Source organism: Haemophilus haemolyticus (assembly GCF_003493685.1).
Lineage (GTDB): Bacteria > Pseudomonadota > Gammaproteobacteria > Enterobacterales > Pasteurellaceae > Haemophilus > Haemophilus haemolyticus_O.
In genome coordinates, this window is sequence record NZ_QQJW01000007.1 from 1 (window position 1) to 57,671 (window position 57,671).

Consider the following 57,671-nt stretch of genomic DNA (forward strand, 5'->3'; position numbering starts at 1 on the left):
ACCACCGTAGTGTTTAGATAATACGGTTGTGATTGCTGCTGTTAAAGTTGTTTTACCGTGGTCAACGTGGCCGATTGTACCCACGTTTACGTGCGGTTTTGTACGTTCAAATTTTTCTTTAGACATTTAAAGAGTCCCTCTAAATAGACACGGTTATCGATGGGTAAATAAAACCACATTAACCAATAAAATTGTTTATTCTAAATGAAGGAAAGAGAATTGAAGGATGGTGCTGATAGGCGGATTTGAACCGCCGACCTCACCCTTACCAAGGGTGCGCTCTACCAACTGAGCTATATCAGCGTTTGGAGCGGGCAGCGGGAATCGAACCCGCATCATTAGCTTGGAAGGCTAAGGTAATAGCCATTATACGATGCCCGCAAGTCCTAAATTCGTCTGTCCCATCAGGATTCATCTAAAAGATGGTGGAGGGAGAAGGATTCGAACCTTCGAAGGCTGAGCCAACAGATTTACAGTCTGCCCCCTTTGGCCGCTCGGGAACCCCTCCACGCTAAATGAATACTTGTGTACGAAAGAATGGTGCCGACTATCGGAATCGAACTGATGACCTACTGATTACAAGTCAGTTGCTCTACCTACTGAGCTAAGTCGGCGTGTCGTAAGCAAGTGAGGCGTATTATATGGAAAAAACTTTTCGTGACAAGTTTTTTTTCTAAAAAAAGTATTTTTTTTGCGTGTTCGTTTAAATCACAAGCAAAAATGTGAATTTTTAACCAAATCTTATTAAATTTACTGAAAAATAAATGCGAACATGCCGGTTATAGAGTATATTTTTCTTCGTTTATTTAGCTATCAAATAAAATTATTGTGGAATTTTCAACTCAGCAAACACCTTTTTTAAGCTTTAATCGTGAACAGTGGGCGGAATTACGTAAATCCGTTCCATTAAAATTGACAGAACAGGATCTGAAACCACTTTTAGGTTTTAATGAAGACCTTTCATTAGATGAAGTAAGTACGATTTACCTACCATTAACTCGTCTTATTAACTATTACATTGATGAAAATTTACATCGCCAAACGGTATTACATCGTTTTTTAGGCAGAAATAATGCCAAAACACCTTACATAATTAGTATTGCTGGCAGTGTTGCCGTGGGAAAAAGTACTTCTGCACGTATTCTACAATCTCTACTTTCTCATTGGCCGACTGAAAGAAAAGTTGATCTCATCACAACAGATGGGTTTCTTTATCCATTAGACAAACTTAAACAAGATAATCTTTTACAAAAGAAAGGGTTTCCCGTTTCTTATGACACACCGAAACTCATTCGCTTTTTAGCAGATGTAAAATCAGGTAAAAGCAATGTTACAGCACCAATCTATTCTCATTTAACATACGATATTATTCCCGATGAATTTGATGTGGTAGATAAGCCTGATATTCTCATTTTAGAAGGATTAAATGTTCTTCAAACAGGCAATAACAAAACAAATCAAACCTTTGTGTCTGATTTTGTTGATTTCTCTATTTATGTCGATGCCGAAGAAAAATTGCTGAAAGAATGGTACATCAAACGTTTTTTAAAATTCCGAGAAAGTGCATTTAATGATCCTAATTCTTACTTTAAACATTACGCAAGTTTATCAAAAGAAGAGGCCATTGCGACGGCAAGTAAAATTTGGGATGAAATTAACGGGTTAAATCTCAATCAAAACATTCTTCCAACCCGTGAGCGAGCAAATTTAATTCTAAAAAAAGGTGAAAACCATCAGGTAGAGTTAGTTAAGTTGAGAAAATAGCTCAAAAGTGCGGTAAAAATTCACCGCACTTCTTATATAGCTAATATAAAAAGGAGCATCATTTGATGCTCCTAAAATTTAAATCTAACTTAAGCATGATCTTCCGCTTTTTCAACCGTTCCTTTGACAGTCAAACAAATTTCCGTTGAAATCAAATGAGAGAGCGTTGAAGCCAAACATTCTATTTTTTCAAGATTGCCATTGCCTGATTCATCAAAATAACCTTGCTCTTTCAAATTCGCAATGAACATAGAAAAGACGGCTTTATCAAAGAACTCTGGTGCATTAATACCATGCAACACGGATAAACGCTGTGCAACAAGTTGGCTTTCTTTTTCGAGTTCTGCACGTGAAATATCTGGTTGTTTTTGCAAAATTGTCACTGTGATGTAATAACGTTGCAAGATTTCACGCATTCCCGCAGACCAAAGTTGTAAAATACGTACTTTCGATTTATTGATAGATAAGAAATTATCATTAGAGTTAATCACCTGTTGACGCGCAAATTCATCAATAATTTGGTGAATTTGAGTTTTTAACTCTTCTTCACTAAAGTGCAAGAATAACTCGCCTTTTAAGAACGGATAAATCTTACCAACCGCTTCCACTAATAAATCTTTTTGAATCGCCTCATAATGCAAAATAATGCTTGCAACTAAAGACGGTAAAACAAATAAGTGTTGAATATTATTGCGATAGTAAGTCATCAACACGGCTGATGCGCGTTCCAAACGCACAATTTCCCCAAAGTTATCCTTTTCGACTAACACGCCAACACGATCAAGCGTTAATACATGCTTTAACATCATTTCAGGCGTAGCAGTTGGCAATACAATATCTGCGGAATAAGGCACGTTTTGTAGTAATTGTTGGTAACTTGCCAGTTGTTCTAAAAGTTGCTCACGAGAAAGTGCACGCTGACGAGAAGATAGTAATGCAGTCCCAACTAAATTCATTGCATTCACCGCGGCTGCTTTATTAATGTTCACCATCACTTGTTTTGATACAGAATCAACAGCAGGAGCAAACCATTGTGGTTTTTCTTCGTGATTTTGCTCTCTCCAATCAGGGAAATGTTGGCTCAGGTAGTTTGAAAGCGTAATTGGCTCACCAAAATTCACAAAACCTTGACCAAGATTGCGTAATTTTTTAATTACTCGAATAACCAAACCCGCATTCTCTTTTTCTTTCGCCGCGCCACGCAATTCTTTTGCGTAAGTATCCACCTCTAATACATGCTCATAGCCTACATAAACTGGCACAACAGAAATTGGACGAGTTTGATTATGTTGCAATGCTTGAAGTGTCATCGACATCATGCCCGTTTTTGGCGCAAGTAAACGACCAGTGCGCGAACGACCACCCTCAATAAAATATTCTACCGAATAGCCTCGATGGAATAACTCTGATAAATATTCGCGGAAAATGGCAGAATATAATCTGTTTCCTTTAAAAGTGCGGCGAATAAAGAATGCCCCCCAACTGCGGAACATTCTACCCACAGGCCAGAAATTTAAGTTAATCCCTGCTGCGATATGTGGCGGGACAAGCCCTTGATGATAAAGCACGTAAGAAAGCAATAAATAGTCTATATGACTACGGTGACAAGGCACATAAACAATCTCATGACCTTCAAGTGCTAATTTACGTACGCGATCTGCATTTTGCACATCAATACCAGAATAAAGTTTATTCCAAAGCCAACGTAAAAAACGATCCGCAGCTCGTAAACTTGAATGGCTTACATCTGCAGCGATTTCATCCAAAATCTTATGTGCTTCTTTTTGCGCTTTTTCAATACTGATATTTTTCGATTTTGCTTCATCTTCAATCGCACGTTGAATTGCTTCTGATTGCAATAATTTATTAAACATAGCTTGGCGATTTGGTAAACGCGGACCTGTGGCAGAAATGCGCTGTTTGGCAAAATGCATTTTTGCCACTCGAGCCAGCTTTTGCGCAATTTTTTCATCGGAGCCATGCTCATTCACCATATAACGTAATGAAACGGCTTGAGAAAAACGTACAAAAGTATCACGTCCAAACCAAATAGCTGCAAAAGTTTTTTGCATGCCATTTAACAAACGCAAGTTAGGCAAATCGGATTTATCTTCATGCCCAGGAGAACGACCCCAAAGAACGGAAACTGGAATAAGTTGCACATCTAAACTCTCAGAAGTGCGGTGTAATTCGAGGTATTTATTGAAGATCGTGGTGGTTTCATCTTTCGCACCTTTCGATTTAAAAATGCGGCGTCCCTCATCTAAATACACATAACGAGGCAACTTCACACCAGCAATTTCATTTTTCTCAGCAGGATCAGGCAAACCTAACGCCAAACAATTTCGACGGAAAATAACGAAATCGGTTTGAGAGGTATAAGGCAAAACATAAACAACAGGTTGGTGAATATTGAGGGAAAGCTCTTCTATCGGATTGGCTGGAATTGGATTATTTTTCACTAATACTGACAGAGGCAAGCTCAATAATTGACGATACATATTTACAAAATTTGCCATGATAAATTTTCTCTTTGTTGTAAATTTGAAATATTTTAACACATCCGATCTCAACCGCTTTAAAAAATTTAGTGACAGAATGTGACCTAATACACAGATTTAAAAAATAACTATTGCAACTTCACACAATCTGTATACAATACCAGTTATCTGTATTTAAAAACAGGAGTGTATATGAGACCATTAACAGCACGCCAACAAGAAGTGTTGGATTTATTAAAACGTCATTTAGAAACAACAGGCATGCCACCAACACGAGCTGAAATCTCTCGAGAATTAGGCTTTAAATCACCCAATGCTGCAGAAGAACATTTAAAAGCGCTTTCACGCAAAGGTGCGATTGAAATTATTCCTGGCGCATCTCGCGGTATCCGCATTTTAGACAATAGCGCAAATGAAGAATTTGATGGTTTACCACTCGTAGGGCGCGTAGCGGCTGGAGAACCGATTCTTGCAGAACAACATATCGAAGCAACTTATCGCGTAGATGCAGATATGTTTAAACCACAAGCAGATTTCTTACTCAAAGTGTATGGTCAATCCATGAAAGACATTGGTATCTTAGATGGTGATTTATTAGCTGTACATAGCACCAAGGATGTACGTAATGGACAAATTGTCGTTGCCCGTATTGAAGATGAAGTGACGGTAAAACGCCTTGAGAAAAAAGGTTCTATCATTTATCTACACGCAGAAAATGAAGAATTTGATCCAATCGTGGTAAATCTTGAAGAACAAGAAAACTTTGAGATTGAAGGCATTGCCGTAGGGATCATTCGCAATAATGCTTGGATGTAATCTGAGTAAATTAGCGAATAAAGTGCGGTAAAAATTTCCTGTGTTTTACCGCACTTTTCTTCGTCTAAAATTCTGAATTTGCCATTCTTTTTACCGCTCTCTATAATGCAATCAATCTTGAATTTAAATAAAGGATGGAAAAATGCAGTTTTCCAAAATGCACGGATTAGGCAACGATTTTGTTGTGGTTGATGGGGTTACTCAAAATGTTTTTTTCACGTCAGAAACCATTCAACGCTTAGCGGATCGCCACCGTGGAATTGGTTTTGATCAGCTTTTGCTTGTTGAACCGCCTTATGATCCCGAACTCGACTTTCATTATCGAATTTTCAATGCCGATGGAAGTGAAGTTTCGCAATGCGGAAATGGTGCCCGCTGTTTTGCTCGTTTTGTGACATTAAAAGGGCTAACTAACAAAAAAGACATTGCGGTTAGCACGCAAAAAGGCAATATGGTTCTAACGGTAAAAGACGATAACCAAATTCGTGTGAATATGGGTGAACCGATTTGGGAGCCAGCAAAAATTCCATTTACCGCAAATAAATTCGAGAAAAATTACATTCTGCGGACGGACATTCAAACCGTCTTATGTGGTGCCGTTTCAATGGGAAACCCTCATTGCGTTGCACAAGTAGATGATATTCAAACAGCAAATGTTGAACAACTTGGCCCTTTGCTAGAAAGCCACGAACGTTTTCCTGAGCGTGTCAATGCTGGTTTTATGCAAATCATCAATAAAGAGCATATTAAACTTAGAGTTTATGAACGTGGTGCAGGAGAAACGCAAGCCTGTGGAAGTGGAGCTTGTGCAGCTGTTGCAGTTGGAATTATGCAAGGTTTATTGAACAATCGAGTTCAAGTCGATTTGCTGGGCGGTTCATTAATCATTGAATGGAATGGCGTTGGTCATCCGCTTTATATGACTGGTGAAGCAACCCATGTATATGACGGTTTTATAACCCTTTAATCTTCTTATCCCCATCAAATTCTCAAAGATGGGGATTTTATTTTCAGCTTACGCAAACGTTTTCGTTTTGGTATTTTTCCTTTATAATAGCCCGCGATTTTTACCTCAAACACAACTCAAAGGTACCCGTATGTTTCAAACTTTTCGTGGCTCCCCCGCCCTTTCTGAATTCCGTATTCAAGGCTTAATGCAGTTTATTGCAATATAAAATGTAACGATAACGGCAGGCCGTGGCACTAAAACGGGCATGAAAATCATCATCAACCACTTTCGCCCATCGTACGGCAACATCATCAGGCAAATTGGCGTTGACACCAAAACTCTAGGCTTTTTCAAGACGATTGGCTGTCGTTTCAAAATAGATCACCTGCCCTGTGGTATGTACGCCGGAATCCGTACGGCCTGCACAGAAAATACTGATATCTTCATTGACAACGGTGGAAATAGCCCGTTCCAGTTCAGCCTGTACGCTTGCCACTTTTTCCTGCCGCTGCCAGCCGAAATAATTTTTGCCTTCGTATTCCACGCCCAATGTAATTTTCATGTTTTCCCTTAATTTCATTCAAACAGGCAACATTATAGCAAGGCTTGCGGCTTGAAAAAACGCCCGCGAAAACAACCGCACTTTACCCGCCTGAAACAATTCAGCATTTAAATTGAAATGAAAATAGTTTTCATATAAGATTGCGTGACTTTTGACAACCGACTAAATAAGCCGTGGTGAAACCGTGTTCCAACTTGATCAGATTTCTTTTAGCATTCCGCAGCGTACCTTGCTCTTCCCCACTTCATTAATGTTTGATGCCGGCAAGGTGTACGGTTTGATCGGGCATAACGGTTCCGGTAAATCCACCTTAATCAAATTAATGGCGCGTCAGACCCAACTGTCCGGCGGTTCGATTTTGTTGGACGGCAAAGATATTGCGCACTGGAACCAACGAGAATTTGCCAAACGGGTCGCCTATCTGCCGCAACATCTGCCCGCCGCCACCAATTTAACCGCGCGCGAATTAATCGGCATGGGACGTTATGCGTGGAACGGGCTGTTCGGACGCCAAACGGCGGCGGATAAACAGGCGATCGCCGAAGCGTTGCGCCTGACCCACACGGAAAAATTAGCCGATCAGCTAGTGGATACGCTGTCCGGCGGCGAACGCTCGCGCATTTGGCTCGCCATGCTGTTGGCGCAGCAAAGCCGTTTTCTGCTGTTGGACGAACCGCTCGCCGCGTTGGATATTGCGCACCAAGTGGAAGTTATGCAGTTAGTGCATCAATTAAGTCGCGATTTGGGGCTGGGCGTAGTGATCGTGATTCACGACATCAATCTGGCGGCGCGTTTTTGCGATCATTTGGTGGCGCTGCACAGCGGCAAACTGCTGGCACAGGGCGACGCGCAGCAAATCGTCAACCCGCCGTCGTTGGAGGCGATTTACGGCATTCGGCTGAACGTGATCCCGCACCCACAAACCCAACGTCCGGTGAGTTTTTATTAAAATGCGTAAATTATTAAAAACACTGCTCGGAATGACCGCACTTTTAGCGCACAGCGTGCTATTTGCCGCGTCGCATAACGGCTACGCCACGGTGGATTGGACGGTGGCGGAAACCCTCATTGCATTGGGCGAACCGCCGCTCGCGGTGGGCGATATGCAAAGTTATCAAACTTGGGTCAAGCAACCCGAATTGCCGAAAACTACCGTCGATTTAGGCGTTCGTTTGCAGCCGAATTTAGAACTTATCGCCACTTTGTCACATTCTGCCGATGACCTGAATTTAGTTTTCATTAACAGTAATTTTTATGTGTCACTCAATAATTTACTGCGTCCTTATGCGCAAGTACATAACGTAGATTTTTATCAGGCGGGCGACGCGTGGCAAAACGTGCTGAACGCCACCCGAACTATCGGGCAAATTATCGGCAAACCGCAGGCGGTGCAACAACTGCTGGCGCAATATGAACAAGACGTGCAACGGCTGAAAACAGAATTAAGCGCCTTTACCGATCGCCCGCTCGCCTTGCTGCAATTTATCGATACCCGTCACCTGCGCATTTACGGCGAAAACAGTCTGTTCGGCACGGTGGCGAAACAACTCGGCTTCCGCAACGCCTATCTGCCGGAGGTGAATTACTGGGGTTTTCAGAATATCGAAATCACCGAACTCGCCAAACTGCCGCCGAACACTCGTTTTGTGATCGTCAAACCTTATCCCGCCAACATTGCCAGCGCGCTCACGCATAATACGCTGTGGCAACATTTGCCGATGACCAGAGAAGCGTTGATTCTGCCGGCGGTGTGGTCGTTCGGCGCGATTCCGTCGGCACGGCGTTTCGCCCATGTGTTCGCCGATGGCTTACTGCACGGAGGTGACGCATGGTAAACCGCGCCGCATTATTGATTGTCGTGTTGAGCGTGATTTTCGTCGCGCTCGGCGCATTCTTACTGCACCTGCAACTACCGCCCGACACGGCACTGACCGATTTATTGCGCTCCGGCGATTCGCTGCCGTTATTGTTGGTGCAAAGCTACACTCTGCCGCGCATTAGCATCGCGTTACTCGCCGGCGGCGGGCTGGCGTTCGCCGCGTTATTGTTGCAACAAGTGATGAGCAACCCACTCGCCTCCGACAACACCCTCGGTATCAGCGGCGGTGCGCAGTTCGGGCTGTTTTTAAGCGCTATTTTCGCGCCGCAGTTATTGGAATACGGCAGCGGCTTAATCGCGTTGCTCGGCGCGAGCCTGAGTTTATTGTTGGTGATGAGCTTGTCGCTGCGCAAAACCATGTCGCCGTTATTGTTAATTTTGGCGGGCTTGGTGGTTAATTTATATTTCGGCGCGTTCACCGGCATGATGATGTTATTTTATCCGGAAGAATCGCGCGGCTTGGCGCAATGGGGCGCCGGCTCGTTGGTGCAGGAAAGCTGGCGCGACAGCCAGTGGCTGCTGGCGCAAAGTGTGGTCGGTTTTTGCCTTGTTTTTTCATTTATCCGCCCGCTCACCATTCTGACCTTGAACGACAGCAACGCGCAGAGCCTCGGCGTGCCGGTGGGCAAATTGCGCCTGTTTGCGGTGATCGTCAGCGCGTATTTAATCGCCGCCGTGGTCAGCGCGGTGGGTATGCTCGGTTTCATCGGCTTGGCGGCGGCAACCATTATGCGCCAGCTCGGCGTGCGAACTTTAGCGTGGCAGTTAATTTCGGCATTTTGGGTAGGCGCGTTGTTATTGGCGATCACCGATTTATTGCTACAACTACTTAATTTTTATACGCAACTCAGTTTCCCGACTGGTGCAGTCACCGCCTTATTGGGCACGCCGTTATTGCTGTGGCTGATGTTCCGCGCGTTGCCGCACAGCGGACGGCTAACCGGCGAGGAACGGAAAAAACAACGCCGATTTCGACCGCACTTTACTTGGCTGCTGATTATTCTGTTCGCCGTCAGTTTGTGGCTGGCGCTGAATGTAGGCAAAAGCGCGTTCGATCAGTGGTCGGTGCTGGATTTCAATCACCCATTTGCGCCGGAAATCCTCAATCTGCGCTATCCGCGCATTTTAATCGCGCTGTGCGCCGGCATTTTGCTGTCCGTTGCCGGCGTGTTATTGCAGCGCCTGACCTTAAACCCAATGGCAAGCCCGGAATTATTGGGTGTGTCTTCTGGAGCAAGTATGGGGATTTTGCTGCTATTGTTCGTGTTTTCCGCCCAGCAGCCGCTGTGGTTCTGGCTGGCTGGCATCGGCGGCGCACTGGTCGCCCTGTTGATTTTATCCGCGATTAATCACCACAACGGTATGTTGCCGGAAAAAGTGTTGCTGACCGGTATCAGTTTGTCCGCGCTGTTCGACACATTACAACGGATTGCGATTGCCAGCGGCGATCCGCGCGCCAATCAACTGATCGCGTGGACTTCCGGCTCGACGCAAAACACCACGCCGGAACTTGCCGTGCCGTTTATGGGGTTAAGCCTTGTTCTGCTAGCGGGCAGTTTATTGTTCAGCCGTTGGCTGGAATTGTTGAGCCTGCAAGCGACAATGGCGCAGGCTTTAGGCTTGAACTTAAAACGTGCGCGCCTGCTGCTGATTTTATTCGGCGCCGTGCTGACCGCACTTGCCACGCTGATGATCGGTCCGTTAAGTTTTATCGGGTTGTTAGTGCCACATCTGACTTATTCCTTAGGCGTGCACAAAGCCAAGGCGCAACTGCTGATTTCCGCTTTGTTAGGCGGCACAATTATGTTACTGGCGGATTGGTTCGGGCGGCAAATTTTGTTTCCGTACGAAATTCCGGCGGGCTTGGTCGCCACCCTACTCGGCGGCACTTATTTCTTGTTCATGCTGCGGAAAATTTAATCCGTCGCAGGAATTTTTATGGTAAACCCGTTCTGCGTCAAACGGACAACGCGGCTTCCCGAAAATGTAAATGTAGTTTGACGACTACGCAATTTAACTTTTATTTAGGAGCATTTTTATGCAAAAAACCTTTATGCACACCACGATCGCAAGTGCAGTGCTTTTTGCACTTAATTTCGCTTATGCGCAAGAATCAACCCAAAGCGAACAATTGGAGGCGATCGAAATCAGTGCAGACGCTTCCTATGACGGCTTAAGCAAAGAATTTGCTGGCGGGCAGGTTGCCGCCGGAAGCCGTGTCGGTATTTTAGGCAACAAAGCCAATTTGGAAAATCCGTACTCGACGACCAGCTATACCAATAAATTCATTCAGGACAAACAAGCCCGCAGCGTGGCGGACGTGCTCAAAAACGATCCGACCGTTCGGGTGGCGCGCGGCTTTGGTAATTTTCAGGAAGCCTATTTTATGCGCGGTTTCATTACCAACTCCGATGACATTTTATATAACGGCTTATACGGCTTATTACCGCGCCAATATATCGCCTCCGAAATGTTCGAGCGGGTTGATGTGCAACGCGGCGCGTCGGCATTCTTAAACGGCATGGCGCCGGGCGGCGGCTCTATCGGCGGCACGATTGCCTTAATGCCGAAACGTGCACCGCAAGAAGATTTAAACCGTTTAAACATCGGTTACAGTTCCAGTGAACGCACCAACATCGGCGCGGATATTTCCCGTCGTTTCGGTGATAACAAAGAATTCGGCGTGCGTTTAAATGTGGCGCATACGGAAGGCGAAAGCGAAATTGATCACGACAATGCGCGTAATACCGTGTTCCACCTCGGCTTGGACTGGAAAGGTGAACAAGCCCGCGTATCCGCCGATTTAGGCTATCAAAAAAATAATCTGAGCGGCACACGCCCAAGCGTCACCTTATCCGGTGTCAGCAGCGTACCAGCAGCACCAAAAGCCACCTCAAACTGGGCGCAACGCTGGACTTATTCCGACGAACGCGACATATTCGGTACCGTGCGGGCGGAATATGATTTCCTACCGAACTTAACCGGCTATGCCGCTTACGGTTTCCGCGACGGTAAAGAAGAAAACGTATTAGCCAATCTTACCGTGCAAAATGTAAACGGTGACGGCAAGGAATATCGTTTTGACAATGCGCGTCGCAATATTATTCATACCGGCGAAGTGGGCGTAAAAGGTTCCTTTGCAACCGGTGCGGTAGATCATGAAGTTGTGCTTGCCGCCAATCGTTATCAGGAAAAACGCAAAAATGCCTATGTCATGGACTGGAAGAATACTTTTGCCACCAATTTATATCGTCCGACTTACATTAACGGCATTAGCTATTCCGCCAATGCGCTAAAAGGTAACGATCTTGCTTCGCCGGCATTGACCAACCGCGTTGTCTTAAACAGCGTGGCGCTTGCCGATACGCTATCGTTCTTGGATAAAACTGTACAAGTCACCCTTGGCGCACGTTGGCAACAGCTTTATACGCAAAACTTCGCTTATAATACTGGCGCGTTGAATCAACGTTATAAAGAAGCGCACGTCAGCCCGAGCCTCGGCGTAGTTTACCGTTTCACTCCGGAAATATCCGCGTATGCAAACTACATTGAAAGTTTGGCGCAAGGCGAAACCGCACCGTCAACCGCACGCAACAAAGGCGATATGCTCAGCCCGTACGTTTCCAAACAGAAAGAAATCGGCGTGAAATATGAATCGCAAAGCGGTTTCGGCGCAAGTTTAGCCTTGTTCTCAACGGAAAAACCGCGCGGTTATGTAGATGAAAATCTGATTTTCAGCGAAAAAGGGAAAGATCGTCACAACGGCGCTGAAATCAATGTGTACGGTCAAGTAACCGACAATGTACGCTTGTTAGGCGGCGCCACTTTCTTACACGCTAAACAACGCAACACTGGTTCTGCCGATACGGACGGCAAATACACTATCGGCGTACCGAAATTCCAAGCCAACCTCGGCGCAGAATGGGACGTTCCGGCATTGCAAGGTTTAACCTTAGAATCCCGCCTGACTTACACCGGATCCAGCTACGCCAATGCGCAAAACACGCTTAAAGTGGGCGACTGGACGCGCGTGGATGTTGGCGCACGCTATATCGTGATGTTGGGCAACACGCCGGTAACCTTGCGCGCCCGCATTGACAATTTGGCGAATAAAAAATACTGGGAATCCGTCGGCGGCTATCCGGGTCGAGGCTACCTTGTATCCGGCGCACCGCGCACATTCTCATTCAACGCATCATTTGATTTCTAAGCAAAAGGGTCGGTTAAAACCGACCCTTATTATTTTTATCAAATGAAGGAATGTTGAAAAAAACGTTGGAAAAATGACCGCACTTTTTTCTTAACCCTCCCACCAAATCAACGCCCATTTGCGTTGTCCGTGTTTTATTGGTTCATTGTTTATTTGTTTTTGTTGATAGAATTGAGCCAAACTTTGTTTTTCTTTTTCGGTGAGATTGCCGAGAGAAAACTCCACAGAATTTAATAAATCCTCAAAGGTTTCGCCTTGGAAATGACCAAATTCGGTTTCAATAAAACTCACATTGGCGTGAATGCCTTTTTGGTAAAGACGATTGACTAAATAAATATAAGTCGGAAATCCTACATCATCACGACCAATGGCTTCAAATACACCTTCATCGAAAAAATGGCGTTGTGTCACCGAGGTTAAAAAGACGCGTTTTTTCGCCTTACTTTGCAGCTTTTCAATCATGTCATCCAAATCATCGACAAGCGTCGAGCGAGAGGCGAGTATCACATCCGCTTGAGGTACATCATCCCAGTTATCTGCCCATGACTTATGCAACAGCGTAATATTATTAAGTTGATGCTTTTCTTTATATTGTTGAACCATCTCTAACATGCCTTGGCTGTAATCGAGAGCATACACGGCTTGGCATTGTTGGGCCAAAGGAATAACAAACGTTCCGAGGCCACAGCCGATATCTAATACGGTTTCATCAGGTTGCACATTCATGGCTTTGAGTAACTTTCATTATAACGACTTAGTTTGCCCACTAAATTCTCAGCCATTTTAGGGGCTTTTTTATCCCATTTTGTCGATGGAAGATTATAGTGATTACAGGCTTTTAGATGTTGTTGATAGAGATCGTTGAAATTGATGTCGTTGATGATCATAGTGACGCCTCAAAGTGCGGTTAGTTTTGGGATTGTTTTTGAATTTGCTTGATGATTATATGCTTTCTCTTACCTAAAATCATTTGAAAATGACTGACGCAAACGTTTTCGTTTTGGTGTTTTTCCTTTATAATAGCCCGCGATTTTTACCTCAAACACAGCTCAAAGGTACCCGTATGTTTCAAACTTTTCGTGGCTCCCCCGCCATTTCTGAATTCCGTATTCAAGGCTTAATGCAAAAATTCCAACAAAATCAATTACCGGTGAAATCGGTTTATGCGGAATATTTGCATTTTGTGGAATTAAATCGACCGCTTGTTAGCGAGCAGGAAGCAAAACTAAAAGCATTGTTACATTACGGCCCAACCTTGGCAGAACACGATGCCAAAGGCGAAACTTTTATCGTGATTCCACGCGTTGGCACGATTTCTTCTTGGTCTTCTAAAGCGACCGATATTGCGCATAACTGTGGTTTAAGTGAAGTGGAGCGTATTGAGCGTGGTTTGGCATATTATTTTGAGTTAAGCCAACCGCTTGATGAGAAAACAACAGAAAAATTGACCGCACTTTTACACGACAGAATGATGGAAACTGTGGTGCGCAATCCGCAAGATGCGGAAATTTTATTCCGTCATCAAGATCCGAAACCGTTCAAAACCGTCGATATTTTAAAAGGTGGACGTGAAGCTTTGGTGACTGCTAACGTAGAATTAGGTTTGGCGCTGGCAGAAGATGAAATTGATTATTTGGTAGAAAACTTCACCCAATTAGGGCGCAATCCACACGATATTGAACTTTATATGTTCGCGCAAGCCAACTCTGAGCACTGTCGCCATAAAATCTTTAATGCGGATTGGATTATTGATGGCAAAAAACAGGATAAATCCCTGTTTAAAATGATTAAAAATACCTTTGAGAAAACCCCTGATTTCGTGCTTTCAGCCTATAAAGATAATGCTGCAGTAATGGAAGGCTCAAAAGTTGGCCGTTTCTTTGCGGATCAAGATGGACAATATCGCTATCACAATGAAGATGCACATATCTTAATGAAAGTGGAAACCCACAACCATCCAACCGCAATTTCGCCATTCCCAGGAGCGGCAACAGGTTCGGGCGGTGAGATTCGCGATGAAGGTGCAACCGGTCGTGGTGCCAAACCAAAAGCAGGTTTAACCGGGTTCTCGGTATCAAACCTTATCATTCCAAACTTTGAACAACCTTGGGAAAATCCACTTTCCAAACCAAATCGTATTGCCTCTGCCTTAGATATTATGATTGAAGGCCCATTAGGTGGCGCTGCATTTAACAATGAGTTCGGTCGCCCTGCGTTATTGGGTTATTTCCGTACCTATGAAGAAAAAGTTAATAGCTTCAATGGTGAAGAAGTGCGTGGTTATCACAAGCCGATTATGTTAGCGGGCGGTATCGGTAATATTCGTGGAGAACATGTTCAAAAAGGCGAAATCCCCATTGGTGCGAAATTGATCGTATTAGGCGGTCCAGCCATGAACATCGGCTTAGGCGGTGGCGCCGCTTCTTCCATGGACAGCGGGAAATCAAAAGAAAATTTAGATTTTGCCTCTGTTCAACGTGAAAACCCAGAAATGGAACGCCGCTGCCAAGAAGTGATTGACCGCTGTTGGCAATTAGGCGATGAAAACCCAATTCTCTTTATTCACGATGTGGGCGCGGGCGGTTTATCTAATGCGATGCCTGAATTGGTACACGATGGCGAACGTGGCGGTAAATTTGATTTACGCTCAATTCTTTGCGATGAAAAAGGCATGTCACCATTAGAAATTTGGTGTAACGAATCACAAGAACGTTATGTCTTAGCCGTTGCGCCAGAAAAACTCGAATTATTTACCGCACTTTGTGAACGTGAGCGTGCGCCGTTTGCGGTCATTGGTGAGGCAATGGAAGAGAAACATTTAACCTTACACGATAGTCATTTCGACAATAACCCAATTGATTTGCCAATGAATGTGTTATTAGGCAAAACGCCGAAAATGACGCGCGAGGTTTCGTCAAAAACTGTCGAAAATCGACCGCTTGCAACGGAAAATATTCAATTAAAAGAAGCCTTCCATCGCGTATTACGCTTACCGGTGGTGGCAGAAAAAACTTTCTTAATCACCATTGGTGACCGTTCGGTAACTGGTATGGTGGCGCGCGATCAAATGGTAGGCCCGTGGCAAATTCCCGTGTCTGATGTGGCCGTCACAACAGCATCATTAGACAGCTATCACGGCGAGGCGATGGCAATGGGCGAACGTGCACCAGTGGCATTATTAGACTTTGGTGCTTCTGCACGTTTAGCGGTGGCTGAATCTATTACCAATATTGCGGGCACCAACATTGGCGATATTAAACGTATCAAACTGTCTGCAAACTGGATGTCTGCAGCGGGTCACGGTGGTGAGGATGCTGGCTTATATGAAGCGGTTAAAGCAGTCGGCGAAGAACTTTGCCCAGCGTTAGGCGTTACCATTCCAGTGGGTAAAGACTCTATGTCGATGAAAACCACTTGGGAAGAAAATGGTGAGAAAAAATCAGTAACAGCTCCGCTTTCTTTAGTGATTTCATCTTTTGCGCGCGTGGAAGATGTCCGCAAAACTGTGACACCTCAATTACGCACAGACAAAGGCGCAAGCCGTTTATTGTTGATTGATTTAGGCGAAAGAAAAAATCGCTTAGGCGCGACCGCACTTGCACAAGTGTATAAACAATTAGGTGATAAACCTGCCGATGTGGTAAATGTCGCCACATTGAAAAACTTCTTCGATGCAATGCAAGCATTAGTGGCAGAGCGTAAATTATTGGCTTACCACGACCGTTCAGACGGTGGTTTAATTACTACGCTTGCAGAAATGGCATTTGTGGGTAACTGTGGCGTGGATGTGGATATTTCTGCATTAGGCGACAATGATTTAGCCGTGTTATTCAATGAAGAATTAGGCGCGGTAATCCAAGTGTCAGAATGCGAATTAAGCGCCGTGCGTGAGGTATTAAAAGCCCATGACTTGCTTGGCTTAACTTATGAATTAGGTTCTGTAAGCTCAGAAGATCGTTTTGAAATCACGCGTGGTAGCAAAAAACTGTTAAGCGAAAAACGCTCTGAATTACGCGGTATTTGGGCTGAACTCACTCACCAAATGCAACGCTTACGCGATAACCCAGAATGTGCTGACCAAGAATTTGAAGCGAAAAAAGCAACAGACAACAAAGGTTTATCCGCTCACTTAACTTATGATGTGAATAAAGATATTGCTGCGCCTTACATCAGCAAAGGCGTGAAACCAAAAGTAGCCGTATTGCGTGAACAAGGCGTAAACAGCCACGTTGAAATGGCAGCGGCTTTTGACCGTGCAGGCTTTGCGGCGATTGATGTTCACATGAGTGATTTAATGGCAGGCCGTTACAACTTAAACGACTTCAATGCGATGGTGGCTTGTGGTGGTTTCTCTTATGGTGACGTATTAGGTGCAGGTGGTGGCTGGGCGAAATCTATTTTATTTAACCCACAATTACGCGATCAATTCAGCCAATTCTTCGCCAATGAAAACACCCTTTCATTAGGCGTATGTAACGGCTGTCAATTTATCTCCACTCTGGCAGAAATCATCCCTGGTGCAGAAAATTGGCCACGTTTCGTGCGTAATAAATCAGAACGTTTTGAAGCGCGTGCTGCGATGGTGAAAATCAACGACACCAACTCATTGTGGTTTAAAGGCATGGCAGGTTCACATATGCCGATTGCGGTTTCTCACGGTGAGGGGCGCGTAGAATTCAAAACACCAGAAAACTTGACCGCACTTCAATCCCAAAACTTGATTGTGGCACAGTATATCGACAGCCATTTGAATGTAACAGAAACCTACCCAGCCAACCCGAATGGTTCAGCATTAGGTATTACGGCAATTTCTAACGTGGACGGTCGTATTGCTGCAATGATGCCACACCCAGAACGTGTATTCCGCGCTGTGAGCAACTCATGGTATCCAGAAGATTGGTCTGAAGATGGCGCGTGGATGCGAATTTTTAGAAATGCGAGAGTGAATTTCAAATAATTTGAGATTGCTCACAGAAAATTAATACAAAATAAGAGATACTGGGCGAGTAAGTATCTCTTTTTTATACTGAGCAATTCTTGGATATTTTGTCCGTAATATCAATTGAACTATATGAGGAGTTCTAAATGAGTGCATTAGTTACATTACTAGCTAATATTGTTGCGCCATTGCAACGTCAATTTATTAACTTTATCCGCATTACGATTTGTGTGGTGATGGTTTAGATTGGCGGCTTAAAAGTTTGCCAATATGAAGCGGATGGTATCGCGCATTTTGTGTCAAATAGCCCTTTCTTAAGCTTCCTTTATAAAAATGGAGCGAATATGGTAGAAAATGATAAGGGTGTTTTTGTAAAAGAATATACCTTATATAAAAACCCTGAAGGCAAAATGGTCGCAAAAAATATCGAATGGCATAAAGCTAATGGCACCTATACAGCTTCTTATATTATTGGCACGATGATCGTGACCATTGGTATTTTTAGTATTAGCGGGGATTTGGTCACCAACACTCGGGCTATTTGGAGGCTTGCTATGTAAATGGCAAATTTTTTTGTTATTAAGATATAAAAGTTGAACAATAACGAAAGGATTAATAGTATTCATGTTAATGATGACACAATGATAAGAGCATTTATTCCGTGTAATAAGGGAGAATGATATCTAGTGGATTGGTCTTAAAATTATACAGGGATGTGGCTTTTCAGAAGCGTGGTTAGGGTGATAATGACCTAATAGTATAGTTATTATTTATGGAGTAAAAATCATAATGCCAGTTAGATTTCAAAATTTGCCAAAGTTACTGAATGATATGAATCGTTTAGGGTGGATTATTGATTCTTTTCCTTTTGAATATAATGGTAAGCAAACTATAGTAATTCTTACTCTTTATACTCCAAACGAAAGAAGACCTAGTGAATACGCTCAAGTAAAATTAGAATTTATTAGTCAAGATGATGCAAATCATAGTATAAAAGCATATGCAGATTTTTATGAAGTTCACTTCAATTCAGCAACAGAGTTTTTTGATTTCTTTGATATAAATCGACTTGATGGAAATAGATTTCGAGAAACATTTATAAATTTTTCTGAATGTTTTGCTGGGGTTATACCTATGCAAAAAGTGATTAATAAACCACTATTAGAGCGGGGGCTTATAGGACGAAGAGCGGAAGGAAATAACCCTAATGCTATCTATTGCTTTGATGTTAGAAGAAATGGGATAAGATCGGATGGTACTCCCAATTCTCGGAGCATAGAAAATAGTAATAAAGCTGAAATGTTAAGACCTGAGTTATATCAAAGGTATAGACATGATCCAAATTTAAGTTTTTTCTTTAGTGATAATCCTAATGAGGAAAGAACAGATGAGGAAATTATTAATCTTGTTGCTATAAGATAATGTACTTTGACCATAATATTACTAATACGTTTAATAAGTTAATTCATAAAATAGAAACATCTACAACTTCTGAAACAGAAAAACAAGAGGCAAAATCTTTACTTAACCAGTTTTTATCTCATCCACTAGCTGTGTCTATAATAGGATCTACTCTTGGAGCTGCTATTGACTTAATATGATCTATATTATTTTTGTTTTTTCAAAAACTCAACGCCTGTGTCTGGGAAGTCGGTGAATACACCTGTTACACCAGATTTATTCAATAACGCATCGTACATTTGATTTACGTCAGTGAAGAGTTCAGGTAATGCCTCTTCACGCACAAGTGTATGGGTGTAATTCCGCTTTATTTTTCCAAATGACTTTGACCAACTTTACAATCTTGCATTAGAATACAAACCTTTGATTTTTGCTGTAAGGAATAAAAAATGGAAGAATCTCCAGAATTAGAAAAATTGCCACGAATTATTACTGGTGTATTGAAAATCGTGCTTTGCACGGCATTGATTGCGTTGGCGATTGTACTCATCATTGCCCTTGGGAAAATCACTTATACTTTAGCGATGATGGTGCTTAATACTTCGACTGTCGTGCCTTATGATGTAGCTGAACAAGCAGTGATGTTTTTCTTATATTTCGGGTTTATTGGTTTGATTGTGCAGTATTTTAAAAGCGGCTATCACTTCCCTTTGCGCTATTTTATTTATGCAGGGATCACCGCGATGTTGCGTTTAATCATTGTTAATCATGAAAGCTCGGTGGATACCATCTTATTTGCAGGCGCAATTTTGATTATGGTGATCGCACTCTGTTTGGTGCTATATTCTAATAAACTCAAAAATCTATAGTTTTAGATTCCAAACAACAAAAACGCACTTCAATTGAAGTGCGTTTTGTCTTTTAAGTTGAGTTACTCAGATTTGCTTTCTAAAAGTGCGGTTGAATTTTCTTCTGTTTTTTCTTCCGCACTTTCTGGAACGACATCTTGAATTGCCATCACTGATTTCAAACTCTTTTGGCGAACTTGCTCAGCTAATGCTTTATCACCCGCTTGTTCAAATACATAAGATGCCATCATCAAATCATTTGGCTCTAACTGTTCAGGACAAGCCATCACGTTTTTGAATACGTCTGCTGCTTTAGAAAATTCATTGTTACGAACATATAAATAACCCAAGGCACGATTGATACAGCATTTTTGTTTCTCATCTGCACGTTTTGCACGTTTTTCGATTAGCTTGAGAAGTTTACTATTATCTTCTGGTTGTAAACGTGTAATTTGAGTACAAAGTTCTTTGCTAATGCTGGTGTTATCGCCAATTTTCTTCAATACTTCGACAGTAAATTCTGATGCAGATTCATGATCATTACAATCAATTAAACGCTGAATTAAACCAACTTTGAGATCAATATTATTGCGACGACTACGAGACTGAGCATCCCACCACTCAAGCAAACCATCTACGCCTTCTTCATTCATTTTCTCATCAAGCAAACCATTTTCTGTTTGAGAACGAAGGTCTTTGAACTCTTCAGTACTGAATAAACCACTATTTTCAACCCCATCTAGAATCTTATCGAGAGCTTGATAAGCTTTAGAACGAAGATAAATTTCTACCGCCAGTCTTAACACTTCTTTATTGCGGCCAGCCATTTCTAGCAAGCTATCCACTGAGCTGCGCGCTGCGGGCAATTTGTTTTGTTGCAATAAAATACGCGTACGGGCAATTTCCACCAGCAAATTATCTGAGCCAGCTAATTCAGTGGCTTCAATCAAATAGCGATTTGCACTAAATTCATCACCACGTTGTTGTGCTGCTTCAGCTGCTTTAATGAGGTTTAACACAGGCTCAGCAGAATGTTTGGCATTCTTACCAATCAATTTTTCTGCTTTGGCGTAATCCCCTTCATTCATCTTCATCAAACCTTCAAGGGTTTGTTTCTGCGCTCTTACACGTTTACGGCTAGAAAACCAATTATAAGAACCGCGACTTAAACGTAAAAAACGCGTTACAATCCATTCCAAACCATAAATAATCGCTAAAGCAATCACGAAGAAAATTACTAATGTCGTAATCGACATTTCAACGATATTATTTGTTGTTTCAATACGAACATAGCCTTGCTGACCAGAAAGATAAGGCCCTGCAATCAACCCAGCAAGCAATGCTAGCATTAAAAAAAGCACTCTAAACATAGGCTATCCTTATTTTTGTGGCTCAGCTTTTGCCGGTTGAGATTCTTGTTTTTCTGGTGCAGATGCTTCTGTTACCACACCTTCAGCTTTAGGCATAGTTTCAATGGCTTTATCCGCTTCAATTTCTACCTTTTGAACATCTAACGGCGCACGATTGAGATATTTATCAAGCAAGGTCAAACTTTTTAATTGCTCTGGCACATCGACATAAATAGAAGAATCAGCCAGCTCATCTACTGATTTTAAGAAATTTTGCGTCACTTCTGCATTCGTATCAAAATAGCTACGAACCCAAGAAGCAACCGCATCTAAAGATTGTTTATAAAGTTCATCTTGCTGGCGTGGCACGGCCATAATAGCAAGTTGTAAACGTAAGCGAATGTTCTCACGAAGATAAATATCTTGGTTTGGTGCAAGCAATTCTTTTTTATCCGCACTTTGTTTTGGCGAAATACGAATGAAGTGATTTAGGAAAGAAGTTGCACTCTTTTCTACATTTTGCTGCCAATCTGCAATATTATCAGATAATTTACCGCTCTTTTCTGGCGCTTCATCAAAATTTACATTCAATGCTTGTAACTCATCCACAGTATTGGCAAGCTGCGAAAGTTTTTGCATTACTGCATTTTGGTCTACGCTTGAAAGTGAAAGAAGTTGTTTTAAATCTTGATTGATTGCAGTACGAATCGCATTCGCTTGTGAATTGTTTACCTTAACGAGTGTTTCATCAGCCAATTTTAATAAAGAAATAGCTGTATCAACATCGTTATCTAAAACAAGTTTACGCAAGGCGTTATTTAACAAGAAATCTGCTTCGGAAAATAACCAGTCACTCGGTTGTTGTGCACCAGCCAGTTGACTAACTTGTTTTACTTGGGCTTGTAGTGCAGCAATTTCGCCTGTTTTGCCTGCAACTAATTGCTCAAGTTGCTCGACTTTATCTTGTGCGGTTTTTAAGCCTTGTTCTAATTGTGTAACCTGTCCACTATTATCAGACACAGGGGCAGAAACAGCTACACCACTTTGGCTTTCAAGTGCGGTTAATTTTTGCTGAATTTCAGCTACTTGTTGCTGACCAAAATAATAACCAGCCCCACCAACACCTAGCGCAATGAGAATCGCCAATAAACTCAATGCTGTGCCCGTTTTTTTCACAATAGTTTGTGGAACTGGCTGCATCGTTTCTGTTTTTTCAACCACTTTTGGCGTATCACCAACTTGTTCAGTGATGTCGTTATCTTGATCTTTTGCCATATCAATTCCTTAATAAGTCAGATTGAATAAGTTAATGTACTCGCTTTAATAAGAAAAATACCGAGCAGTCGCTAATGGTAAAAATATAGATTCTCATATCAGCGAAATTAAGCCATTTACGCAATAAATTTGTTGGTTATCCTATCACTCTTAGGTTAAAAAGTCATTTTGATTGTTGATATAAGAAACACCTCAGATATGAGAAATTGCATTAAAAATAAGATTTTTAGTCATTTATTTTGCTTTCTAATCATTTAAAGTCTCGGATTCTTCACAAACTGTGATTTTCATCACATTTTTTTGCATTTATACTCCCTAAGTGTTAAATTGTTCGCCAATTTTTGTTGTTCTGGTAGGGACACCGCGTGGAATGTAATCTAGTACAAGCAAAACAATGGGTTAGTGCCTTGGATCAACGCCGTTTTGAGCGTGCATTACAAGGTTCCGGCGATGCATTCCAACACGTTTTAGCGGTTGTTCCTTTACTTTTACACCTAAACCATCCGAAACTTCCTGGCTATGTTATTCACGCCCCCTCTGGCATTGCAAGTTTCCTCGCATCTGATTATCAAAAAAAATGGCTCACTAATGAATACGGTATTCATTATGCCGATCATAAGCCTTCAACACTCAAAAGTGCGGTAAATTTTCACGAAGTTTTGCCACCAATTCTAGGCGTTTATGTAATGGGTAGCTTTGGCTCAATAAGCCAAACGTCCTCTTCAGATCTTGATACTTGGATTTGTGTCCGTGATGGCTTGAGTCCAGATGAATATGCACTTCTTACTCAAAAAGCCAAGCGGATTAGTGAATGGGCAATGCAATTTAATGTGGAAATTAATTTTTATTTGATGGATCAACAACGTTTCCGCAATGAACATTATGCTGACCCACTCACTGTTGAAAATAGCGGCTCTGCGCAATATATGTTATTGCTTGATGAATTCTATCGCTCCGCTGTACGCTTAGCAGGCAAACCTCTACTTTGGTTGCATTTATGGGTAGAAAATGAAAAAGACTATGAAAAAGAGGTGGCGCGTTTAATTACTGAAGGTGAAATTGATCCAAATGATTGGGTGGATTTTGGCGGTTTAGGACAATTTTCTGCAAACGAATATTTCGGTGCCAGTTTATGGCATCTTTATAAAGGGATTGATTCGCCCTATAAATCTGTACTCAAAATTTTATTGTTGGAAGCCTATTCCAAGGAATACCCAAACACTTGCTTAATTGCCCGCACTTTTAAGCGAGATTTACTTGCAGGCAACACCAATCCAGATCACCATTTTGATCCTTACATTGCCATTCTTGCAAAAGTAACCCGATATTTAACCGCACTTTCTGAATTTAAACGTTTGGATTTTGTGCGCCGTTGTTTCTATGTGAAAGCAACGGAAGATTTTGCGCGTTACCAAACCAATAATTGGCGTATTCGTTATATGGAAATCCTTGCGCAAGAATGGGGATGGTCTGCAGAAACGGTAAAACATCTCAATAAGCGTCCATTTTGGAAAATTAAGGCAGTAAAAGAAAACCACGATAACATAATGAAATTTTTAATGTTGAGTTATCGTAATTTAGTGGAATTTGCGCGAAAGCATCATATTCACTCGAGCGTCGTGCCACAAGATATCAACATTCTTTCTCGCAAACTTTATACTGCTTTTGAAGAACTTCCCAGCAAAGTGTCCTTACTCAACACACAGATATCTCACAATTTATCAGAAGCACACCTGACTTTTGTGGAAGTTCGCGGCAATAAACATTTTAAAGATGGTTGGTACCTTATCAATCAACCAACGCATCATATTATGTTCTCCAAAGAACGAGTCATTGAATACGGGGAAAGCCTAAACAAATTAGTCTCTTGGGCATATTTTAATCATCTGCTCACGGAAAAAACGGGGCTTGATATTTTTAGCAAGAATGTGACTTTAAGCACATTGCAACGCTTTGTCACTAACTTGCGTCAGTCTTTTCCAAGCACAATCGCCAAACAACCCAAAAACAGTGATTTATTGAATCAATGTGAAATTCGTAGCTTGTTTATTGCCATAAATCTCACCACAGACCCAACATCCAAAATAGAAGAAATATTAACCAGCATTTCATCACGAGATTTATTTAGTTTTGGATCGCTCGAACAAAGCCTTGTGGGCAGTATTGATTTTACTTATCGCAATGTGTGGAACGAAATCCGAACGCTCCATTTTGAAGGGCAAAATGCCATTTTACTTGCACTAAAAGTGCTTTCTAACAAAATTTATCGTGGCGTTAATCGCCCAGATTCCATCCAAGTCTATTGTTATAGTGAACGTTATCGTCAAGATTTACGCCAATTAGTGATGGGATTGGTCAATCGATGCGTTAGCATCCAAGTCGGCGATATTCAACAACCTTGCCAAACGTCACGTTTACGCGTAGCAGGTAAAAACTGGCAATTATTTTTTGAAGATCGTGGAATTAGCTTACAAGAAATCGGAAATGAATCAGTCTGTAATGAAGCTGAAAGTGCGGCAGATTTTGACGAAGTTTTACAAACGCCAATTGAAGATGACGAGACAAACCAAGAAAGTCGTCGCTATCCACCAGAAATGGATGCCTTTGCAAGTGAAGGATTCCTACAATTCTTTTTTGAAGATAATTCCGATCACAGCTTCAATGTTTACATTTTAGATGAATCTAATCATCTCGAAATCTATCGCCGCTGCGATGGTGAAAAAGATGAAAAAGTGCGGGAGATTAATCAGCTTTATCAAAATGCTAAACTGGAAGGCGATAAAAATCCTTACAATATCGTTCAACGTAATTTTAACTACCCTCAATTTTATCAACTAAAAAATGGAAAAAATGGCGTATCCATTGTGCCGTTTAAATTCCGCCCAATGAATAAGTAATATTTTCCTGTGGTTGATAGGTCACCGAAAGATATCTATACTTATTTCCTCTTTCACTAGATAAATTGTGGATATGACAACTTCGCAAACACCAATCACTGTGCTAGGTGCAGGATCTTATGGAACTGCGCTGGCAATTACCTTTTCTCGCAATGGTTCTCCCACTTATTTATGGGGGCACAATCCCGCCCATATCGCACAAATGCAGAGAGAACGACAAAATTATCGTTTTTTACCAGATGTCATCTTTCCTGAGGAACTTCATTTAGAAAGCAATCTTGCGCAAGCAATGGAATATTCTCAAGATATTTTAATCGTGGTGCCAAGCCATGCTTTCGGTGAAATTCTTATAAAAATCAAACCGCACTTAAAAGCCCATCACCGACTAATTTGGGCAACAAAAGGTCTGGAACGTAACACAGGGCGTTTACTACAAACCGTAGTTACAGAACAACTCGGAACACAATATCCACTAGCTGTACTTTCGGGTCCAACTTTTGCAAAAGAATTAGCACAAGGTTTACCAACAGCTATTACGCTCGCTTCTAATAACGAGCAATTCGCGCAGGAATTTCAGTCTCGTATTCATTGTAGTAAACATTTTCGAGTCTATATAAATTCGGATATGATTGGCGTTCAACTAGGTGGTGCAATTAAAAATGTGATCGCAATTGGCGCGGGTATTTCAGACGGTATGGGATTTGGCGCAAATGCTCGCACAGCACTGATTACGCGTGGCATTGCGGAAATCAGCCGATTAGGTACCTCGCTCGGTGCAAATTCCAACACGTTTATGGGAATGTCTGGATTAGGCGATTTAGTGCTAACTTGCACCGATAATCAATCGCGCAATCGACGTTTTGGATTAATGCTAGGTGAAGGATTAGATGCCCAAATGGCTATGGAAAATATCGGGCAAGTCGTAGAAGGTTTTTATAATACAAAAGAAGCCTATTTGCTTGCACAAAGACAAGGTGTGGAAATGCCGATTACAGAACAAATTTATCAAATGCTGTTTTGTGGCAAAAGCGCACAAGATGTAGCAATCAGCCTTTTGGGGCGAAAATGTAAAGGCGAATGAAAGGAGAAATTATGACATTAGATGTGTGGCAACATATTCGCCAAGAAGCCAAAGAACTTGCCGAAAACGAACCTATGCTTGCCAGTTTTTTTCATTCTACGATTTTAAAACATCAAAATCTGGGCGGTGCACTAAGTTATTTATTGGCTAACAAATTGGCTAATCCTATTATGCCAGCTATTTCTCTCCGTGAAATTATTGAAGAAGCCTATCAAGCTAATCCGTCGATCATTGATTGCGCAGCTTGCGATATTCAAGCTGTCCGCCACCGAGATCCAGCTGTGGAGTTATGGTCCACCCCATTGCTTTATTTAAAAGGTTTCCATGCGATTCAAAGTTATCGAATCACTCATTATTTATGGAATCAAAATCGTAAATCCCTTGCTCTTTATTTACAAAACCAAATTTCAGTAGCTTTCGATGTCGATATTCACCCTGCGGCGAAAATTGGCCACGGCATCATGTTCGACCATGCAACAGGTATTGTTGTAGGGGAAACATCTATAATTGAAAATGATGTATCAATTTTGCAAGGCGTAACACTTGGCGGTACAGGAAAAGAATCAGGCGATCGTCATCCTAAAGTACGCGAGGGTGTCATGATTGGGGCGGGGGCAAAAATTCTCGGCAATATTGAAGTGGGTAAATACGCCAAAATTGGGGCAAATTCTGTTGTGCTTCACCCAGTGCCAGAATATGCCACAGCAGCAGGTGTACCGGCTCGCATTGTGAGTCAAGATAAAGCGGCAAAACCTGCTTTCGATATGAACCAATATTTTATTGGCATTGATGATGGAATGAATTTAAACATATAAGGAGACACCATGATCAACAAAGATACCCAACTCTGCATGTCTTTATCTGGTCGTCCAGGTAATTTCGGTACTACCTTTCACAATTATTTGTACGACAAGCTAGGCTTGAATTTCATTTATAAAGCCTTCACCACGCAAGATATTGAGCACGCCATCAAAGGCGTGCGCGCATTAGGCATCCGTGGTTGTGCAGTTTCAATGCCATTCAAAGAAGCTTGTATGCCATTTTTAGATGAAATTCATCCGTCAGCACAAGCAATTGAATCCGTAAACACCATCGTGAACGATAATGGCTTTTTGCGTGCATATAACACTGATTACATTGCCATCGTAAAATTAATTGAAAAATATCACTTAAATAAAAATGCTAAAGTCATTGTTCATGGCAGTGGTGGTATGGCAAAAGCCGTCGTGGCTGCCTTTAAAAACTCAGGTTTTGAGAAGTTAAAAATTTACGCACGCAACGTAAAAACAGGTCAATATCTCGCCGCACTTTACGGCTATGAATACATTGATTCTTTAGAAAACCAACAGGCAGACATTTTGGTTAATGTTACGCCAATCGGCATGAAAGGTGGCCAGGAAGAGATGGATTTAGCCTTTCCAAAAGCGCTCATTGATAATGCTAGTGTCGCGTTTGATGTAGTGGCTATTCCTGCTGAAACGCCCTTTATTCGTTATGCTCAAGCACAAGAGAAACAAACGATTTCTGGAGCGGAGGTAATAGTTCTTCAGGCTGTAGAACAATTTGAACTTTATACACATCAACGCCCAAGTGATGAATTAATAGAAGAAGCCGCGGCGTTTGCTCGAACAAAATCTTAACATCAAAAGTGCGGTGATTTTTCACCGCACTTCTAATCTTTAATAAAACCAAATTCTCCGCTTTCATCCATTTTTAAAATTGACGCGTAATTTTTTCGCCAATCCCCTAACACAATTCGCGTAAATCCTTCTTGTTGATGAATCGCCTCACGGTGTGTATGCCCATGAATTAATAAATTCACACCAAATTCTTGTACTTTTTCTTTCGTGAAGGCTTGATTTACATCCATAATTTCCTGTGTTTTAGCTTGTTTATCTTGATTACTCTTTGCCCGAATTTTCTCCGCAATTTTCACCCGCACTTTTAATGGCAAGCACAAAAACAAACGCTGCAGCCATTTTTGATGAACTCTGCGGCGAAATTGTTGGTAAGCCTCATCATCAATGCAAAGCGTATCGCCATGACAAAGTAAGATTTTTTTATCATAAAGTGCGATTAATTGATAATCAGGTAAAAGCTGAACTCCCGTTTCTTTTGAAAAACCTTCGCCAATTAAGAAATCACGGTTGCCGTGCTGAAAATAACATTGCACGCCTTGATCGCTTACAGATTTAATTAAATCTTTAACTTGTTGAATCAATGTAGATTGTTCGTCATCACCAATCCAAAAATCAAAAAGATCACCTAAAATGTAAAGGCGTTCAGCCTGTGGGGCGAGATTCTGCATAAAATCAACAAAAAGTGCGGTCAATTCAGGCCGATTTTCGCTTAGATGCAAATCAGAAATAAAATAGCTATGTTTCATAAAAATTCCACGATTTTTGTTTAGATTAGCACATATTGATATTGAATTTGCTATACTTTAACGAAATTTTGTATAGGACATCCTCATGTTAAAACTACTTCGAATTTTCCTCGTATTAATCTGCTGTATTCTAATTTGTGTACTGGGTACAATTTATTCTTTTATCCGCTTTAAAAATCCAAGCAACGTAGGCATTGTTGCACGTTGGTTTGGGCGTTTATATCCACTTTTTGGCTTAAAAGTAGAACATCGTATTCCTCAAAATCAAGAGCAGATTGGACGCGCGATTTATATCGGTAATCACCAAAATAATTATGATATGGTGACAATCTCTTATATGGTGCAACCTCGCACAGTAAGTGTGGGTAAAAAAAGTTTAATTTGGATCCCCTTCTTCGGCATTCTGTATTGGGTAACGGGCAATATTTTCTTGGATAGAGAAAACCGCACAAAAGCACACAGTACAATGTCGCAACTCGCACGACGAATTAATGAAGATAATTTATCTATTTGGATGTTCCCAGAAGGCACTCGCAGTCGCGGTCGTGGTTTATTACCCTTTAAAACGGGTGCATTCCATGCGGCGATTTCAGCAGGTGTACCGATTATTCCAGTGGTTTGCTCAACCACACATAACAAAATTAATTTAAATCGCTGGGATAATGGCAAAGTGATTTGCGAAATAATGGATCCAATCGATGTTTCAGGCTATACCAAAGACAGTGTTCGAGATCTTGCTGCTTATTGTCACGATCTAATGGAAAAACGCATTGCCGAACTTGATGAAGAGATAGCAAAAGGAAACTAAAATGCTACGCCTTTCCCGCCGTCAATTATTAAAAACAGCTGCGATTTCTACCGCACTTTCCACAGTGCCCGCACCATTGTTAGCAGCAAGCCGTGAAAAATTAGTTGTACCGCCACTAATTGAAGTTCGCCGCGGTCGCCCAATTGTATTAACAATGCAGGAAATGAATTATCCCCTAGATGGCTCACACAATGTGACAGTATGGGGATTCAACGGTAATTATCTTGGCCCAACCATTAAAATCAAATCAGGTAGCTTTGCCAAACTTAATTATCATAACAATTTGCCACAATCCATTGCCTTGTCTATTCAAGGCTTACAAGCATCGGGTGAACTGTTTGGTGGGGCGGCTAGAATACTAAAAAAAGGCGAGTCTTGGGCGCCCATCGTGCCTATTGAACAACCCGCAGCAAGCTGTTGGTATCGTTCCGCGACATTAGCCAACTCAGCCTATCAAACCTATCGTGGCTTAGCTGGAATGTGGTTAATTGAAGATGACCAAAGCCTAAAAGCGAATCTTCCCAATAAATACGGCGTAGATGACATTCCATTGATTTTACAAGATATGGAATTTAATAATGATGGTCTCCAATTATTCAAACAAAATCAACCGCACTTTGTAGGCAATCGCTTACTAGTAAATGGTATTGAAGCACCATATTTAGATGTCGCACACGGCTGGATTCGTTTACGTTTGCTCAATGCCTCATTAGCGCGTGCTTATGATTTACGCTTGGATAATGATCAAGAAATGCTGCTTATTGCACAAGATTTAGGTTTCTTACCCAAAGCGAAATCAGTCAAATCTTTGGTTCTATCGCCAGGCGAACGCGCAGAAATACTCGTTAATATGAATGAAATTGACAACGTATCGCTTATTAACGGAAGTAAACGTAGCTTGTACGAAAAAATGAAAAATATGTTGTTCTCAGGCGATGAACTGGCAGATAACACAGTACTTGAATTACGTGCTCAAGGACAACTATCCGCATTTAACAAACAACCAAACCTCACTTTCGAAACGGATGCTCCAGCAATGTTACAACAAACCGTTGCACAAACTCGAGAATTTAATATTGATGTCACAAACGGTTTAATTAACCAAAGACGTTTTGACCCACGCAAAGTTGATGTAATAGCCCGAAAAGGAACAATTGAACGCTGGATTTTAAATGCAAGTTTACCTGTTGGATTTACTATTCAAGGTGCCAAATTTGTGGTGGAAAGCCAAGGAGAACATCAATTCCAAGCTGAAGAATTAGCTTGGAAAGATACAGTTTGGGTAAAAAACAAAACTCAAATTTTAGTGAAATTTGATCAAGCATCTTCTGGCAACTACCCATTCTTATTTGGGGTATCGAATTTAATGCTAGAAGATATGGGATGCATTGGCGTACTGGTGGTACAATAGTTCTAACTATCCTAAAAACACCATGAATTTTAATCATTCATACTTTATTTAAAGAGGAAAATCGTAATGAAAAAATCATTAACATTAGCTGTATTTTCTTTATGCGCAGCATCATCTGTATTTGCCGCGTCCGATGTTCCACAAGAACTGCAACCAACACTTTACCTTTCAACCTATGATATGTCTGGGAAAACCCCAACTGATTTAGGTAAAAAAGATATTTCTCGCTCAGCTAAAGCACACCAACTTTGTTGGGTAGCTAATGGTAATTTTGCGAAACAAATTACTGTTACCGAGGTATTTAAATCGCCTGAAAAAACAACCTTTGCTGTATCAGAAAATCCAAATGCCGTTAAAGTTTCTGAAGATAAAAAGACCCACACAATCACAACCACTCGTGATGCATTAAACCAAGGTAAAACGGTAGTAAATTGCTGGAAATTTGATGAAAAGGATCCTAGAGGTCAATATACAATCCAAGTTCAAGTAGGTGAGATTGTTTATGACCCGTTGACATTTAACGTTGTAAAATAAGAATCCACACCTAAATTATTTTTCTATTAAAACAGGCTTATTCTTTGTCTGTCTATAAAAAATCGCACCTTTAACAGTGCGATTTTTTCTTATATTAATTTAGGACATTCTGCCGTTTTCTATACCAATCACTTGATCGCAAATAGCCATGGTGGATTGGCGATGACTCACGAGAATAATCAATTTTTCAGCTTTAACATCGAGTAATGATTTCAAAATCATCGCTTCGTTTAAGCTATCCAAATTACTGGTTGGCTCATCAAGCAAGATGATCGGTGCATTATGCAAGAATGCTCGGGCAATACCGATACGTTGTTTTTCACCATCAGACAGGTTACCGCCCAATTCGGTCATTTTTGTTTGATAACCTTGTGGCAAGCTTAAAATGAAATCATGAATTGAAGCTTTCTTCGCTGCTTCCATAATTTCTTCTAACGTTGCATCACGGCGCGCAAGGCGAATATTTTCTTCAATGGTTTCGTTGAAAATATAGGTTTGCTGAGTAATGTACGCCATATTGTCACGCAAACTGCGGGTGTTGATGTTCGGTAAAGTTTCACCGTTAATTTTAATGCTACCTGATTTTGGATCGTAAAAACGCATCAGCAATTTCAACAAGGTACTTTTACCGCTACCGCTTCTGCCGTGAATACCTAAGATTTCGCCTTTTTTCACAGATAAGCTGACATCCGATAAAATTTGTTCTTCGCCGTAAGAGAAGTTTACGTTCTCGACATCAATGCGAGAAACATCTTTTAAATCGACCGCACTTTCTACATCTTTTAACTCTGGTTCTTCCGCTAACAAACTTAATACACGCTCACCTGAAGCCAAGGTTTGTAATAAGTTGCTTGAAAGGTTACTTAAGGCGATAACGGGACCATAACTCGACATCAATAAAATCACACCGATTAAAAAGGCAGAAAAATCAATTTTATCTAAGCTAAATAAAATTAAGCCGGTAAATAGCATAATGATGTTGAAAACAGATACCGCCACTTCAGTATAAACACGGACTTTCGCTTCTTGGTCTTTAATGCGTTCAAAAGCTGTATCAATTTTTTGGCTACGTTGTTGGATTTCTGCTAAACGTTGTTTCGCATAACCAAAAAGCTGAATTTCTTTCATACCACGCACGCTGTCGAGGAAAAAATCATTCATTTCGCCTACTAATTCACGATAGCGTCTGCCATCTTCACGCGCCAATTTGGTCGTGATAATTGGTAGGATTACACCTACTGTTAAATAAGCGGCTAATGCGACAACTACAAACCAGCCTGAAAGATGCGCAAAAACCAGCAATAAAATCGCAGAGGTAAAGAACGCAATCATAATTGGTGCAATGGTGTGCGCATAGAACACTTCGAGCAATTCGATATCGTTAGTCACCAAAGACACTAATTGCCCTGCTTGTTTATCTTGCAACTTCACAAAAGCTAGGCGACGCAAAGAAGAAAACACTTTGTCACGCAATAATGCCAATAATTTAAAAGCAATATAATGCCCTGACATTTGCTCTAAATAACGCAATGCGCCACGAGCCACCGCCAATACGATAAGTGCGGTCAAAATTCCAGAGAAACTTAAATGGGTGTCAAAGTTTAAAAGATTCACTAACCCCATTGCACCAAGCACCATAATAAAGATGGCAGCCAGGAAACCGAGCGTACCCATCGTGATGGTAAACGCCATAATGTGCGCAAGTGGGGTCACTAATTTCAATAAATGCCCCATTACAACAAAACCATTTTTACGCATTTGCCACCTCTCTAATTTGTTCTAAATCTTTTTGTTGTTGGAACATTTCAGCATACGCACCTTGTTTTGCCATTAAGCTTTCATGAGTGCCTTGCTCAATCAATTTGCCTTGGTCAAGTACGTTAATACAGTCCGCATTTACCGCATTTGCCAAGCGGTGAGAAATCATCACAATGGTTTTTTGTTGTTTAAATTGTTGAATAAACTGCAAAATAATTTCTTCGCTTTCCACATCAATATTACTGGTCGCTTCGTCAAAAATATAAAGCTCCGCATTGTGCAATAAAGCACGTGCTAAGGCTAAACGTTGAATCTGACCGCCCGATAAATTCGCGCCACGGCTTAATAGCTGCATATCTAATCCGCCATTTTCGCGTACAAATTGGGCAAGATTCACTTGTTCTAAACAAGCATAAATTTGCTCGTCTGTGGCATCAATTTTCGCCATCGTCATATTTTCACGCAGTGTACCTTTAAACACGTAGCTACTATGGCTCACCAACGATACTTTTTGATAGAAAGAAGTGCGGTCTATTTCAGCGGCGTTTTGTCCATTAAACAAAATCTCACCTTGTTGCGCTTTATTAAAGCCCATCAACAACGAAACTAAGGTTGATTTACCGCAACCACTTTTACCCACAAACACTGAAAGTTGATTTGGTTGAATCGTTAAAGTTAAACCTTGAATTGCCGGTTTTTCTGCAGAATACGCAAAATGTAGATCTTTAATTTCCACTTGAACGTTATTTTTAGCTTCAAAATCCACCGCACTTTGTTGGGTTTCCACTGGCGTATCAAGTAATGTGAAGATCTTATCTGAAGCCGCTTTACCATTCATCGCCACATGGAAGAAAGAACCAAGCAAACGAAGCGGAATAAAGAACTCGGAGGAAAGTAGAATAAATAAAATCACACCTAACACGCTGAGTTTTGCATCTTGGAATTGCAATAGTGCGGTTAAAATCCCGATTGCTGCGCCACCATAAGCAAGTAAATCCATCAGTGATACCGAGTTAAGCTGCATAGTAAGCACTTTCATGGTAATTTTTCGGAAATGCTCAGCCTCTTTATCCATTGCTTTCGCTTTATAAGCGTCGTCTTGATAGATTTTTAACGTGATTAAACCTTGTAGGTTATCTAAAAAACTGCTGCCTAATCCTACATAAATCGACCAATATTTTGCCAAGAGTTTTTTCGCGATTTTATTTACCGCAATAATCGACATTGGGATAAGCGGCACACAAATCAACAAAATTACGGCAGTTTTAAAACTGAAAAAAATCAGGAAAACAAAGAGGGTAAGCGGTGCAAGCAAGCTATAAAAAAGCTGCGGCAAATAACGCCCAAAGTAGATTTCAAGCTGTTCTACACCTTCTGATGCCACTTGGATAATGCTTGAGGTGGATTGTTGGTTCACTTGGTTAAGTGGCATAGAAGCCAATTTACGATAGATAAGGCTACGCAATTCATGCTTCACTTTTGTACTGGCAAAATAAGACGCTTGCACTGATTTTTTACCCGCAAAAGCACGCAGTGCCAATGCCGCAATTAAAATTACACCTAAACCCACCGCACTTGACATCGTCAACTCTTTAAAATAAGCGGCGTGTAAAATATAAGAAAACACGACGGCACTAATAATCCCGCCAACTAACGCCACCCAATTCCACAACACCGTGACGCCAATCCATTTTTTGCTATCAGCCACCGTGTTAATTAGGCGTTTATCTATCATCATAATGATTGCTCCTAAAATAAAAAGAAGCACGCATAGAATTATGCGTACTTAATGTAGGGTGGGCTTCAGCCCACCAAAATATCTCACGATTGTTTGTTGGTGGGCTGAAGCCCACCCTACAAATTAATTAGAATCTAATTTCTACAGAGGCTGCGAAGTTACGACCTGGTTGATAGAAACGTTCAAGACCATAACCTGTATCCCAGTCTAATGAGTTTGTTGTTGAACGACGGTTTATACCACGTAAGCTATCCCACGTATGATATTTACGGTTAAATAAGTTATATACACCCGCACGTAATGTTACATTTTCTAGCGGTTTATAGTAACCAAATATGTCTGTGATAAAACTCGAACCGTTTAACCAGCGATATGTATTTATTTGACGATGATTTTCCTCTTCACTAGCCTCACACCCCAATTCAGCACACACCCAAGTTCGTGAGCTTGGTCTAACAATCTCACCAATTTGAGCATCCTTTCCTTTTTTGGAACCAGAATAAGTAAAACGTGTAAAAATACCCCAATATTTATCTGGCGATTCATAATCCAAGCCTAAAATTGTTTTAATTGGTTGAATAGAAAGTAAGCTTTCTTTATTTGATAATTTACCCTTGCTATACCCAATCGCACCAAATAACGAAAATCCATTTGGAATTGAATTAACAACAGCATGTAAATTAAGAGTTCCTTTAAATTCTAGTCCAGATATTTTTGCATTATCTAAATTAACCATTTGTTGGTATGGGGTAAGCAAATATTTACAGGCGTCATTAATCCCCCATTCACACTGATCTTCATCATAATAAGGATTCTCAAAACTTTTTAATGTTTCTTGTTCAAATAAGAAATTATGATAACGAGTGTGATGGATTGTAAAATCCAGTTCTCCTACTTCACCTTTACCTTGCAAAGTTAAACTTTGGCTTAAACTACGCTCAGCCTTTAAATTAGGATTTGCTGCCCAGTTACCATAGTTACTTTCAAACGTGAAAAACATTTCTGATGCACTTGGTAAACGATACCCAGAACTGACTAGATAATTTAGCTTCCAATTTTCATTGATTTGGGCATTTAATCCAATTAATCCAGATAAATTATTAAATTTAGCTGTTTCTGGTTTTTTAGGTACAGATTTTGTAGGTGCTCTATAAGGTACATTATAATCTAAAGGAACCATAGTGGTATGATCATAACGAATACCCAAATTAGCTGAATAAGTATCATTAAATGTTACATTATCTAATAATGAAATACCGTATTGCTTTGTATTAACTGGATTTTGAATAGTGTAAATAGAATGCTTATTGGTATCGATGTCCCAATCATCGTTTACATTTTCAAAGTGTCTTTTGCTCATATAAGTTTGCAAAGAAAAACGGTGATCACCTAGCAAATTAATAGGTTGGCTATCAATACGTAGAGAAAAACGTTTATATGTTGCTGGAGTTTGACGATTGTCGATTTTATCGACAGATTTTTTATCTATAGAATCACTAGAAACATAATCACCTTTGTAATTAATAGAACCTAATTTAGTTTTCTGATAATCAACATCTGCACGAATCAATGCTATTGGACCAGAATTAGGCGTATATTGATAATTAGTATTAATAGTATCTATTTTTTGATAATCATCAGTCTCTCTATATGTAAATCCACCAATTTCATAAGATAATTCATCAGTATAACGACTTATTTTTTGGCTAGAAATAGAAAAATTAACACGATTTTCATCATTAAGCTGGTATCCAATTTTTGCTAGATAGCTATTATTCCAATGTTTAGCAGGATCTGGAATTTGTCTATTGCTTCCTTTTAACAGAGAACCACCACCAGCACTTTTCATTTCATGTCCATTGCGATAAGAGTAAAGTAATGCTAAATCTACTTTATCGCCAATATAACCAAACCCTACAGTATGAAACCACTCTCTATTTTTGCTTGCATAGCCATTGCGTAATAACACGCCATAATTCTTATTTGGTAATAGAAGGTCCCCAGCTTCTAATGTACGATAATTTACCCCCCCCCCAAGGTGTCCACTGCCTTGGTTAAAAGAATCGGCTCCACGAACAATATCAATTTCACGAACCAATTCAGAATCAATGGATAAACGAGAGTCATTAAAGTTGCCGTAACGGGCATAAAGTGAATTTTCTTCACTATCAGGTAAATTAATACCATCAATACTAATACCAACGCGGTTACCCTCTACTCCTCGTATAGAGAAACCCTTTAATTTACGACCATTATCACTAATACCAACATCAGTAGTATAACGAACCAAATCTCGAGTATCCCGGATCATCTCTTTTTGAATTGTTTTTTCATTTTTATGAATCACTGCGGATTGTGTTTTACGTGGAGATGATATTTCATCCGTAACCTTAATCTCAGACAATTGCTCCTCAGCCAAAGCATAACTCGTAACAGACATGCCTGCAGTAATCAGCAACAGAGCATAAGGGGTTAATTTATGTTGTTTCATTTATGATTTCCTCAAGTTAATAAACAGGTAGATTATAAAAAATAAATTTATTATTGAACAGATTTTTGAGAATTATTTTTATTTTGTTCTAAATCAAAAGTTCTAAATTTAGAACATAACATCTTCATTCAATCAGCTAAAAAATCATGTAGATGCAAAAATAGAGAGTTTATTAGATCGCTTTACGCCCCTATAAAAATTAGCGAACATTCATTCAACTTGAGCTTTACTGCTTGTTAAAACCCAAAGTGTAGTCAAAGTGATTTTAGTGAAACCAAACTGAATCAAAACGGATCTGGTGGTTAATGGGGGGGGGTAGAATAAAAAATGAGCATTTACTGTTCTGTTTAGATTGACTTTGACACTCATATACTAAACAGGAAATGCTCATTTTTCATTGTGATTTGTCAGATGAGGTCTGATCTTCTACATTTGTAGTTAGATTGGCTTCTTATTTAAAAGATTGATAATTTTATTGGAATATAGATTGTTAATAACTAAGTATAAATCATAATCAATTTTACTAAATACCCACATAACTTGTTTCAGAATTTTCTTTAAATCTTTATTGAAGATGGGATCGTGATGACAAATTCTGTTTCTTATATTCACTCTCAAATTCTTTGTGACTTTTATAATAAATAACATATCCTTATCTTTATTTGAGTTTTCAAAAGAAATTATTCTATAAGCATATAAAAGAGGCATATTGTGAGGCTTACGAGGATTCCAAAAGAAAAATTTCTTCAAAAAACCTTCCCAAAAGTGAAAATGTAAACTAGATATGATTTTTCCATCAGTCGCATTTCTACCTAATTCTTCAACTTTTTCTCTTAATTTAGGATTTTGTCTAAGTATTTGTCTCTGTCTGATACCATAATGATCATACGCATCTATTGATCTGTAAATAGCATTTCTTAATGAAACCTCATATATATTACATAGTTCAAGAAAATAGCCAGCTATTTCAGAATTCCATTCATATAAAGCAACGATGTTGTCATTAATACTTTCTGAAGTTTTATTTTTCACATAGTTTTTGTATGTAGATAATCTTTCCTTACTAAGTGCTTTTTCTAAAATAAGAAATTGCGTTGCTGATAACATATAATCCTACTTATCACTTGACATTTGAATTATTTTACCATAGACTCCACCCCGACGATAGGGAACGTTGGTCACTGATAGCATTATCAAACCCCCCCTACAATATAGAGACAAAGCCACCTAAAAGGTGGCTTTTGTCATTTTTAATTCCTTAAAAGCATCGTTTTCAACTAAATCAATAATGCTACGCAATCCATAAAATCATCATAATGATTGCTACTAAAAAGAAGTATGCAATCAATGTGCACTTTATGTAGGGTGGGCTTCAGCCCACCAAAATATCTCACGATTGTTTGTTGGTGGGCTGAAGCCCACCCTACAACTAACATGAACAATCGATGGCTTGCATTATAGAGAACAAGCGCATTTAAATATAGAGCATAATGAGAATAATTTTTATTGTTTGATTTTTTCAAAAACACACTTTTAGTATTGTGAGAAAATATTTTTCCCTGTACTATATTTAATAATTATTATCATTTTCTTTATTATGGAGTAAACATGACCAATTTTAGATTAAATCTGCTTACGTATTCCGTTATGCTTGGGCTAACGGCAAGTATTGCTTATGCTAATGAGCCAACCAACCAACCAACCAACCAACCAACCAACCAACCAACCAACCAACCAACCAACCAACCAACCAACCAACCAACCAACCAACCAACCAACCAAAATAGTAATGTTTCTGAACAACTAGAACAAATTAATGTTTCAGATTCATCAGAAAATATTAATATCAAAGAGAAAAAAGTCGGGGAAACCCAAATTTCAGCCAAAAAATTAGCGAAACAGCAGGCGTCTGATTCTCGTGATCTCGTTCGCTATGAAACAGGTATTAGCGTTGTTGAAACGGGAAGAACTGGAGCAAGTGGTTATGCAGTTCGAGGGGTTGATGAAAACCGTGTGGGTATTATGGTTGATGGACTTCGTCAAGCTGAAACCTTAAGCTCTCAAGGATTTAAGGAGTTATTTGAGGGTTATGGAAATTTTAATAATACACGTAATAGTGTAGAAATTGAAAATGTAAAACAGGCAACAATTACAAAAGGTTCTGATTCGATTAAGGCTGGTAGTGGTGCTTTAGGTGGCTCAGTGATGTTTGAAACAAAAGATGCTCGGGATTATTTATTGGATAAAAATTATTATTTTTCCTTTAAACGTGGCTATCAAACAATGAATAATCAAAACCTTAATGCACTTACCTTCGCAGGACGTTATAAAAAATTTGATATTTTAGTCGTTGATACAAAACGTGATGGACATGAAATAGAAAACTACGATTATAAAATTTATCCCAATAAAAAGGCTGATTTAAGTGCGGTTGGTCCTACACGTGAAAAAGCCGATCCTTATCAAATTACCCGACAAAGTACTTTAATAAAATTGGGCTTTCAGCCTAATGAAAACCATCGCTTGAGTGTGGCATTAGATGATTCTACTTTAGATACAAAGGGAATGGATTTGTCTTACTCTCTTAGATCATATACTCAAGCTAAAAGTGAAACATACGGTGAGCGTATTATTCACGATCAATCCAAACGAAAAAATATTCAATTTAGTTATGAAAATTTCACCCAAACGCCTTTTTGGGATCATTTTAAACTGAGTTATTCCTCACAAAATATTACTAATAAAGCTCGTTCTGATGAATATTGTCATCAATCCACTTGTAATGGTGTAAGTAATCCACAAGGGTTAAAGTTAGTGGAAAAGGATGGTGTTTATAGCATTGTGGATAAAAATGGGGATGAATTTAAAAGCGTAGAAGATGGCTGGTATTCTCGTAAATTTAAGAATAGTAAGGATGAAGATGTTGATAGCGATATTGATTCCACTACAGGCTCACTTGATTCGGTCTTAATTAATTGCGAAAAATTAAGTTGTGAAGGTAAAAAATTTCGGATTTTTGTTGAAACGGATGAAAACTACAATGACAAATACGCTTATGAGAATAAACCAATAGAAGTTAAAACATTACCTAATGGAAAAAAATATGGCGAAATCCCACTAAAAAAGGGAGAGGCAATGTGGGAGGGTGGACCTCTAAGAGAAGAATCCGCACATTTTTTATTTCCAAAAAGTTATGGCTATAGTACAGACTCCGTCAATGATCGTGATTTAAACACTAACACCCAACAGATTAAACTTGATTTAGACAAAGAATTTAACCTTTGGCATACCCAACACCAACTAAAATATGGTGGTCTTTATGAAAAAACACTAAAAAGTATGGTAAATCATCAATACAACACCGCAGCCAATGTGCAATGGTGGGCTGACTACTTTTTCTGCGCTAGAGCAGAGAATGGAAATCTTGGCGAGGCGAAAAAACCACAACCTAATATCAGCGTAGCTGGTTGTGCTAATGGAACTCAACTTCATGCCGACAAGGGTAAAGATACCTATTTAATCCCTGTTACGACTAAAAATAATGTGTTGTATTTTGGAGATAATGTGCAACTTACCTCTTGGCTAGGGCTAGATTTAAATTATCGCTATGACCATGTGAAATATTTGCCTGGTTATGATGAAAAAACTCCCGTTCCAGGTGGCTTAATTGCAGGAATATTTGTACCTTTTGATGAAAAAGATGTCGTTTATGGCACGTATGTTCCTGTAGGATATAACGATTGTCGCTATAACACTGTTTGTTATACAAATAATATGAAAAAAAATCTTGCACTGCTATTACGCAAAACAACCTATAAACATCATTCTTATAATATTGGTTTGAATCTAGATCCCACTGATTGGCTTCGCGTGCAGCTTAAATATGCTAATGCTTTCCGTGCGCCAACCTCTGATGAAATTTATATGACATTCAAGCATCCAGATTTTTCCATAGCTCCAAATACCAATTTAAAAGCAGAAACATCAAAAACGAAAGAAGTTGCATTTACCTTTTATAAGGAAAATAGTTATCTTACGTTAAGTGCGTTTCAAAGTGATTATCGTAATTTTATTGATTTGGTCTTTGAAAAAAATAAACAAATTGAGAAAGGTTCTACAATAGAATATCCGTTTTATCAAAACCAAAATCGAGATCAAGCAAGAGTCAGAGGTATCGAAATTGCTTCACGTCTTGAAATGGGGGATTTGTTTGAAAATCTACAAGGTTTCCATTTAGGTTATAAATTCACCTATCAAAAAGGAAGAATTAAAGATAACAAATTACGTTCTGGGTATGCTGAATTTTTGAAACTAAATCCGCAATATACTGCTATTGCTTCACAAGATCAGCCTATGAATGCATTGCAACCTACCACATCGGTATATAACATTGGCTATGATGCACCAAGCCAAAAATGGGGCATGGATGTGTATATCACCGATATTGCAGCTAAAAAAGAAAAAGATACATTTAATTCACAATGGACGAGCATGGTTGCCAGAAAAGAAAATATTTATGGCAATGAACACGATATACCTGCTACAAAAGTGAACGGCAAAGAGGTAAAAGACTCTAGAGGATTATGGCGCAATAAGCATTACACTGTGATAGATGCCATTGCTTATTGGAAACCAATTAAAAACCTTACATTTACAGCTGGTGTTTATAATTTAACAAATCAAAAATATCTTACTTGGGACTCTGCCCGTTCTATTCGTCATATAGGCACGATTAACCGAGTAGAAACAGCAACAGGTAAAGGCTTAAACCGCTTCTACGCCCCTGGTAGAAACTATAGAATGTCAGTTCAGTTTGAATTCTAATAATATCTAAAACCAAAAGTGCGGTAAAAAATTTACCGCACTTTTTTCTACTTATAAAAAATGCACTTTAATTACAAAGTGCATTTTTCTTATTGTTAAGCATCCATCGACATACAGAGTAAGGTTAATGGGTGAATACAGGTCACATTAGATGACATATCAATTTGCCATTTACAGGTTTGGCATTCTGATATGACGTAATCAAACCCACCTTCGTTAATATTATCGAATAGGTTTTTACCAATAGATTGTGAAACCTTATAGTTTTCGGATTTAAAACCGTAAGTCCCTGCAATACCACAGCATTGGCTAGGTAACATAATGATTTCTAAACCAGGAATTTTTTTCAACACTTCCAAAGTATAAGGTGCCCAGCCTGCTTTATCTACGTGACAAGCGGTGTGATAAGCCACTCGAAGTTTAAGTGGTTTCAAGGGTAATGTTTTACCTTCTTTGAAAAGTTGGTATAAGAATGGTGTCACCATATGAATATGCGGACGCACTTTAGCATTGTTGATGCCTAAAATATGATGGTATTCATCACGCAGATTAAGTGAACAACTTGATGCTTCACTGATCACGTCTAGTCCATTTTCATCTACCATTTTTCCAATGTAATCGGTATTGAACTGTGCGATATTACGGGCACGTTCTGGGAAACCGTTTACCATTAATGGTAAACCACAGCATTTTTCTTTTTCTAATAGCATCACCCCAATGTTCATCGCATTGAACACTTTAAGGAATTCTTTACCAAGCTGCGGATTATTATAGTTCACATAACAACCATGATAATACGCGACTTTACGCTCAAATTTTTGTTGGTCTTGTAACGCATTTTTCATATACCAGCTACGGAACGTACCAAACGCATATTTAGGTAAAGTACGTTCTTTACTGATTTTAAGCGTTTTTTCCAACATAAATTTAGTCGCTTTTAGGCTTGTGATGGTGTTTACAATCGGCGCTAATGGCGTATTGATTTTCCCCATTACATCCGTGTTACTTAAAATCGCATCACGCAATTTATTCATTAACGGTTTTTTAGACTGCGCTAAGTGGTTATTACGCGCACGCACAATTAAATCACCGATTTTCACATCTGACGGACAAGCCACTTCACAACGTTTACAGTTAGTACAATATTTAAGTGCTTCATCGTAAAGTTCAGCTGATTTCAAGCGTAAACGCTCACCATCTGGACCAGATTGTTTTGGGCCAGGGTAAAGCGGATTATTGCGTGAAACCGGACAAACAGCGGTACAAGCCGTACATTTAATACAGCTTTCAAAACTTTCGTCGATATATTTATGGCTTTCAGGTGAATTAAGGGATTGTTTTGCACTATCAATGAGTCGTTGAATATTATTATCCATATTATTCCCCCTTATTTCGCCAAGATTTCATCAGCAACCGCCAAGGCAGTTACAACTGCGACACCCGAACCACAACCAAGCTCAAGCGCATTAAACCCACCAATTACATTACCGACGGCATATAAATTCGTTAAATATTGACCGCTCTTTTGCACTTGGCATTGAGCATTAATTGCTACACCAGCAGATTGATAAGGTTGTGGATGAGCAAAACGATGAGTAGTCCAAGTGAAACGGTCTTTATCGTTAAAGCCTTCAACACCGATAATATCGGATTCAAAAACTGGCTCATAAATTTTATCAAATTCAGAAATGAGTCCTTTACTGAAGAAACTTCCTGAAGCCAGTACGAAATTATCTGCAGTAATTTCTTCATCTTCGAGCAAGCGAGTGTTGATACAACGGACTTGATTTCCTTCAAATGTTGCACTCAATGCACTATCACCGTTAATCATTAAACCACCAAGGGATTCAAATTTACGGCGTAATTGAATACGCTGGCGCATACCGAGTAATGATGGTGGCAACGTTGGTAATTCAAATAATGCGAGTTTAGTTGCATCACGAAGTGCGGTCATAAATTCTTGGTTTTCTAAACCAAAACAAGCCGGTAAAAATACGGCTTCTACGCCTTGCGCTGATTCAATAATTTCTTTAACAAGATCATTGAACGCAAGTTTGTGCTCTAGAAGTTGAGAGATATTTACACTACGGAACTCTCGGGCATTTTTGCGAAGCTCATCTAATTGTGGAATATTTAAGAAACCACTGATCACCTCACAATGCTCAAATTGTGGGTTTAACACTAAATTTGCCGCTAAAAGTTGCGGTTGAAAATCGTGATAACCTTCGATACCAAGCACCGCAATACGTTTATGCGGAAAACGTTCATTGCCTTGCACAGTTGGTACACTATTTGGTGAAAGCCACGCGCCACGTAAACTGCCTAAGCCTGTTACACGCCAATGGTTCTTTTCCGTAGAACCAATTAAATCAAGATTTAATTCATTGGCTAAACGTTCAAAATCTTGTGCTTTAGCAAGCACTTTCTCTGCGCCCAATAAACTATAAGGGTGAGCTGGTAATTCATTGCGAAGTGCGGTGATATTTTCTTTTAAATTTTCTACCGCGCGACCTTCTCCATTTGAAGTTGATGGCATACGGCTTAATAAATCTAAAGAGCCGGATGCAAAATCAATGGCTGCTTGACCGTTGTTGATAATCACGCAACGTTTGCCGCGTTGTTGAAGGGCGATGCCACAGGTTAACCCTGCTAAACCACCGCCAATAATGGCTACATCAAAATTCATTGCTATCCGTCCCTTGTTGTGCTTGTTCATCAAGCGGTTTCATATCATTTAAACCCAATACGCTACCATACATCCAAGAGGTAAATTCGGCTTCGCGAATAGCTTCCCCCCAAGCAATCGGCTCAATACCGCGCCAGCGTTCTTCCATAAAGGCAGAAAGTTGAATAGTTGATTGAGTTGGTGTTGCCACTTCAAAACGGTTCATTAAGCCAGCAGCACGACATGCACACAGTTCAGCTTGGCAAGTACCCATGCCAACACGTGTACGGCGGCGTAAATCCACAATGTTATTTACACCGAGTTCATCAATTGCATAGCGAACTTCGCCTGCCGTCACAGCCTCACATTCGCAAACCATTGAACGATCTAAACGTTCTTTTTCAAGCAAACGAGTAGCGCGTGAACCATGACGATACACAGCAGAATAACGAATAGTACTTGGTAATGAAATGACTTTTTGGTTGGTCTCTTGACGACTTTCAGTAGAACCTGGTAAAGCCTGTTCAGCAGTAACACAACGAGCCGTTTTATTGAGTTTTTTACAAACAAGGTCGGTCGCCCATTCAGCCATTAAACGATAAGTCATTAACTTACCGCCAGTGATAGTAATAAAGCCATCTAAGCCATCACGTTCTGCGTGGTCAAGTAACACAATACCACGGCTCACATTACGACCAGATGGATCATCATCACTCGCAACTAATGGACGCACCCCAGCATAAGCACGTAATACGCGAGTATGACGCAAGCTCGGTGCAAGTTTTTCACCTTCACGGAAAAGAATATCTACTTCTTCTGGTGTCACTTGCATGTTATCGATTTGATCATAAGGAACACGACTTGACGTTGTGCCAATCACACAAATTGTATCGCCTGGAACAAGAATATCCGCATCAGCTGGTTTACGGCAGCGGTTAATGACAAGTTTATTAATGCGATGGCCCATTACAAGCAATGCACCTTTCGCTGGGAACATTTTGATTTTGAGATCGGCATATTCTGCAATCCCTTGTCCCCAAATACCACCAGCATTCACAACAAGCGGTGCAAAAAATTGGCGTTCTCTACGATTTTTGTGATCGTACACATTCACGCCAATTACTTTTCCACCTTCACGAATCAAATTTTTTACTTCGCAATAAGTGAACATTTTTGCGCCGTTTTCTGTCGCATCCATCATATTAGAGGCGGTTAAACGGAATGGGTCAATCGAACCATCTGGTACAACAACAGCGCCCACTAAATCAGGATTTACAGAAGGCTCCATAATTTTAGCTAAGTCAGGATCAATGGCTTGCGCATCAATTCCAGATTTTGCACAACTTTCAAGGAAGGTTTTTTGATAGTCGAGAGAATCTTCAGGCAACGTGATAAATAAGCCTTCCGTTTCATCTACGCAATGACGCGCAATTTTGCGCAAAATGCGGTTTTCTTTAATACATTCTTCAGCAGATTCTTGGTCGTTCACGGCATAACGCGCACCACTGTGTAATAATCCGTGGTTGCGTCCTGTCGCACCCGTTGCGATGTCTCGGCGTTCCAATAAAATACAATCAATGCCACGAAGTGCACAGTCACGTGCAATACCTGCACCCGTTGCGCCACCACCGATAATTATGACATCGGTACTGAGTGGCGAAAAATCTCCAACATCTTTGTATATGCTAGGTGATAATCCCATGTTTACCCCCAATTCCCAAAATTTAACAAAAAAGTAATATAAAAATCACAGGCATTGTAGAGAAGTGCGGCCAAATTAACAACATTTTGAGCGCAAAAGAAAACAATTTTGTGATACCGATCACAATAATTTTCGGATTCGCTCAAATGGTGTAAAAATTTTGTGAAACACTTCACATTTTTTACTTTTTTTACTTCCTTATTTTTTATTTTCTTTTATTATGCGCCTATCCCTTACTGTCTAATAAAGGGTGAATAAAACTTACACATAATTAAAAGTTGGAGAAAAAATTATGTTTGGACCATTCAAACCCGCTCCGCATATTGCGGAACTTCCGGCGGAAAAAATTGATTCCACGTATAAACGCTTACGTTGGCAAGTATTCGCAGGGATCTTCTTTGGTTATGCCGCATACTATTTCGTGCGTGCAAACTTTGACTTAGCACAACCTGGTTTAATTCAAGCTGGTCTTTATACAAAAGCTGAGCTTGGTGTAATCGGTTCTGCAGCTGGCCTTGCTTACGGTTTATCAAAATTCGTCATGGCTGGTATGTCTGACCGTTCTAACCCACGTGTATTCCTACCATTTGGTTTGTTATTATCTGGTTTATGCATGACCTTAATGGGTCTATTCCCATGGGCAACCTCAGGCATCGCTATCATGTGGGCGATGATCTTCTTAAATGGTTGGTTCCAAGGTATGGGATGGCCTCCATGTGGTCGTACTATGGTACACTGGTGGTCCAAATCTGAACGCGGTACTATCGTGTCAATTTGGAATACTGCGCACAATATCGGTGGTATGATGCCTGGTGCAATGGTGTTACTAGCTAGTGCAATTTTCTTCAGCACCCACGGTATTGAAGCGCAAGCAAAAGACATCTGGCAACAATCTTTATACTACCCTGGTATTGCAGCAATGATCTGTGCAATTCCTGTGTACTTCGTCATGCGTGATACTCCACAATCTTGTGGTTTACCATCAATCGAAAAATGGCGTAATGATTACCCAGATGACTATAACGAAAAAACTTACGAAAACGATTTAACTGCAAAAGAAATCTTCGTCACTTATGTATTAAAAAACAAATTGTTATGGTACATCGCGATTGCTAACGTATTCGTATATTTAATCCGCTACGGCGTATTAAAATGGTCTCCGGTTTACTTAAGCGAAGTAAAACACTTCAACATCAAAGGTACCGCATGGGCATACACAATCTATGAATTAGCAGCGGTTCCAGGTACATTATTATGTGGTTGGGTATCAGATAAAGTATTCAAAGGTAAACGTGGTTTAACAGGTTTCATCTTCATGATCTTAACCACTGCAGCGGTTGTTGCATACTGGATGAACCCAGCTACACCAAAAGCTGAATTAGCAAACTATAGCGCATGGTATCAAAACCCATACCAATTAACTGACTTCATTTTAATGACTTTAATCGGTTTCTTAATCTACGGTCCTGTAATGTTAATCGGTTTACATGCTCTTGAGTTAGCACCGAAAAAAGCAGCAGGTACTGCAGCAGGTTTCACTGGTTTATTCGGTTACTTAGGCGGTACAGTTTCTGCATCTGCAGTTATCGGTTGGGCTGCTCAACATTACGGATGGGACGGTGGTTTCTACGTAATGATCGGCGGTGGCGTATTAGCAGTGTTATTACTCTTAATCGTAATGGTTGAAGAAGGTAAACACAAAGCGAAATTAGGCGATACTTACGGTACTAAATAATTAGCTTAAAAAAGGCGGCGGGCAAATGCTTAGTCGCCTTTTTTGTAACTAAAATTAATTTTATTTCTGATATAGCGCATCTTGATTCCTTTCCCACAAAATAAATCATATATTTAAGGAGACAATAATTATGAAATTATCATCGATTACTATTGGATTAGGTTGCACACTTTTTGCGATATCTGTGTCGGCAAATCAAACTTGCGAAGCGCCTTATCATTCAGCTTTACCTAAATATACTTATAAATTGGATAAAGTATTAGAAGTAAATGGCCGTCAAGGTATTACAACTGATGGAAAGCATCTTTATATATCCGGAAGCAAAACCCTCGCTAAATATGATATGAATGGAAAACTGATTAAAGAAAATAAGGATCCTTTTGTGGGCTATCAAAAAGAAGCTAACCACATTGGTGACATTGATATCTACAACAATGAACTTTATGTTTCCTCCGAATGGTTTGATGCTGGAGTAGGGAAAAATATTCAAATTGCGATTCATGATCCCGAAACCCTCGCATTAAAAAGATCTGTTGATTTTAATCCTGAGTCAGGTCAAGTCGAAGTTTCCGGCATCACCGTAGATACAGTTCACAATTCAGTTTGGATGGCTTCTTGGGTTGGTGAGGAAAGTGGCCGTTATTTATATGAATATGATCTTTCAACAGGTAAATATAAACGAAAAGTGCATTTACAACCTGTTCCACAATGGATTCAAGGGGTTTATGCCTACAACGGTGATCTCTATGTCACCGCTGATGACGGTACGGCAGATGAAAAAGAACCTGATCATATTTATCGTGTAGAAATCTCAGATAAAAATAATGAAGCTCGAGTTGTTTTAGAAAAAACCTTAGATGATATTCGAGATGTCGGCGAAATCGAAGGCTTGAATATTAATCCGAAAACAAAACAACTACTTGTCCATGCAAACCGAGGCAAACAAATTGTGTTAGGGATGCCAAAAGGATTTTATCCAGGTTATGACCGTGAAATTAGCGAAATCTATTTTTACGACATGAAACCAAGATGTAATAAGTAAATCAAGGAGAAAATACCTATGAAACTTAAAACTTTAGCGCTTTCTTTATTAGCAGCTGGCGTACTTGCAGGTTGTAGCAGCCATTCATCAAGCATGGCAAACACCCAAATGAAATCAGACAAAATCATTATTGCTCACCGTGGTGCTAGCGGTTATTTACCAGAGCATACTTTAGAATCTAAAGCACTTGCGTTTGCACAACACGCAGATTATTTAGAGCAAGATTTAGCAATGACTAAAGATGGTCGTTTAGTGGTTATTCACGATCACTTTTTAGATGGTTTGACTGATGTAGCGAAAAAATTCCCACATCGTCACCGTAAAGATGGTCGTTACTATGTCATCGACTTTACCTTAAAAGAAATTCAAAGTTTAGAAATGACAGAAAACTTTGAAACCAAAGATGGCAAACAAGCACAAGTTTATCCTGGTCGTTTCCCACTTTGGAAATCACACTTCAGAATTCACACCTTTGAAGATGAAATTGAGTTTATCCAAGGCTTAGAAAAATCGACTGGCAAAAAAGTAGGGATTTATCCAGAAATCAAGGCACCTTGGTTCCACCATCAAAATGGCAAAGATATTGCAGCTGAAACACTCAAAGTGTTGAAAAAATATGGCTATGATAAGAAAACCGATATGGTTTACTTACAAACTTTCGACTTTAATGAATTAAAACGTATCAAAACTGAATTACTTCCAAAAATGGGCATGGATTTGAAATTAGTTCAATTAGTGGCTTATACAGATTGGAAAGAAACGCAAGAAAAAGATGCGAAAGGTAAATGGGTAAACTACGATTACGATTGGATGTTTAAACCAGGTGCAATGGCAGAAGTAGTGAAATACGCTGATGGTGTTGGTCCAGGTTGGTATATGTTAGTAGATAAAGAACAATCTAAACCAGGTAACATTGTATACACACCATTAGTGAAAGAACTCGCACAATATAAAGTGGAATTACACCCATACACCGTGCGTAAAGATGCTTTACCTGAATTCTTCACTGACGTAAATCAAATGTACGATGCGTTATTGAATAAATCAGGTGCAACAGGCGTATTTACTGATTTCCCAGATACTGGCGTGGAATTCTTAAAAGGGAAAAAATAATATCCCTCACAACCGTGGGTAAACATACCCACGGTTAAATAGGTTTCTATATCGTAGAAGCCAAAATTCTACTCTAACAGAGTAACATCATAATCAATCTAGGTGTTCTAACCTAGAATTCAAATAAGGAGGCTATTTCAAAACACTCCGTATTCTTTTCTAATAAATTCTTCTTCCCTTTTATTCAGGGAAAACACCCTTCATTTCAACCGCACTTCTAAGGAGTGATCTATGGATAAATCATTAAAAGCGAACTGTATTGGCGAGTTTTTAGGTACAGCCTTATTGATTTTCTTTGGTGTGGGCTGCGTTGCAGCACTAAAAGTAGCAGGCGCTAGTTTTGGCTTGTGGGAAATCAGCATTATGTGGGGGATGGGCGTTGCACTTGCAGTATATGCAACAGCGGGTTTATCTGGCGCACATTTAAACCCAGCAGTAACCATTGCCCTTTGGAAATTTGCTTGCTTTGATGGCAAAAAAGTAATTCCTTACATCATTTCACAAATGCTCGGCGCATTCTTTGCTGCAGCATTAGTTTATGCCTTATACCACAATGTTTTTATCGATTATGAAACTTCTCATAACATTGTTCGTGGTACACAAGAAAGTTTAAGCCTTGCGGGTATATTCTCCACTTATCCTCATCCAAGTTTAAGCATTGGTGGCGCCTTTGCTGTGGAATTTGTGATTACTGCAATTCTTATGGCATTAATTATGGCATTAACTGACGATGGAAACGGTGTACCTCGTGGTCCACTTGCGCCATTATTAATTGGTGTATTAATCGCAGTTCTCGGCGGTGCTATGGGCCCATTAACTGGTTTTGCCATGAATCCAGCACGTGACTTCGGACCAAAATTCTTTGCTTATCTCGCTGGCTGGGGCAAACTCGCTTTAACTGGCGGACGCGAAATCCCTTATTTTATCGTTCCAATGGTTGCACCTGTTTTAGGCGCATTAGCTGGTGCATGGTTATACAAAAAAGCAATTGGCGGCAATTTACCTTGTAATTGCAGCTGCGAATAATTATTTGAAGGAGTAATACTATGACAGACAAAAAATACATCATTGCATTAGACCAAGGCACAACAAGCTCTCGCGCAGTATTATTAGATCATAATGCGAATGTGGTTGAAATTGCACAACGTGAATTTACCCAAATCTACCCTCGAGCTGGTTGGGTAGAACATAACCCAATGGAAATTTGGGCAACTCAAAGTTCAACCTTAAACGAAGTCGTTGCCAAAGCGGGCATTACATCTGATGAAATCGCCGCTATCGGTATCACCAACCAGCGTGAAACCACCATCGTATGGGAAAAAGCAACCGGTACACCCGTTTACAACGCTATCGTTTGGCAATGTCGCCGTACAGCAGACATTACCGATAAATTAAAAGCCGATGGTCATGAAGAATACATTCGTAATACCACTGGCTTAGTGGTTGACCCTTACTTCTCTGGTACAAAAGTAAAATGGATTTTGGATAACGTTGAAGGTGCTCGAGAAAAAGCAGAACGAGGCGAATTATTATTTGGTACTGTTGATACTTGGCTTGTATGGAAACTGACTCAAGGCCGAGTACACGTAACCGATTACACTAATGCATCTCGTACCATGTTATTCAATATTCATACCAAACAATGGGACGACAAGATGCTTGAAATCTTGAATATTCCACGTTCAATGTTACCTGAAGTGCGTAATTCTTCTGAAATTTACGGCCAAACCAATATCGGTGGTAAAGGTGGTGTTCGTATTCCTGTTGCAGGGATTGCCGGTGACCAACAAGCTGCTCTTTACGGACATCTTTGCGTACATGCAGGCCAAGCCAAAAACACTTATGGTACAGGCTGCTTTATGTTGCTTCACACAGGTAACAAAGCTATTACATCCAAAAATGGACTACTCACAACCATTGCTTGTAATACAAAAGGCGAACCAGAATATGCCTTAGAAGGTTCTGTATTTATTGCAGGTGCATCAATCCAATGGCTCCGAGATGAACTCAAAATTGTTCACGATAGTTTTGACTCTGAATACTTCGCACAAAAAGTGACTGATAGTAATGGCGTATATGTTGTTCCTGCTTTCACAGGCTTAGGTGCACCATATTGGGATCCATATGCGCGCGGTGCAATTTTTGGTCTTTCTCGCGGTGCAAACCGTAATCATATTGTTCGTGCAACCTTAGAATCTATTGCTTACCAAACCCGTGATGTCTTAGAGGCTATGCAATCAGATTCAGGTGAACGCTTACAATATCTCCGTGTAGATGGTGGCGCAACCAACAATAACTTCTTAATGCAATTCCAAGCTGATATTTTAGATGTAAATGTTGAGCGCCCAGTTGTGAAAGAAGTGACCGCTCTAGGTGCCGCTTATCTTGCTGGTTTAGCAACAGGCTTTTGGAAAGATTTAGACGAGCTTCGCGATAAAGCCCGTGTAGAACGCACATTCAGTCCAGACAACGACAATGAAAAACGCGAACGTCGCTACAAAGGCTGGAAAAAAGCAGTTAAACGCTCATTAGAATGGGCAAAAGAAGATGAAGAATAATTTATAATTCTCATACAAAGAGCGGTCAAAACTTCTTTTATTTTGACCGCTCTTTTATTCTGTATCTGTATAAAAATTATTTTCTAGAGAGAGGTGGAACAAAGGTTAAACCTAAATCCCAAGGTTGCTCAATCCAAGTATTTTGTGGAATATCAATCACGTAATCATCCACTAATTCCGCGCCTGCAGGTTTTGCAAATACAGTGACAAATTTTGCATTAGGGTACATTTGACGAATCGCACGCGCAGTATTACCCGTATCAACTAAATCATCTACCACGATAAATCCTTCGCCGCCATTTGGCACTTGAGCGGAATGAAGAACTTGTAATTCACCTTGATTGTTATGATCGTGATAACTTGCGATACAAACAGTCTCAATATGGCGAAGGCCTAACTCACGAGCCAAAACAGCTGCTGGAAATAAACCACCACGGCTCACCGCAATAATACCTTTCCATTGAGAAGCTGGAAGTAAACGTTCAGATAATTTGCGGGCATGCATTTGGAACATATCCCAAGTCACCACATATTTTTCGCTCATAATTGCACCTTAGAAATTTATCGATAAATAAAAATTGCGTAAGGATAACCCGAAATGGCGTTTTATGCTATTATTTCATGAAATTTTTCAGTAAAAAGGAGTGACTATGTCTGAAATTACAACACTTAAACCAGCATTACTGTGGAAATGGTTCGATCAAATCTGTGCAATCCCTCACCCTTCTCATCATGAAGATGCGTTAGCTAACTTTATTGTAAATTGGGCGAAAGAAAAGCATTTTTTTGTTGAACGCGATGAAGTGGGGAATGTCCTCATTCGTAAACCCGCTACGAAAGGAATGGAAAATCACACGCCTGTTGTTCTACAAGCCCATCTAGATATGGTGCCTCAGGCTAATGAAGGCAACCCACATGATTTTACCAAAGATCCTATTCAACCTTATATTGACGGGGAATGGGTAAAAGCACGAGGTACAACATTAGGATCTGACAATGGTATCGGTTTAGCCTCTACGTTAGCGGTGCTAGAAAGCAATGATTTAGCTCATCCACCTCTTGAAGTGCTTTTAACAATGACAGAAGAAACGGGGATGGATGGCGCAAAAGGCTTACGTCATAACTGGTTACAATCTGAAATTTTAATCAATACAGATACCGAAGAAATTGGCGAAATTTACATTGGTTGTGCGGGCGGCATTAACGCAAACTTTGAAATTCCAGTTCAACATGAAACCAATACGTTTGAGCACAGCGCACAAATCACCCTTAAAGGTTTACGTGGCGGCCACTCTGGTGGTGATATCCATACAGGGCGCGCAAATGCAATTAAAGTCTTAGCACGAGTATTAGCAAAACTCTCTCAAAATGAACCGCACTTTACTCTCTCTGAAATTCGTGGTGGCTCAATTCGTAATGCAATTCCTCGAGAAGCTGTGGCTGTGTTAGCCTTTAATGGTGATGTAAAAGCCATAGAAAGTGCGGTAGAAAATCTCGCGGTTGTGCTTAAAGAAGAATTAGCAATTGCAGAACCTAATTTCACTCTTTTTGTAGAACCAGCAGAAAAAGCCCCTATCGTATTCACCGCACAAAGTACTCAAACGGTAATTAACGCACTCAACGTATTGCCAAACGGCGTAATCCGCAATAGTGATGTAGTTAAAAATGTTGTAGAAAGTTCATTAAGCGTTGGCGTATTGAAAACAGAAGGTAATGTTGTAAAAAGTACCATTTTAGTTCGTTCATTAATTGAAAGCGGTAAATATTACGTAACTGAAATGCTTAGCTCACTTGCAATCTTAGCAAATGCAAAAGTCGAGTTTTCTGCGCCTTATCCTGGCTGGCAACCAGTAAATGACTCTACTATCTTAGACGTTACTCGCAAACATTATGCTGAAGTGCTAGGCGAGCAACCTGTGGTGAAAGTCATTCACGCAGGATTAGAATGTGGTCTTCTAAAAGAACATTATCCACACATAGAAATGATTTCTATCGGGCCAACAATCCGAAATGCTCATTCACCAGATGAAAAAGTAGAAATTGCAACGGTGCAAACCTATTGGGATTTATTGACAAGAGTATTAGCGGACATTCCAGCAAAATAATTAGGTATTAATCCTAAAGAGCGGTCAAAATTAAAAACGGTTTTGACCGCTATTTATTTTTATAAAAATAGAAATGATAAAAATGAAATATATAGAATTGGCGGAGGGGAATGGGAGTTGAACCCACCCAAGAACGCTGGCGTCCTCAACAGGATTTGAAATCCTGCCACCTCACCGGAGATGACGCCCCTCCGTGGTTGAAATTGCGGTTACTTTAGCGTAAATTAATCGGCAATTCAACGTTATTTTAAACGGATTCAAAAATGACCGCACTTTTTCAACAACTTCCTTCCGTTGACAAAATTCTCAAAACACCTCAAGGATTACAACTCATTACCGAATTTGGTCACACTGCAGTCGTGGAAACATGTCGAGAATTATTAACGCAAGCTCGTCAATTTATTCAAAAAAATAATCAACTTCCTGAATATTTTTCTAATTTTGACCGCACTTTGGTAGAAATTCATTCTCGACTACAAAAACAAAACCAAGTACAAATCAAAGCGGTGCATAATCTGACTGGTACGGTGTTACACACAAATCTTGGGCGGGCACTTTGGTCTGAAGCCGCACAACAGGCAGCGCTTTCTGCGATGCAAAAAAATGTTTCGCTTGAATATGATTTAGATGAAGGTAAGCGTAGTCATCGCGATAATTACATCAGTGAATTATTATGCAAACTCACAGGTACGGAAGCAGCCTGTATTGTGAATAACAACGCTGCTGCGGTATTGTTAATGCTGGCAACCTTTGCTCAAGGTAAAGAAGTAATTATTTCTCGTGGAGAATTAATTGAAATCGGCGGTGCATTTCGTATTCCAGATATTATGGAACAAGCTGGATGCCATTTAGTGGAAGTGGGCACCACTAATCGTACTCACCTGAAAGATTATCGTAATGCTATCACTGAAAATACGGCTTTTTTAATGAAAGTGCATAGCAGCAATTATCAAATTTGTGGTTTTACCTCTTCAGTTTCAGAAAAAGAGCTTGCGGAACTAGGCCGAGAAATGAATGTATCCGTAGTAACTGATTTAGGCAGTGGTGCATTAGTTGATTTAAGCCAATATGGCTTACCAAAAGAACCAACCGTGCAAGAAAAAGCCGCACAAGGTGTGGATTTGGTCTCTTTCTCTGGCGATAAATTACTTGGCGGTGTGCAAGCAGGCATTATAGTGGGTAAAAAAGAATGGATCGAACAATTACAAGCACATCCTCTCAAGCGTGTATTACGTTGCGATAAAGTCATTTTAGCCGGCTTAGAAGCTACATTACGTTTGTATTTAAATCCTGAAAAATTAACTGAAAAATTACCAACTTTGCGCTTACTCACGCAACCATTAGAACAACTCAAAATAAATACTATACGTCTAAAAGAGCGGTTAGAATCTCGCTTAAATTCACAATTTGAGATTCAAATTGAAGCTAGCCAAGCACAAATCGGTAGTGGCTCACAACCAATGGAAAGAATTCCTTCCTTGGCTGTTACTATTGCAGAAAAAACAAACGTAAAACTTTCCGTACTTTCAGCTCGCTTTAAACAACTTTCTCAACCTATTATTGGGCGAATGGAAAACGGAAAAATTTGGCTAGACTTACGTAGCCTCGCAGATATTGAAACATTATTAAATACATTGGATGAACTATGATTATTGTTACTTCAGGTCACGTTGATCACGGCAAAACAGCATTATTAAAAGCATTAACTGGCACAAGTACCGCGCATTTACCAGAAGAAAAAAAACGCGGAATGACCATTGATTTGGGGTATGCCTATCTGCCTTTAGAAAACAAAGTGCTTGGCTTTATTGATGTGCCGGGGCACGAGAAATTCTTGTCAAATATGCTGGCGGGTTTAGGTGGCGTGCATTATGCAATGTTAATTGTCGCTGCGGATGAAGGCGTTGCAACGCAAACAAAAGAACATTTAGCGATATTACGCCAACTTCAATTCCACGAAATTATTGTTGTCATCACAAAAGCAGATCGTACAAATTCAGAGCAAATAGAATCGTTAATCCAAACAATTAAACAAGATTACAGTTTTTTATGCGATGCTAACTACTTCGTTACCTCTGCAGAAACGGGACAAGGAATTAATGAATTACGTCATTACTTAGCTAATCTACCTGAATTAGCTGATACCCAGAAACCTTTCCGCTACGCAATAGACCGAGTATTCAGCGTAAAAGGGGCGGGTACCGTCGTGACTGGTACAGCCTTTTCAGGAACAGTGAAAGTCAACGATGAAATTTACCTTTCTACTGGACAGAAAGTTCGTGTAAAAGCGATTCACGCACAAAATACATCAAGCGAACAAGGTATTGCGG

39 protein-coding genes, 5 tRNA genes and 4 pseudogenes (1 of these 48 running past the window's edge) are annotated in these 57,671 nt (G+C 40.1%); 27 read left to right on the forward strand and 21 right to left on the reverse strand.

The annotated features are described in order from the left end of the window. The 5 genes from DV434_RS06715 to DV434_RS06735 form a co-directional block, all read right to left on the reverse strand. A partial coding sequence (locus DV434_RS06715; RefSeq protein WP_239992769.1) for a GTP-binding protein occupies nt 1–126 on the reverse strand: 126 nt, incomplete at its 3' end. 101 nt (nt 127–227) lie between these two features. Beyond that, nucleotides 228–303: transfer RNA gene (locus DV434_RS06720), tRNA-Thr, on the reverse strand. A gap of 3 nt (nt 304–306) precedes the next feature. Further along, a tRNA-Gly gene (locus DV434_RS06725) sits at nt 307–381 on the reverse strand. A gap of 42 nt (nt 382–423) precedes the next feature. Beyond that, nucleotides 424–508 (reverse strand) — tRNA-Tyr (locus tag DV434_RS06730). A gap of 30 nt (nt 509–538) precedes the next feature. Next, a tRNA-Thr gene (locus DV434_RS06735) sits at nt 539–614 on the reverse strand. A gap of 214 nt (nt 615–828) precedes the next feature. On the opposite strand from DV434_RS06735, the gene coaA reads away from it, so the two are divergent. Next, on the forward strand, nt 829–1,764 hold the full coding sequence (gene coaA, locus DV434_RS06740; RefSeq protein WP_005639082.1) for a type I pantothenate kinase: 936 nt from the start codon (nt 829–831) through the stop codon (nt 1,762–1,764). A gap of 89 nt (nt 1,765–1,853) precedes the next feature. Here coaA and plsB read toward each other — a convergent pair whose 3' ends face one another. Further along, on the reverse strand, nt 1,854–4,283 hold the full coding sequence (plsB, locus tag DV434_RS06745; RefSeq protein WP_118785553.1) for a glycerol-3-phosphate 1-O-acyltransferase PlsB: 2,430 nt from the start codon (nt 4,281–4,283) through the stop codon (nt 1,854–1,856). A gap of 174 nt (nt 4,284–4,457) precedes the next feature. Here plsB and lexA point away from each other — a divergent pair, with 174 nt between their 5' ends. Then, on the forward strand, nt 4,458–5,081 hold the full coding sequence (gene lexA / locus DV434_RS06750) for a transcriptional repressor LexA (RefSeq protein WP_005632942.1): 624 nt from the start codon (nt 4,458–4,460) through the stop codon (nt 5,079–5,081). Nucleotides 5,082–5,223: 142 nt separating this feature from the next. Next, entirely contained in the window at nt 5,224–6,048 is an 825-nt protein-coding gene (gene dapF, locus DV434_RS06755; protein ID WP_118785554.1) for a diaminopimelate epimerase, read from the forward strand. A gap of 190 nt (nt 6,049–6,238) precedes the next feature. Here the strand turns inward: dapF and DV434_RS06760 are convergent. Beyond that, a pseudogene (locus tag DV434_RS06760) lies at nt 6,239–6,592 on the reverse strand (tRNA pseudouridine synthase A); the annotation flags it as partial. A gap of 250 nt (nt 6,593–6,842) precedes the next feature. On the opposite strand from DV434_RS06760, the gene DV434_RS06765 reads away from it, so the two are divergent. From DV434_RS06765 to DV434_RS06780, 4 genes are all read left to right on the forward strand, one after another. Further along, nucleotides 6,843–7,541, forward strand: a complete 699-nt coding sequence (locus tag DV434_RS06765) for an ABC transporter ATP-binding protein (RefSeq protein WP_421800594.1) — start codon at nt 6,843–6,845, stop codon at nt 7,539–7,541. Between the two features lies 1 nt (nt 7,542). Then, nucleotides 7,543–8,427 carry an iron-siderophore ABC transporter substrate-binding protein gene (locus tag DV434_RS06770; protein ID WP_118785556.1) on the forward strand — a complete coding sequence of 295 codons (885 nt, stop codon included), beginning with the start codon at nt 7,543–7,545 and terminating at the stop codon, nt 8,425–8,427. Continuing rightward, nucleotides 8,421–10,391, forward strand: coding sequence for a Fe(3+)-hydroxamate ABC transporter permease FhuB (fhuB, locus tag DV434_RS06775; protein WP_118785557.1), 1,971 nt, complete (start codon nt 8,421–8,423; stop codon nt 10,389–10,391). Before DV434_RS06770 ends, fhuB begins: the two co-directional genes overlap by 7 nt. A gap of 118 nt (nt 10,392–10,509) precedes the next feature. Then, nucleotides 10,510–12,681 carry a TonB-dependent receptor gene (locus DV434_RS06780; protein WP_118785558.1) on the forward strand — a complete coding sequence of 724 codons (2,172 nt, stop codon included), beginning with the start codon at nt 10,510–10,512 and terminating at the stop codon, nt 12,679–12,681. Nucleotides 12,682–12,771: 90 nt separating this feature from the next. On the opposite strand, the pseudogene DV434_RS06785 reads toward DV434_RS06780, so the two are convergent. Then, a pseudogene (locus tag DV434_RS06785) lies at nt 12,772–13,568 on the reverse strand (SAM-dependent methyltransferase). A gap of 176 nt (nt 13,569–13,744) precedes the next feature. On the opposite strand from DV434_RS06785, the gene purL reads away from it, so the two are divergent. The 3 genes and pseudogenes from purL (at nt 13,745) to DV434_RS06800 (ending at nt 19,042) form a co-directional block, all read left to right on the forward strand. Continuing rightward, complete coding sequence (gene purL, locus DV434_RS06790; protein WP_118811557.1) at nt 13,745–17,638, forward strand: phosphoribosylformylglycinamidine synthase; 3,894 nt, start codon at nt 13,745–13,747, stop codon at nt 17,636–17,638. A 128-nt stretch (nt 17,639–17,766) separates the two neighbouring features. Then, nucleotides 17,767–18,175, forward strand: a pseudogene (locus tag DV434_RS06795) (DUF417 family protein); the annotation flags it as partial. Between the two features lie 234 nt (nt 18,176–18,409). Next, nucleotides 18,410–19,042: a DUF6037 family protein gene (locus DV434_RS06800; RefSeq protein ID WP_118776231.1), complete on the forward strand. Its 633-nt coding sequence runs from the start codon at nt 18,410–18,412 to the stop codon at nt 19,040–19,042. A gap of 185 nt (nt 19,043–19,227) precedes the next feature. Here the strand turns inward: DV434_RS06800 and DV434_RS06810 are convergent. Continuing rightward, nucleotides 19,228–19,390 (reverse strand): annotated as a pseudogene (locus DV434_RS06810) (glycerophosphodiester phosphodiesterase family protein); the annotation flags it as partial. A gap of 80 nt (nt 19,391–19,470) precedes the next feature. On the opposite strand from DV434_RS06810, the gene psiE reads away from it, so the two are divergent. Continuing rightward, nucleotides 19,471–19,890: a phosphate-starvation-inducible protein PsiE gene (psiE, locus tag DV434_RS06815; RefSeq protein WP_065249811.1), complete on the forward strand. Its 420-nt coding sequence runs from the start codon at nt 19,471–19,473 to the stop codon at nt 19,888–19,890. Nucleotides 19,891–19,952: 62 nt separating this feature from the next. Here the strand turns inward: psiE and DV434_RS06820 are convergent, their stop codons facing one another. Next, nucleotides 19,953–21,239 carry a heme biosynthesis protein HemY gene (locus DV434_RS06820; protein ID WP_118785560.1) on the reverse strand — a complete coding sequence of 429 codons (1,287 nt, stop codon included), beginning with the start codon at nt 21,237–21,239 and terminating at the stop codon, nt 19,953–19,955. A gap of 9 nt (nt 21,240–21,248) precedes the next feature. Beyond that, on the reverse strand, nt 21,249–22,493 hold the full coding sequence (locus DV434_RS06825) for a uroporphyrinogen-III C-methyltransferase (protein WP_118785561.1): 1,245 nt from the start codon (nt 22,491–22,493) through the stop codon (nt 21,249–21,251). 365 nt (nt 22,494–22,858) lie between these two features. Here DV434_RS06825 and DV434_RS06830 point away from each other — a divergent pair, with 365 nt between their 5' ends. The 4 genes from DV434_RS06830 to DV434_RS06845 all read left to right on the forward strand — a co-directional run bounded on the left by DV434_RS06830 (nt 22,859) and on the right by DV434_RS06845 (nt 28,111). Beyond that, entirely contained in the window at nt 22,859–25,390 is a 2,532-nt protein-coding gene (locus DV434_RS06830) for a class I adenylate cyclase (RefSeq protein ID WP_118785562.1), read from the forward strand. Nucleotides 25,391–25,463: 73 nt separating this feature from the next. Then, nucleotides 25,464–26,471: an NAD(P)H-dependent glycerol-3-phosphate dehydrogenase gene (gpsA, locus tag DV434_RS06835; protein ID WP_118785563.1), complete on the forward strand. Its 1,008-nt coding sequence runs from the start codon at nt 25,464–25,466 to the stop codon at nt 26,469–26,471. Between the two features lie 11 nt (nt 26,472–26,482). Beyond that, the gene (gene cysE / locus DV434_RS06840; RefSeq protein ID WP_005646143.1) at nt 26,483–27,286 is read left to right on the forward strand and encodes a serine O-acetyltransferase; all 804 of its coding nucleotides are present in this window, start codon (nt 26,483–26,485) and stop codon (nt 27,284–27,286) included. A gap of 9 nt (nt 27,287–27,295) precedes the next feature. Next, nucleotides 27,296–28,111, forward strand: a complete 816-nt coding sequence (locus tag DV434_RS06845; protein ID WP_118785564.1) for a shikimate 5-dehydrogenase — start codon at nt 27,296–27,298, stop codon at nt 28,109–28,111. Nucleotides 28,112–28,143: 32 nt separating this feature from the next. Here the strand turns inward: DV434_RS06845 and lpxH are convergent, their stop codons facing one another. Further along, entirely contained in the window at nt 28,144–28,857 is a 714-nt protein-coding gene (lpxH, locus tag DV434_RS06850; RefSeq protein ID WP_118785565.1) for a UDP-2,3-diacylglucosamine diphosphatase, read from the reverse strand. Between the two features lie 85 nt (nt 28,858–28,942). Here lpxH and DV434_RS06855 point away from each other — a divergent pair, with 85 nt between their 5' ends. From DV434_RS06855 to DV434_RS06865, 3 genes are all read left to right on the forward strand, one after another. Then, nucleotides 28,943–29,665: a 1-acylglycerol-3-phosphate O-acyltransferase gene (locus tag DV434_RS06855; RefSeq protein WP_118785566.1), complete on the forward strand. Its 723-nt coding sequence runs from the start codon at nt 28,943–28,945 to the stop codon at nt 29,663–29,665. A gap of 1 nt (nt 29,666) precedes the next feature. Further along, on the forward strand, nt 29,667–31,076 hold the full coding sequence (locus DV434_RS06860) for a multicopper oxidase domain-containing protein (RefSeq protein ID WP_118785567.1): 1,410 nt from the start codon (nt 29,667–29,669) through the stop codon (nt 31,074–31,076). 66 nt (nt 31,077–31,142) lie between these two features. Continuing rightward, entirely contained in the window at nt 31,143–31,610 is a 468-nt protein-coding gene (locus DV434_RS06865; protein ID WP_118785568.1) for a hypothetical protein, read from the forward strand. A 99-nt stretch (nt 31,611–31,709) separates the two neighbouring features. On the opposite strand, the gene cydC is transcribed toward DV434_RS06865, so the two are convergent. The 4 genes from cydC to DV434_RS06890 all read right to left on the reverse strand — a co-directional run bounded on the left by cydC (nt 31,710) and on the right by DV434_RS06890 (nt 38,704). Continuing rightward, a complete protein-coding gene (gene cydC / locus DV434_RS06870; RefSeq protein ID WP_118811558.1) occupies nt 31,710–33,368 on the reverse strand; it encodes a thiol reductant ABC exporter subunit CydC in 1,659 nt (552 codons plus the stop codon). Beyond that, nucleotides 33,361–35,106, reverse strand: coding sequence for an ABC transporter ATP-binding protein/permease (locus tag DV434_RS06875; RefSeq protein WP_118811559.1), 1,746 nt, complete (start codon nt 35,104–35,106; stop codon nt 33,361–33,363). The genes cydC and DV434_RS06875 overlap by 8 nt, the downstream gene beginning before the upstream one ends. A 127-nt stretch (nt 35,107–35,233) precedes the next feature. Next, nucleotides 35,234–37,597 carry a TonB-dependent hemoglobin/transferrin/lactoferrin family receptor gene (locus DV434_RS06885; protein WP_118796231.1) on the reverse strand — a complete coding sequence of 788 codons (2,364 nt, stop codon included), beginning with the start codon at nt 37,595–37,597 and terminating at the stop codon, nt 35,234–35,236. 438 nt (nt 37,598–38,035) lie between these two features. Next, complete coding sequence (locus tag DV434_RS06890; RefSeq protein ID WP_118811560.1) at nt 38,036–38,704, reverse strand: Abi family protein; 669 nt, start codon at nt 38,702–38,704, stop codon at nt 38,036–38,038. A 501-nt stretch (nt 38,705–39,205) separates the two neighbouring features. Between DV434_RS06890 and DV434_RS06900 the strand changes: the two genes are divergently transcribed. Further along, nucleotides 39,206–42,421, forward strand: a complete 3,216-nt coding sequence (locus DV434_RS06900; RefSeq protein WP_118811562.1) for a TonB-dependent hemoglobin/transferrin/lactoferrin family receptor — start codon at nt 39,206–39,208, stop codon at nt 42,419–42,421. Nucleotides 42,422–42,516: 95 nt separating this feature from the next. Here DV434_RS06900 and glpC read toward each other — a convergent pair whose 3' ends face one another. The 3 genes from glpC to glpA are packed head-to-tail and all read right to left on the reverse strand — an operon-like array spanning nt 42,517 to nt 46,788. After that, on the reverse strand, nt 42,517–43,797 hold the full coding sequence (gene glpC / locus DV434_RS06905; protein WP_118785573.1) for an anaerobic glycerol-3-phosphate dehydrogenase subunit GlpC: 1,281 nt from the start codon (nt 43,795–43,797) through the stop codon (nt 42,517–42,519). A gap of 11 nt (nt 43,798–43,808) precedes the next feature. After that, nucleotides 43,809–45,107 (reverse strand): glycerol-3-phosphate dehydrogenase subunit GlpB, encoded by a 1,299-nt coding sequence (gene glpB / locus DV434_RS06910; RefSeq protein WP_118785574.1) that lies wholly within the window; start codon nt 45,105–45,107, stop codon nt 43,809–43,811. Then, on the reverse strand, nt 45,097–46,788 hold the full coding sequence (gene glpA, locus DV434_RS06915; protein ID WP_118785575.1) for an anaerobic glycerol-3-phosphate dehydrogenase subunit A: 1,692 nt from the start codon (nt 46,786–46,788) through the stop codon (nt 45,097–45,099). Before glpA ends, glpB begins: the two co-directional genes overlap by 11 nt. A gap of 292 nt (nt 46,789–47,080) precedes the next feature. Here glpA and glpT point away from each other — a divergent pair, with 292 nt between their 5' ends. The 5 genes from glpT to glpK all read left to right on the forward strand — a co-directional run bounded on the left by glpT (nt 47,081) and on the right by glpK (nt 53,236). Continuing rightward, complete coding sequence (gene glpT / locus DV434_RS06920; protein ID WP_118785576.1) at nt 47,081–48,523, forward strand: glycerol-3-phosphate transporter; 1,443 nt, start codon at nt 47,081–47,083, stop codon at nt 48,521–48,523. Between the two features lie 130 nt (nt 48,524–48,653). Further along, entirely contained in the window at nt 48,654–49,565 is a 912-nt protein-coding gene (locus DV434_RS06925) for a hypothetical protein (RefSeq protein ID WP_118785577.1), read from the forward strand. 18 nt (nt 49,566–49,583) lie between these two features. After that, nucleotides 49,584–50,678 (forward strand): glycerophosphodiester phosphodiesterase, encoded by a 1,095-nt coding sequence (gene glpQ, locus DV434_RS06930; RefSeq protein WP_005626929.1) that lies wholly within the window; start codon nt 49,584–49,586, stop codon nt 50,676–50,678. Between the two features lie 231 nt (nt 50,679–50,909). Beyond that, nucleotides 50,910–51,704: an MIP/aquaporin family protein gene (locus DV434_RS06935; RefSeq protein ID WP_118785578.1), complete on the forward strand. Its 795-nt coding sequence runs from the start codon at nt 50,910–50,912 to the stop codon at nt 51,702–51,704. A 20-nt stretch (nt 51,705–51,724) separates the two neighbouring features. Then, nucleotides 51,725–53,236: a glycerol kinase GlpK gene (gene glpK, locus DV434_RS06940; RefSeq protein ID WP_118785579.1), complete on the forward strand. Its 1,512-nt coding sequence runs from the start codon at nt 51,725–51,727 to the stop codon at nt 53,234–53,236. A 76-nt stretch (nt 53,237–53,312) separates the two neighbouring features. Here glpK and gpt read toward each other — a convergent pair whose 3' ends face one another. Continuing rightward, a complete protein-coding gene (gpt, locus tag DV434_RS06945) occupies nt 53,313–53,780 on the reverse strand; it encodes a xanthine phosphoribosyltransferase (RefSeq protein WP_118785580.1) in 468 nt (155 codons plus the stop codon). A gap of 106 nt (nt 53,781–53,886) precedes the next feature. Between gpt and pepD the strand changes: the two genes are divergently transcribed. Continuing rightward, complete coding sequence (pepD, locus tag DV434_RS06950) at nt 53,887–55,341, forward strand: aminoacyl-histidine dipeptidase (RefSeq protein WP_118785581.1); 1,455 nt, start codon at nt 53,887–53,889, stop codon at nt 55,339–55,341. 98 nt (nt 55,342–55,439) lie between these two features. Here the strand turns inward: pepD and DV434_RS06955 are convergent. Beyond that, a tRNA-Sec gene (locus DV434_RS06955) sits at nt 55,440–55,534 on the reverse strand. A gap of 70 nt (nt 55,535–55,604) precedes the next feature. Between DV434_RS06955 and selA the strand changes: the two genes are divergently transcribed. Together selA and selB are read left to right on the forward strand one after the other, a co-directional pair. Next, complete coding sequence (selA, locus tag DV434_RS06960) at nt 55,605–56,990, forward strand: L-seryl-tRNA(Sec) selenium transferase (RefSeq protein ID WP_118785582.1); 1,386 nt, start codon at nt 55,605–55,607, stop codon at nt 56,988–56,990. Continuing rightward, nucleotides 56,987–57,671, forward strand: the 5' end (the start) of a protein-coding gene (gene selB, locus DV434_RS06965; RefSeq protein WP_118785583.1) for a selenocysteine-specific translation elongation factor. The gene runs 1,175 nt beyond the window's last position; 685 of the gene's 1,860 nt are visible here — the first part of the coding sequence; the start codon lies at nt 56,987–56,989; its stop codon lies off the right edge, out of view. The genes selA and selB overlap by 4 nt, the downstream gene beginning before the upstream one ends.

Coding starts and splice junctions, on each gene's coding strand:
- plsB (WP_118785553.1), bottom strand. CDS start 4,283: ATGGCAAATTTTGTAAATATGTATCGTCAATTATTGAGCTTGCCTCTG.
- lexA (WP_005632942.1), top strand. CDS start 4,458: ATGAGACCATTAACAGCACGCCAACAAGAAGTGTTGGATTTATTAAAA.
- dapF (WP_118785554.1), top strand. CDS start 5,224: ATGCAGTTTTCCAAAATGCACGGATTAGGCAACGATTTTGTTGTGGTT.
- DV434_RS06765 (WP_421800594.1), top strand. CDS start 6,843: ATGTTTGATGCCGGCAAGGTGTACGGTTTGATCGGGCATAACGGTTCC.
- DV434_RS06770 (WP_118785556.1), top strand. CDS start 7,543: ATGCGTAAATTATTAAAAACACTGCTCGGAATGACCGCACTTTTAGCG.
- fhuB (WP_118785557.1), top strand. CDS start 8,421: ATGGTAAACCGCGCCGCATTATTGATTGTCGTGTTGAGCGTGATTTTC.
- DV434_RS06780 (WP_118785558.1), top strand. CDS start 10,510: ATGCAAAAAACCTTTATGCACACCACGATCGCAAGTGCAGTGCTTTTT.
- purL (WP_118811557.1), top strand. CDS start 13,745: ATGTTTCAAACTTTTCGTGGCTCCCCCGCCATTTCTGAATTCCGTATT.
- DV434_RS06800 (WP_118776231.1), top strand. CDS start 18,410: ATGCCAGTTAGATTTCAAAATTTGCCAAAGTTACTGAATGATATGAAT.
- psiE (WP_065249811.1), top strand. CDS start 19,471: ATGGAAGAATCTCCAGAATTAGAAAAATTGCCACGAATTATTACTGGT.
- DV434_RS06820 (WP_118785560.1), bottom strand. CDS start 21,239: ATGTTTAGAGTGCTTTTTTTAATGCTAGCATTGCTTGCTGGGTTGATT.
- DV434_RS06825 (WP_118785561.1), bottom strand. CDS start 22,493: ATGGCAAAAGATCAAGATAACGACATCACTGAACAAGTTGGTGATACG.
- gpsA (WP_118785563.1), top strand. CDS start 25,464: ATGACAACTTCGCAAACACCAATCACTGTGCTAGGTGCAGGATCTTAT.
- cysE (WP_005646143.1), top strand. CDS start 26,483: ATGACATTAGATGTGTGGCAACATATTCGCCAAGAAGCCAAAGAACTT.
- DV434_RS06845 (WP_118785564.1), top strand. CDS start 27,296: ATGATCAACAAAGATACCCAACTCTGCATGTCTTTATCTGGTCGTCCA.
- lpxH (WP_118785565.1), bottom strand. CDS start 28,857: ATGAAACATAGCTATTTTATTTCTGATTTGCATCTAAGCGAAAATCGG.
- DV434_RS06855 (WP_118785566.1), top strand. CDS start 28,943: ATGTTAAAACTACTTCGAATTTTCCTCGTATTAATCTGCTGTATTCTA.
- DV434_RS06860 (WP_118785567.1), top strand. CDS start 29,667: ATGCTACGCCTTTCCCGCCGTCAATTATTAAAAACAGCTGCGATTTCT.
- DV434_RS06865 (WP_118785568.1), top strand. CDS start 31,143: ATGAAAAAATCATTAACATTAGCTGTATTTTCTTTATGCGCAGCATCA.
- cydC (WP_118811558.1), bottom strand. CDS start 33,368: ATGCGTAAAAATGGTTTTGTTGTAATGGGGCATTTATTGAAATTAGTG.
- DV434_RS06875 (WP_118811559.1), bottom strand. CDS start 35,106: ATGATGATAGATAAACGCCTAATTAACACGGTGGCTGATAGCAAAAAA.
- DV434_RS06885 (WP_118796231.1), bottom strand. CDS start 37,597: ATGAAACAACATAAATTAACCCCTTATGCTCTGTTGCTGATTACTGCA.
- DV434_RS06890 (WP_118811560.1), bottom strand. CDS start 38,704: ATGTTATCAGCAACGCAATTTCTTATTTTAGAAAAAGCACTTAGTAAG.
- DV434_RS06900 (WP_118811562.1), top strand. CDS start 39,206: ATGACCAATTTTAGATTAAATCTGCTTACGTATTCCGTTATGCTTGGG.
- glpC (WP_118785573.1), bottom strand. CDS start 43,797: ATGGATAATAATATTCAACGACTCATTGATAGTGCAAAACAATCCCTT.
- glpB (WP_118785574.1), bottom strand. CDS start 45,107: ATGAATTTTGATGTAGCCATTATTGGCGGTGGTTTAGCAGGGTTAACC.
- glpA (WP_118785575.1), bottom strand. CDS start 46,788: ATGGGATTATCACCTAGCATATACAAAGATGTTGGAGATTTTTCGCCA.
- glpT (WP_118785576.1), top strand. CDS start 47,081: ATGTTTGGACCATTCAAACCCGCTCCGCATATTGCGGAACTTCCGGCG.
- DV434_RS06925 (WP_118785577.1), top strand. CDS start 48,654: ATGAAATTATCATCGATTACTATTGGATTAGGTTGCACACTTTTTGCG.
- glpQ (WP_005626929.1), top strand. CDS start 49,584: ATGAAACTTAAAACTTTAGCGCTTTCTTTATTAGCAGCTGGCGTACTT.
- DV434_RS06935 (WP_118785578.1), top strand. CDS start 50,910: ATGGATAAATCATTAAAAGCGAACTGTATTGGCGAGTTTTTAGGTACA.
- glpK (WP_118785579.1), top strand. CDS start 51,725: ATGACAGACAAAAAATACATCATTGCATTAGACCAAGGCACAACAAGC.
- gpt (WP_118785580.1), bottom strand. CDS start 53,780: ATGAGCGAAAAATATGTGGTGACTTGGGATATGTTCCAAATGCATGCC.
- pepD (WP_118785581.1), top strand. CDS start 53,887: ATGTCTGAAATTACAACACTTAAACCAGCATTACTGTGGAAATGGTTC.
- selA (WP_118785582.1), top strand. CDS start 55,605: ATGACCGCACTTTTTCAACAACTTCCTTCCGTTGACAAAATTCTCAAA.